The 57,671-nt window shown below is 41.4% G+C and carries 31 protein-coding genes (1 of these 31 cut by a window edge); 6 read left to right on the top strand and 25 right to left on the bottom strand.

The window, feature by feature from the left end; genetic code table 11:
• Window positions 1-29: 29 nt before the first annotated feature.
• Genes ACFS6H_RS13395 through ACFS6H_RS13385 form a run of 3 tightly spaced genes read right to left on the bottom strand, consistent with a single transcriptional unit; the run spans window position 30 to window position 3,215 of the window.
• On the bottom strand, window positions 30-1,031 hold the full coding sequence (locus tag ACFS6H_RS13395) for a bestrophin family protein (RefSeq protein WP_386099598.1): 1,002 nt from the start codon (window positions 1,029-1,031) through the stop codon (window positions 30-32).
• A gap of 46 nt (window positions 1,032-1,077) precedes the next feature.
• Window positions 1,078-1,815 (bottom strand): 3-keto-disaccharide hydrolase, encoded by a 738-nt coding sequence (locus ACFS6H_RS13390; protein WP_386099595.1) that lies wholly within the window; start codon window positions 1,813-1,815, stop codon window positions 1,078-1,080.
• Between the two features lie 41 nt (window positions 1,816-1,856).
• Complete coding sequence (locus tag ACFS6H_RS13385; protein ID WP_386099592.1) at window positions 1,857-3,215, bottom strand: Gfo/Idh/MocA family protein; 1,359 nt, start codon at window positions 3,213-3,215, stop codon at window positions 1,857-1,859.
• A 366-nt stretch (window positions 3,216-3,581) separates the two neighbouring features.
• Here ACFS6H_RS13385 and ACFS6H_RS13380 point away from each other — a divergent pair, with 366 nt between their 5' ends.
• Window positions 3,582-5,003 carry a hypothetical protein gene (locus ACFS6H_RS13380; protein WP_386099589.1) on the top strand — a complete coding sequence of 474 codons (1,422 nt, stop codon included), beginning with the start codon at window positions 3,582-3,584 and terminating at the stop codon, window positions 5,001-5,003.
• Window positions 5,004-5,276: 273 nt separating this feature from the next.
• Window positions 5,277-5,846, top strand: coding sequence for a DUF4142 domain-containing protein (locus ACFS6H_RS13375; RefSeq protein WP_386099586.1), 570 nt, complete (start codon window positions 5,277-5,279; stop codon window positions 5,844-5,846).
• A 74-nt stretch (window positions 5,847-5,920) separates the two neighbouring features.
• Here ACFS6H_RS13375 and ACFS6H_RS13370 read toward each other — a convergent pair whose 3' ends face one another.
• From ACFS6H_RS13370 to ACFS6H_RS13350, 5 genes are all read right to left on the bottom strand, one after another.
• A complete protein-coding gene (locus tag ACFS6H_RS13370) occupies window positions 5,921-7,318 on the bottom strand; it encodes a discoidin domain-containing protein (RefSeq protein WP_386099582.1) in 1,398 nt (465 codons plus the stop codon).
• Window positions 7,319-7,357: 39 nt separating this feature from the next.
• Complete coding sequence (locus ACFS6H_RS13365; protein WP_386099578.1) at window positions 7,358-8,215, bottom strand: substrate import-associated zinc metallohydrolase lipoprotein; 858 nt, start codon at window positions 8,213-8,215, stop codon at window positions 7,358-7,360.
• Between the two features lie 44 nt (window positions 8,216-8,259).
• Window positions 8,260-9,702: a RagB/SusD family nutrient uptake outer membrane protein gene (locus ACFS6H_RS13360; RefSeq protein WP_386099575.1), complete on the bottom strand. Its 1,443-nt coding sequence runs from the start codon at window positions 9,700-9,702 to the stop codon at window positions 8,260-8,262.
• 23 nt (window positions 9,703-9,725) lie between these two features.
• Window positions 9,726-13,070: a SusC/RagA family TonB-linked outer membrane protein gene (locus ACFS6H_RS13355; protein WP_386099572.1), complete on the bottom strand. Its 3,345-nt coding sequence runs from the start codon at window positions 13,068-13,070 to the stop codon at window positions 9,726-9,728.
• A gap of 395 nt (window positions 13,071-13,465) precedes the next feature.
• Window positions 13,466-13,708 carry a hypothetical protein gene (locus ACFS6H_RS13350; protein WP_386099569.1) on the bottom strand — a complete coding sequence of 81 codons (243 nt, stop codon included), beginning with the start codon at window positions 13,706-13,708 and terminating at the stop codon, window positions 13,466-13,468.
• Window positions 13,709-13,943: 235 nt separating this feature from the next.
• On the opposite strand from ACFS6H_RS13350, the gene ACFS6H_RS13345 reads away from it, so the two are divergent.
• Window positions 13,944-15,143 (top strand): serine hydrolase domain-containing protein, encoded by a 1,200-nt coding sequence (locus ACFS6H_RS13345; RefSeq protein WP_386099566.1) that lies wholly within the window; start codon window positions 13,944-13,946, stop codon window positions 15,141-15,143.
• 111 nt (window positions 15,144-15,254) lie between these two features.
• Here the strand turns inward: ACFS6H_RS13345 and ACFS6H_RS13340 are convergent, their stop codons facing one another.
• The 9 genes from ACFS6H_RS13340 to ACFS6H_RS13300 all read right to left on the bottom strand — a co-directional run bounded on the left by ACFS6H_RS13340 (window position 15,255) and on the right by ACFS6H_RS13300 (window position 39,671).
• A complete protein-coding gene (locus ACFS6H_RS13340; protein ID WP_386099564.1) occupies window positions 15,255-15,548 on the bottom strand; it encodes a hypothetical protein in 294 nt (97 codons plus the stop codon).
• Window positions 15,549-16,813: 1,265 nt separating this feature from the next.
• On the bottom strand, window positions 16,814-17,296 hold the full coding sequence (locus ACFS6H_RS13335) for a hypothetical protein (RefSeq protein ID WP_386099561.1): 483 nt from the start codon (window positions 17,294-17,296) through the stop codon (window positions 16,814-16,816).
• Window positions 17,293-25,368: an RHS repeat domain-containing protein gene (locus ACFS6H_RS13330; RefSeq protein ID WP_386099558.1), complete on the bottom strand. Its 8,076-nt coding sequence runs from the start codon at window positions 25,366-25,368 to the stop codon at window positions 17,293-17,295. The genes ACFS6H_RS13335 and ACFS6H_RS13330 overlap by 4 nt, the downstream gene beginning before the upstream one ends.
• A gap of 74 nt (window positions 25,369-25,442) precedes the next feature.
• On the bottom strand, window positions 25,443-26,324 hold the full coding sequence (locus ACFS6H_RS13325) for a hypothetical protein (protein WP_386099555.1): 882 nt from the start codon (window positions 26,322-26,324) through the stop codon (window positions 25,443-25,445).
• 17 nt (window positions 26,325-26,341) lie between these two features.
• A complete protein-coding gene (locus ACFS6H_RS13320; protein WP_386099552.1) occupies window positions 26,342-33,877 on the bottom strand; it encodes a hypothetical protein in 7,536 nt (2,511 codons plus the stop codon).
• A gap of 4 nt (window positions 33,878-33,881) precedes the next feature.
• Entirely contained in the window at window positions 33,882-34,979 is a 1,098-nt protein-coding gene (locus ACFS6H_RS13315; RefSeq protein WP_386099549.1) for a hypothetical protein, read from the bottom strand.
• A gap of 172 nt (window positions 34,980-35,151) precedes the next feature.
• Window positions 35,152-37,464, bottom strand: coding sequence for a hypothetical protein (locus ACFS6H_RS13310; protein ID WP_386099546.1), 2,313 nt, complete (start codon window positions 37,462-37,464; stop codon window positions 35,152-35,154).
• Between the two features lie 797 nt (window positions 37,465-38,261).
• Window positions 38,262-38,624, bottom strand: coding sequence for a DUF2200 domain-containing protein (locus tag ACFS6H_RS13305; protein ID WP_386099543.1), 363 nt, complete (start codon window positions 38,622-38,624; stop codon window positions 38,262-38,264).
• Between the two features lie 285 nt (window positions 38,625-38,909).
• Window positions 38,910-39,671 (bottom strand): hypothetical protein, encoded by a 762-nt coding sequence (locus ACFS6H_RS13300; RefSeq protein ID WP_386099540.1) that lies wholly within the window; start codon window positions 39,669-39,671, stop codon window positions 38,910-38,912.
• A 462-nt stretch (window positions 39,672-40,133) separates the two neighbouring features.
• Here ACFS6H_RS13300 and ACFS6H_RS13295 point away from each other — a divergent pair, with 462 nt between their 5' ends.
• Together ACFS6H_RS13295 and ACFS6H_RS13290 are read left to right on the top strand one after the other, a co-directional pair.
• A complete protein-coding gene (locus ACFS6H_RS13295; RefSeq protein ID WP_386099537.1) occupies window positions 40,134-40,814 on the top strand; it encodes a response regulator in 681 nt (226 codons plus the stop codon).
• Window positions 40,815-40,974: 160 nt separating this feature from the next.
• Window positions 40,975-41,214 carry a hypothetical protein gene (locus ACFS6H_RS13290; RefSeq protein ID WP_386099534.1) on the top strand — a complete coding sequence of 80 codons (240 nt, stop codon included), beginning with the start codon at window positions 40,975-40,977 and terminating at the stop codon, window positions 41,212-41,214.
• Window positions 41,215-41,503: 289 nt separating this feature from the next.
• On the opposite strand, the gene ACFS6H_RS13285 is transcribed toward ACFS6H_RS13290, so the two are convergent.
• From ACFS6H_RS13285 to ACFS6H_RS13250, 8 genes are all read right to left on the bottom strand, one after another.
• Complete coding sequence (locus tag ACFS6H_RS13285; RefSeq protein ID WP_386099531.1) at window positions 41,504-44,038, bottom strand: T9SS type A sorting domain-containing protein; 2,535 nt, start codon at window positions 44,036-44,038, stop codon at window positions 41,504-41,506.
• A 276-nt stretch (window positions 44,039-44,314) separates the two neighbouring features.
• Window positions 44,315-50,554, bottom strand: a complete 6,240-nt coding sequence (locus tag ACFS6H_RS13280) for a T9SS type A sorting domain-containing protein (RefSeq protein WP_386099528.1) — start codon at window positions 50,552-50,554, stop codon at window positions 44,315-44,317.
• Between the two features lie 360 nt (window positions 50,555-50,914).
• Window positions 50,915-51,691 carry a C10 family peptidase gene (locus tag ACFS6H_RS13275; RefSeq protein ID WP_386099525.1) on the bottom strand — a complete coding sequence of 259 codons (777 nt, stop codon included), beginning with the start codon at window positions 51,689-51,691 and terminating at the stop codon, window positions 50,915-50,917.
• Window positions 51,692-51,767: 76 nt separating this feature from the next.
• Window positions 51,768-52,988: a helix-turn-helix domain-containing protein gene (locus ACFS6H_RS13270; RefSeq protein WP_386099522.1), complete on the bottom strand. Its 1,221-nt coding sequence runs from the start codon at window positions 52,986-52,988 to the stop codon at window positions 51,768-51,770.
• A gap of 82 nt (window positions 52,989-53,070) precedes the next feature.
• On the bottom strand, window positions 53,071-54,084 hold the full coding sequence (locus tag ACFS6H_RS13265; RefSeq protein ID WP_386099519.1) for a DNA topoisomerase IB: 1,014 nt from the start codon (window positions 54,082-54,084) through the stop codon (window positions 53,071-53,073).
• A 419-nt stretch (window positions 54,085-54,503) separates the two neighbouring features.
• On the bottom strand, window positions 54,504-55,127 hold the full coding sequence (locus ACFS6H_RS13260; protein ID WP_386099516.1) for a hypothetical protein: 624 nt from the start codon (window positions 55,125-55,127) through the stop codon (window positions 54,504-54,506).
• A 136-nt stretch (window positions 55,128-55,263) separates the two neighbouring features.
• Window positions 55,264-56,208 carry an ATP-grasp domain-containing protein gene (locus ACFS6H_RS13255; protein WP_386099513.1) on the bottom strand — a complete coding sequence of 315 codons (945 nt, stop codon included), beginning with the start codon at window positions 56,206-56,208 and terminating at the stop codon, window positions 55,264-55,266.
• The gene (locus ACFS6H_RS13250) at window positions 56,192-57,079 is read right to left on the bottom strand and encodes a DMT family transporter (RefSeq protein ID WP_386099510.1); all 888 of its coding nucleotides are present in this window, start codon (window positions 57,077-57,079) and stop codon (window positions 56,192-56,194) included. The genes ACFS6H_RS13255 and ACFS6H_RS13250 overlap by 17 nt, the downstream gene beginning before the upstream one ends.
• Window positions 57,080-57,170: 91 nt before the next feature.
• Between ACFS6H_RS13250 and ACFS6H_RS13245 the strand changes: the two genes are divergently transcribed.
• Window positions 57,171-57,671 carry the start of an aminotransferase-like domain-containing protein gene (locus ACFS6H_RS13245; protein WP_386099507.1) on the top strand. It continues 921 nt past the right edge of the window, so the window shows 501 of its 1,422 coding nt (coding positions 1-501); its start codon is at window positions 57,171-57,173; the stop codon falls past the right edge of the window.

Genomic DNA, 57,671 nt, shown 5'->3' with positions numbered 1-57,671 from the left:
GCCTAAAAAAATACATTATAAAAAACCATTTACATAAGTATTTCCCGTTTGGGTTGAACAGGCTTGGGTATGTCTGTTTCACCAAGCATATTCAACAGGTCAATTTCGATGGTACGGCAGATGGAGAGCATGGGGATATCGTAAGGAAGCCCTTCAAAAGGGTTTTCAGAATAATCACCGATCAGTTCCATGACCACATACACCCAGCCGATGACCATACCAAAGGGAATGGCCAGCCAGATCCAGGCATCGCCCAGTTTAGCAAACTCGCCTACAATGCCAAAGGGCAGCATAAAGATAAATATGCATACGAACAGGAAACTGAAACTACCATACTGACGTGGTAAGGGAAATTTCTTGATCCGTTCCAGCTTGCCCTGGTGTTCAAAACAATCATTGACCACCCGTTGCAGTTCGAGTTGTTTAAACACATCCAGTTTACCCTGGTCATACAACATGTTGAGCGTTTGGGTTTGCTGGTGCAGTATATGGGTTGCGCCGTTGGCAAAATGATCGCCGGTTTCAAACCCCCGCAGGTATTTTTTCATTTCTATGGCCGCCACCTCTTCTTCATACATGCCCACGCCAAAGTTTTTACGACGGTTTACACTAAAACTGCCGAAAAGGTGCCGCAGGCTTACATGCTCCCATTGGGTAGGTTGCAATAATTGCGACCGCAGCGTATAGATCCATGCAATATACCCATACACCAGTTTTTCTGTATCCGCTTTGTTTTCTTTACCCAGGAAGCCGTTAACCATGGAGGCCCACATGCGGCTGCTGTTAACAATGCCACCCCATATTTTACGCCCCTCCCAAAGGCGGCCATAAGCCTGGTTATTTTTAAAGCCCACGTAAAAAGCAACCGCCGTGCCCACTACGGAAAGCGGCAGCCAGGGAATGGCCAGCATTTTCCAATGGGTGAAATGATACAGGGAGGTCATCAGCGTCATCCATGCGGCCAGCCACCAGAAATGATGACCGGCAATGAACATAACACCTCTGAACGAAAGCGTTTTTCTTACTAACATATATAGGCTGCTTTGTTATAGTAAACGGTAATACTGTGAGGAATGATTATAATTTACGGATGCGGATATTTTTATAGTATGCTTTGTTACCATGATCCTGCAGGGCAATCAGCCCTGTTGCAGCTTTGCCATAATCAGGAAAATCCTTCCATTTACCGGTTTCGCGTAATTTATTCCATTCCGGTGTCCAGGCTTCAAAGGCAAGAATTTTTTCGCCGTTTAACCAATGTTCCACCTTGCCCTTGTTGAATATGATTTTACTGTTATTCCACTCCCCTACCGGTTTCAGCTTTTTATTACTGCCGGCCAGGTGCATGGCATAATCGGCGCCGGCTTTTTGCCAGTCCTCCAGTTTACCAGGGAAGTTCACATCATCAATGATCTGGTACTCAGGACCTGTTTCATAAGGTGCTTTATATTTTTTATCTTCCACTACATGATACATTACCCCGCTGTTACTGCCTGAGTCTACTTTCCAGTCCCATTCCAGTTCAAAGTTCTCATACGCTTTATCGGTTACAATATCACCGCCAGAATCATGTTCGGCATGACCCAGGCATACCAGGGCCCCGTCGATGATGGTCCAGTTTTTTATAGCCGCGCTGTCTTTATTATAACCATGCCAGCCATTAAGGGTTTTGCCGTCAAACAGTGTTTCCCATCCGGCATTATCGGTAATACTGTCTTTGGTTGAACCGGCTGTTGCTTCCGGGTTTGTTTTGTTGTCGTTGCCACAGGCCAAAAGGCAACCGGCCGATACCAATGCGAAAAAGAATTGTTTCATAATGCGTTAAAAAGTTGTGAGGGTTTTTAATAATAGTGTAGTTATCCGATTTTTTTCATGTTCACAGGGTCCCAGTTGATAGGCTTTCTTTGCACCAGGCTGTCGTTACATAATAATGCCGGTGCTGCCGCCCGGTAACCGAAGGCTGCATCTTCGGCAATGGCTTTATTGTTACGGTTACGGATGGCGGTAAAGAAGTTCACCATATGATCGTAAGGGCCGCCCTTATAGCCTTCTTCCGCTTTATACACCAGTGTAGAAGGTGGCAGTATTTTTTTACGGCTTTCATTACCCTGACCGTTCTGTGCTTTAAGGAAAGGATCGCCCATAGCCGACATATTGTTTTTTTTGAGTGTTACATCATCCCAGGTTACATCCATAGAGCCCTCGCTGCCTACCAGCTTTAAGTAAGTAGTACCGCTGGTACCATCTACAAAGTTGCAGCGCAGTGAAAGGTTGAATGCGGGATGCACGGCAGTTTTGGGATAATCGAAAGCACCCAGCTGTACATCGGGTACTTCGCGGCCATCGTTCCAGAAGCGTAAGCCACCGGTTGAGTATACACGATCCGGGCCCAGTGAGTCGGTAATAAAATGCAGACTGGAAAACAGGTGTACATACAGATCACCTGCCATGCCGGTACCATAGTCGTTGTAATTACGCCAGCGGAAGAAACGCATCGGATCGAAAGTTCTTTTTGTAGTATTGCGGATATAGGCATCCCAATCCACCGTTTTTAAAGAAGCATCGGCCGGTATGGGATATTGCCATACTGATACCGGGTTACGACGGGCCCAGAAACCTTCGGCATAGTTGAGTTCGCCAATTGCCCCTTCCTTTAATAATTGTTTTGCTTTTTCATTACCCAAAGATGATACACCCTGGCTGCCCACTTCAAACACCATTCCTGTTTTATTTTGTGCAGCAATTACCGCAGGCCCTTCCTCCACGGAATGTACCATTGGTTTTTCGCAGTATACATGTTTGCCTGCATTCATGGCATCAATGGATATCTGCTGGTGCCAGTGATCGGGTGTGGCAATAATAACCGCATCCACCTCTTTACGGTTTAAAATTTCTTTATAGTCCTTTGTCGTAAAGATGCCGGAGCCCCAGCGGGTTTTGGCATCGGTAAGCCGGGTGGTATACAGGTCACAGACCGCTACTACTTTTACACCGGGAACCATCAGTGCCGTATCGAGGTCAGCACCACCCATGCCGCCTGCACCAATAAGCGCTACATTGATCTGGTCATTGGCATCAAATACCTGGTCGCGGGCTATGCCGATGATCTTACGGGTAGGCGTATCGGCTGCATGTAAATAATTGCCGGCCACAATAGCACCCGACGAAAGAATAAGTTTTTTGAGGAAGCCTCTCCGGGCTTTTTCTTTATCCATAGTTTATGCAAACGTTTTAGTTCGTTAGCCAATCAAAATACTAAAAAACACCGAAGAAATTTATAATCGCCGGATAAGATTTATTAACCGGTGTATTTTTTATTGCCAGGCTGTTATATAAAGCTGAAAGGCTGCCCGATTGCAGCGGCACCCCGGTATTAAAGACCGGGGTATAGCGGAAAGCGGGAACTGCTGCTGATAGCAGTACCGGCGATGAAAGCCCCTGAAAATTATATCGCTTTAATTTTCATTAACAATGTATTCGTTTTTTATTAGTACAAGCACCTGCCAACATTAAATATTTTGCGTGGGATGAGGCCAGGACCAGCTCCTGTGCTATATAATGACTGTGTAATCCACTCAAATATGATATTAAAAAAAATCGGACTGATCTGCACGATAGTGCCCTTATTCATTGCCTGCAACAAACGTAATTATGGCGGCGCCACACCGGAGCCGGGAATACCTGGTACCCCGGCAACAACTGATACCTCCCACTACCCGCCTTATACCTGGCAGGAACATTGGTTTGATCATAACCTGCTGGTAAAGCGGGTGCATTTCAATAATAATATTGCCGTTTATTTTGACGATGATGTAAACCGCAGCAAGGCCGGCTGGTTGTTTGATTTTACGGATACCGTATGGGCCTATACCAAAAAAGTATATGGCGCTTTTGGTAAAAACGATACCACCAACCGTTTGTTTGCCGTATACCACACCGGTAAGTATGGTGGCGGCCACCCGGACACTTACCTGAACGGCGCACATGATTACAGGAATATGATTGATATAGGATCGGGCTGGGATGCATGGGAGCATATTACACCCTGGGAAACAGATGTGATCATTCATGAAATTGCGCATATAGTTGAAGGTGGCAGCAAGGCTATTAAAGAGTCACCGGCATTTGGCATATGGGGCGATAGCAAGTGGGCCGAAATATTTGTATATGATGTACATGATGGCATTGGTAATAATGCGGCAAAGGAAAGAGTGTATAACACCTGTATGCCTATTACGGATGATTACCCGAGAGCCAATACATCGTGGTTCAGGAACTGGTTTTTCCCTATTTATGAAAAGCATGGCAGGTCGGTTGTACTGAACCGGTATTTTGAATTATTATCCAAACATTTTCCCACCAGAATAAACAGCGGTATTACCAGTTATGCGAGGTCGTTAAACTTTGGAGAGTTCATCCATTTCTGGAGCGGTGCCGCCGGTGTTGACCTGTCGTACCGGGCCCTGATGAGTTTTGGCACAAAGGATAAGGAAGGCAGGGACTGGCAGGCCCAGCTGGCCATTGCCAAAGCGGCCTTTCCCGGTATTACTTATAGCACTGATAATACTTATGGTACTGACCTTACCGCAAATGCCGGTATTGTGGTAAGCAGGGAGAATACGCAGGGTGCGCAGTCAACGGAAGGTTCTTTAAAATTAATTGACAGGGATAATAATACCAAGTTTTACACCGGTACCTATACCACTGATTTTACCGTACAACAAATATTACCAACAGCAGTTATAGCCAACAGTTACCTGCTTACATCGGGCAATGATGCATCCGCCCGTGACCCAAAAGACTGGATACTGGAAGGATCGGGTGATGGCAATAGCTGGCATACACTGGATACCAAAACCAACCAGCGGTTTGCTTACAGGAACGAGATCAGGGTGATTGATTTTGCCAATACCACAGCATATAAGTATTATCGCTTACGTATTACTGCCAATGCAGGCAGCAGTGATATGCAACTGAGTGAATGGCGTTTGTTTAAAAAATAATACAATAAAAGTTTATTGGAGAAAAGGTGAATATAGCTATTCACCTTTTTTCATGTGCTGTTATAATAATATAAGTAACTGTTTGCCATGTATATAAAACCCTGCTACTTTTTTATTCACTACTTAACTGCCTGCAAAAACATTTTTTGGCATTATTATTAGTTATATAGGATACATGCAACAATAAATATGATTGCTTCCATAGAATATACTATTATATGGAAAGCAGGTATGGTATGCATAAACCATAGGTATCATTTAAAACTTCACTATATGAAAAAGTCAATATTTATTTTAGGCTGCACGATTGTGCTTTTATCAGCCTGTAACAACGAAGCATCAAACCCGGTAGAAAAAGCAGATTCCCTGAACGAGGTCAAGCAGGACCAGATGCCGGTGGAATCAGCATCAGTAGAGAACACCAGTAAGTTTTTAGTTAAGGCAGCCGACCATGGCATGGCCGAAGTAGAGTTAGCTAAATTAGGCGAAGAAAGGGCTACGCAACAATCGGTAAAAGATTTTGCGGCCATGATGGTGAAAGACCATACAGCAGCAAACGCCGAAGTAAGTGCGCTGGCGGCCAAGCTGAATGTTACCCTGCCCGCTACTTATGCGGAAGAACATAAAAAAACTGCGGCCGACCTGAGGGATAAAAAAGCCAAAGACTTTGATAAGGATTTTATGGATGCGATGATATCGAACCATAAAAAAACAATCGATGAGTTTAAAGATGCCAGCGATGATGATATGAATGCGGAGGTAAAAACATTTATCACCACTACCCTGCCTACTTTGCAGTCGCACCTGGATGCTGCTGAAAAGATCAGGAAAGCGATGAAATAAGCGATCACGTTTCGATCAGGTAATAACAAAAGCCGGCATAATGCCGGCTTTTTGTATATAGTTTTCCATTTAAATTACTCAATTGCATTGATCTCACCCAGGCCGGTATAACTGGCATCGGAGCTGCGTACAATATCAAAACGGAAATACCTGGCGCTTACCGGTGTTAAGAAACTCAGGTGTTTGATATCGGGGTTATTGGCATTAGAACTGGCAAGGGTAACGCTACCATTATAGGTACCTATATATTGCCAGGTGTTGCCATCGTTACTGGAAGAAACATTTACCTGTAACCAGTTCTCGTTCCGGTAGGCATAACTGGGAACAAGCCTGAAACCTTTTACCGTTTTGGCAGCTCCCATATCCAGGCGCAACCAGGCCGGTATACCACCTTCTGATGACCAGGCCGTTCCATTATTCCCATCGAGTACCAACGCAACAGGATTGGCGGAATAACTGCCACTGGCAGTAACCGACCAGCCAGTACGGCTGGCTACAGTCCCACCTGTAATGGCAGCATTAGCCGGATCGATATTACTGATGCGAAGAATAATATACGCGATTGATTTAGGCCCCAGTACAAATGGTGCCGGCGCTACGGTTTTAAGCGGTAAAATATAAGCCGTACCGGTTTGTAACGCAGCGAAGTTTTTTATGTTCACTTCAAAACTATCAATAGAGAATTTAGAACCTGCCGGTATCTGTGCCTTTGTTTTTATCAGCTCATAAGAACCTTCGGGGAAGGCTTTGTACTGTGTATTATTTCTCAGGTTATACGCATCTACCAGGGATAGATCGGCACTGAGATCGGCTGTAACAGCGCTGCTGTAAGATGCGATATTTAAGGCCGCGCCAAATTTTACCGGGTTTCTTAAGCTCACCGAATTATCTGGGTACCTGGTCATTAACACATTCAGGGTATCAAATCCTGAACGGGCCGGTATATCAATGCTTGGTTTGATCTTTAACATATTAAACACTGGTCCGCCCTCAGACGCATAGATATTTCCTTTACGGTAAGGCTGTACTTTAATGGTATCGCCGCTTATGCGCATTACACGGAAGAAGAAATCGGTAATGCCCTTATCACCAGTTGCATAGATACGTGAAATAAAGGAGCTGGTAGAGAAAGTGAGCAGCGGCATACCCGTTGCCGATGAAAGTGTATAATACGACATGGCCGGGCCGGCATAATTGGAAAGGCTGCTGGACATGGTTACCTGGCTTTTCAGCGTATCAAATTTCATGGTAAAATTAGCCGAGCTGGTTACCACGGTAGAGGTAGCCGCACTTTCCGGATATAACAGGAAGCCATATTCTGCACCCTGTAACATTTTTTTGATATCCGATTCAAGAGCTTCCTGTCTTTCCTTTACCGTGCCGCCATCAAGGGGCAGGTCTTTTTTCTGACAACCCCACAAAGCGGCAATGATGGTGAATGACAGTACCGCAGTTGTTATTTTATTTTTCATTAGAAATAAATTAATAGTTTATATTTTTTATACCCGACCTTATAACCTGGCAACTGCAGAGTCTAAATAAGTTTTCATATCATGCAGGTCCATACCCATATTCAGGTATTTCTGGTAGATCATCTCGTACTTGGTTTTCAGCTTTGGATTTTTAGCTACAATACGCAGCACCGAATCCTTTGTAAACGTAAGACAGGCGCCCACAGTGGTAGCAAAATCTTCTTCAGGAGCATAACCTCCGTAAGGTTCAAAGAAACCATCCGCCTGGGCCTGCGCAGTAGTTTTGCTGCTATAGGCAATACCATAATAGTTGCCCTGCGAAACACGGTCGTAAGCATATCCCCTTCCGTATTTATGGTCCATCTGGTGCGCATGTTCGTGGTAAAGGGTTGTTATATGCGACCTTAAAGATGTTTTATTGGTAAAGCTTAAATTATCCACAGCACCCATACCTAAACGGTAGAACTGGCCATTTAAACCGGCACCAGCCGCACCGCCGGAAGAGATGCTGTTAAATTTAATAGCACTGCCCACAATTAAGAACTCGATAGGCTTTTCGTTGGCCCAGAATTTAGGGAACCGCTGTTTTAAAGGCCCTAACCATAATTTATTGATCATGATATTGGTATAACTTACCGCCCGGTCATAACTGGTAGGCGTAAAGAAGGTAGTAGGATCAATTACACGGGGCGTAAACTGGTAATACACTTTTACCCCGTAATCCCGCTGGATGGTATCAATCAGAGAATCCAGGCCGTTTTTAACGGCATTCTGCGGTAACTCTAAAAAATCAACCGGCTCTTCTTTCACCAGTTTGTCTTCTTTGGTACAACTAACAAATACCACTATTGCCATTGCCAGCACAAAGCCGGTTAAGCCATAAATATTTTTTTTCATATACATTTTATTAAAGGTTCAGTTTATTTTTAAACAGTAAGGTGTTATCGCGGATTTAACTGGATACCGGGATTACCTAATTGTTCTGTTAACGGGATCTGTAAAGCTTTTTTAAGATCGGTTGCTTCTAAGGTAGCCGCTACCGGTAATCCTCTTCCCAATACATGCTCCACTTTTATTTTCAACCTTTTTACATCAAACCACCTGAGTCCTTCATTTAAAAACTCCTTCCTTCTCTCGTCCATTACAATGGCCAGTAATTGTTCTTTGGTAACATCGGCCGCTGCAATGGGTGTATAAGTGGTATACCTGGCAGCCCTGAAAACATTTACATCAGCCAGGGCATCTTCTACTGTACCGGCAGTGCTGCGTAACACGGCTTCGGCCCTGTTTAACAATACTTCATCGGTAGTAAAATGTGCTGTTCTTACAAAGCTGTTGGGGTTGTTAGGCTGTGTATTGTATTTGGTAGCTACAACCTGGTTATCAATTACCGTACCCACGGCGATCAATAAAGTTCTGCGACGGTCAGTATTGGTAAAAGTACCTCTTAACTGATCCGTTGGGAAAAAGCCGCATAAAGTATAGCCGGTAGGCGTTAACACACTCAGGTTAGTGGAATAACTGCTTAACAGGATATTCGGATGTGAGGGAGGATCCATATACATGGTAGCATAATATTCCCTGCTGAACTGGGAGATCAATGCGAGATCAGCAGCCAGGTTACGGGTTGTACGGCCTTTGATCTTAATTACCTCATCGGCATATTTAACCGCTTCTTCCCATTCGCCTTTATACAATTTTACCCTGGTCATAAACGCGTTGGCGCTGGCCAGTGAAAAATGGTAAGGATTTTTTGACAGATCGGCCTCACCCTTTTTCATATAATCAAGGCCGGAAATAGCATCCTTCTCAATCTGTTCATACACCTGCTGTACGGTACTGCGTTTTACCAGTACCTGGTTTTCTTTGCTCACTGTGGTAACAATGCCCACACCCAGGTCGGTAGCCGCTGTTGCTTTATCATAATGCTGGCCAAATAAATTAACCAGTAAGAAATGGCAGTAAGCTCTTACCATCAGGGCCTCACCCATTACGGCTGCTTTATACGAATCGCTGCCTCTTTCCGATTTTAATACACCTTCAATTACCAGGTTGGCCCTGTAAATTTTGGAATAAAACTCGGCATAGGCATTTTCAGGGCCTGTGGGTATGTTCTGCGGATATTCGTCCTTATACAGGTACATCGGCAGGAAACGGTCATTGATAGAAGCCTGCGCCAGTGTGGCATAGTACTGGTAATCGTCGGTAAGGATATCCGTAAACAATTCATGCCTTAACGGGTAACCATCGGTCATCAGCTGGGCAAAATGTTCGGTAAGCGTAGGGCTGATCCTGTTATCATAGGACTTATCCAGGAATTTTTTACAGCCCGAGAAAACCAGGACCACCAGTGATAACGCCAATATTTTATATCTTGTTTTCATGTTTCTGTAGCTCATTAAGTTTTTTAGAATTGTGCAATTAATCTCAGCGAATAACTTTTAGGGTTAGGTAAGCTTACCCCGGTGATCAGTGTTTCAGGATCCACACCTCTTAAGCGCTTATCAGCCCAATAATAGATATTGTTGGCAGAAGCCATAACCCTTACGCTTTTGATCACCCCGATACGCTGTAACGCTTTAGGGCTTACTTCGTAAGAAAGCATCACCTCGTTCAAACGTAACACATTTGCATTTACCACCATGGCAGTGCTCCTGTTATAGGCAAATTCGTTCTGAATACCAGCCGAAGATAAGTAAGCGGCCTGAATACTGGACACCAGGCCCGGTACATTGGTGATCAATTCGTCACCGCTTGAACGCCAGCGGGCATCAATATCCTGTGCTACTGCCAGGTTATCGGCGTAGTTACGTTGTACCATGGGCGAGCGGAATACTTTATTACCATAACTGTAGGTAAAGAAGATCCTTAACTCAAAAGGACCGTAACCGAATGTGTTACTGATAGAGCCGGTAGTGGTTGGTTCACGTGGGCCCATATAAGAAACCAGGGAATCGTTGGTATTTGATAATAAGATACCGTTTGTGGTACGTGCACCTTTACCGGTACCATAAGAGAACAATGGCTGGCCATTGGCATCAAGACCTGCAAAATTATAGGCATATAAACCGTACAGCGGGTTACCAATTTTACCATACCCGTCAGGTTTGGTTACATTGGTTAATAATGGCGATTGTAATACACCACCCACCATTTCGTTTTTCACATAACTGTAGATCAGGCCTGCACCCCACCTGAATTTTTTGGAATTCAGGATATTGGATACATTAAAAGTAAAGTCAAATCCTTTGTTGGACATAGAAGCCCAGTTGATCACTTTGGTGGTAAACCCTTCTTCCAAAGGCATACTGCTGGGGGCGATCAGGTCCTGGTTTTTACGGGAATAGTATTCTGCAATTACACTAAAACGGTTCAGGAATGACATGTCCAGGCCGATATTGGTGATATAGTCTTTCTCCCAGGCCAGGCTGTATAATTCCGGAGAAGCTACACGTATACCTATTTCGCTGTTCACATCATCAATACGGATAGCATTGTAGAAGCGGGCATTTAACATGGGGGAAGTCTGGTAAGCATTACCACGAAGCGCATAACTGGCACGTAAAGTCAGGTGATCGATCACATTTTTCTTATCCAGTTTCCTGAAGAACTCTTCACGATCCACGTTCCAGGATACACCTACGTTGTAGTTAGGTAAATACTTGGAACGTACAGAAGAACCAAATACGTTACTGGCATCTGCACGTAAGGTAAAGTCAAAGTTGTACTTGTTGTTAAAGGTATACTGGCCGTTCACAAATCCACCCACAGCTCTTTCCTCGATCGCGTCCTCGTTATAATAACGCTCATCGGTCTGGATAGCCCTGGTCATGGCCAGCTGGCTGGGGGAAATGATTTTGCCACCATAGTACATATAACCATAGCCTCTGACGTTGGAAGTAGCATTGGTGCCGGACCTCGCGTCAAAACCACCAAATAAATTCACCCGATGCCTGTCGGTAAAATTCACCTTATAATCTAATGTAAACCTTCCGTACAACTCAGTACCTGAGTTCTTAAACACATCTAAAATACCACCACGTGGTAAGATGGTCTCCGGTATGGAGTTAGGGTTGGTAACATCTTTAAACAGGTACGGGTTTAAACCACGGATCACATCATTATAACTGGCACGGTAGGCTTCAGCTACATTCGAATATTCTGTCATCACGTGATCTACCTGCGAGGTATTTCTCCTGAATGACATTACTGTTTCCAGGGTTAATTGTTTGGTAAGTTTATAAGAGGGTTTTACCACAATAGAGATACTCTGGTTATCTAATTTGGTAAAGTTCTCTTTCAGCTCCTCCATGATATTGAAGGGAGCATAGTTACGCCTGTAATATTTATAAGAGCCGTCGCTGTTGTAAGGACTCATAGCGCGGCTGGTAGTAGTAGCATAGATGGACGGGTTGGTCTCAAAAGGACGGGTTATCGCACCATTGGTAACCGTGCTGTTAAAAGCGCCGGGTGTCATTTGGTTACGGAAATTAGCCGTAATATCCACATCTACCAGGAATTTACTGCTCACATTGAAGATGGTGCGCATATCGGTGGTATAACGTTTATTGTTATAACCCACAGCAGCGCCGTTATCACCGGCAAAACTGCCCGACAAATAATAGGTAGCTTTATCACCGCCGCCGGAAAGCGACAGGGAGTGCTCCTGTAATACGTTATTCTTAAATAAAACATCGAACCAGTTGGTGTTGGCATACTTGGCGTCATACACTTCCCTGTTAAATTGTTCTTTGCTTATTTTATTTTCAGCATAACGGAAAAAAGGGTCGGTAAAAGCACCTGTACCGGAAGGATAGTTCAGTACCGACAGGTAACCGTAGTTATACAGGTCATATGCCAGGTCAATCTGCTGGCTGGAGTTCATTAAGTTAAACCTGGTAATATCTGGTTTTAAACCTACTGAAACGGCAGAACTTAAATTAATAGCCAGGGTACCTTTCGATCCTTTTTTGGTGGTAATAGAAACGATACCATTGGCAGCCCTTGTACCGTACAAGGCAGTTGCCGAACCGTCTTTTAAGATGGAGATGTCTTCAATATCATTCGCATTCAGGCCTGCGATAACCGAGCTTAATAAACTGGCGGGGTCGCCGGAGTACAGCTGGCTAACAGAAACGTTGGCAGGGGCACTGATAGGTACACCGTTCAATACATATAAAGGTTCCTGGTTGGCGCTGATAGAGGCATTACCACGGATACGGATCTTAGGTGTAGCACCAAAAGTACCCGATGGGTTTTGTACACTCACACCCGCCGCGGTACCCTGTAACATTTTGGATACGTCCATATAACCGGCGCGGTTGATCAGTTCCTTATCCACCTGTACCACAGAGCCGGTGAATTTTTTCTTATCGATCTTCTGGAAGCCGGTCACCACCACTCCTTCCAGGCTGGCGGCGTATACATTCAGTTTAATGGATTGACCATTGGCAATTTCTGAAGCGGCCATTTCTTTTGATTCATAACCGATCAGCGAAAAAACGATACGGCTGTTTTTGTCCACGTCTTTTAACTCAAAAGCTCCCGCTTCATTGGTTACCGTTCCTTTGCTGGTGCCTTTAACCGTAACAGATACGGTGGCCAGGGGAAGATCGGCTGAATCGGATATTACCTTACCCCATACCGTGATCTTCTCATTGGTTTGGGCGAGTAAGGTAATGGAGAATGAAAAAAACAGCAGCAGACAGGCAGCCAGTCGTCTGCAGCAGGCAGTTTTGAAAACAAAATACATAATTGTTATATGGGGTTTAAAATTTGCGTAGAGGGTTATAGTGGCGCACGGGTTTGTAACAGCAGTTGTCCTGGCTCATAAGCTTGTTTTTTTATAAAATAATAAGTCGTTCGGTTAAGTACGCAGCCGCTTTCCTATACGAAACGGTACGTAATTATACATTGAGTCATTTGCTTCTATTTCACACGTGGATTTTTCGAAATATTTTTTAAATTATTTTCATACGAATCCTAACTAAATGAAAAATAATTAGTTAAGAATAATATTTTCTTGTATAAAAACGGGGAGCAGGAGTATAGCTGCAGGTAAACGGACAGAAAAAAGTTATACTAACAAACTTTTGTTACTAATCGGGTAAATGCTGCTAAAGTAGCCAGGCCGGAGTAAGACCTGGATCAAAGATTATCCAATACATCAATAATGGCGGCTATTAATCCCCTGTCGATATCGTGGTAATTAACAGGCATATTCTCCTGTTTAACCACCCGGAAAGCGCCGTTATCATCGCGTTCAAAAATCAATTCTATATCATTCACCATAATATAAAATTTATAGCTGTAGGTAAATGCTACCAGCCGGCCGGGTAATAATAGTTCGGCATTTTTATAGGTAACCGGTAGTTCAAAGCTATGTTCCATGTTGGGGTATGTATAACAAAGCTAAGGTAATCAGAATGCCGGAATTAAATTCCTTCACCGGTGCAACAGCAGGTAAACATACCTGTATTTTTAGGTCCCGGCTGTAGTACTTCTCCGGGCTTTCGTTGCGTCGCACACTGCACCGTTCCCTCCGCTTATCAGCAGGGCCTGAGCTGTAAAATAAAAGTCATGTTTATCATGGCAACAAAAAACTATATTTGGTTAAACAAAACCTATGTCCCTCAAATACCTTTGCCTGTTAATGTTTGTACTTATTACAAGCCGTTTAACCGCACAAACAAATACCATTAAAAGACTGGATGGTAGTACCATCACTGTTGCCGATATTGACCGAACCGTTAATAAAGTAATGGCCGCGGCCAATGTACAGGGCCTGGGGCTGGCCGTACTCAACAACAACAAAACCGTATTCGTTAAAACCTATGGTTATAAAAACAAGCCGCAAAACACCCTGCTGGATACGGCAACTATCGTCTACGGCGCATCCTACAGCAAAGCCGTTTTTGGCTACCTGGTGATGAAACTGGTGGAGGAAAAAATAATCGACCTGGATAAACCACTGTATCAATACCTGGCAAAGCCGATACCCGACTACCCTTACTTCTCCGATCTTAAAAATGATGACCGCTGGAAACTCATCACCGGGCGTATGTGCCTGAGCCATACCACCGGCCTGCCCAATGTACGCTGGTTTGACCCAATTACCAGTGCCTGGGATTCCGCCGGGGTAATTAAAATTTATTTCAAGCCCGGCAGCAAATATGCGTACTCCGGCGAAGGCTTTAAACTATTACAATTAGTGATAGAAGAGATCACGAAAAAAAATATAGACCAATTGGCCGAAGAAAAAATATTCAAACCCTTTGGCATGCACCGCACCGGTTATATCTGGCACGAATCCTTTGGCGATGATAATGTAGCCGTAGGCCATATGGACAATGGCGATATTGATATGAAGCGAAAACGCACGGAGCCAGTTGCCGGCGGCTCGCTGGTCACTACCATTGCGGACTATGCCCGTTTTATTGAAAACGTAATGCAGCAAAAAGGGCTAAGTAAAAAATCATACAACACCATGTTGGCGCCACAGATCCGTATTCATTCCGTAACGCAATTTCCTCCTATCACGGAAACTACTACTACCGAGAACGATGGTATTCAGTTATCCTACGGACTTGGCTGGGGTGTGATGCAATGTCCTTATGGCAAGGCTTTTTTTAAAGAAGGCAATGGGGGTGCCTGGCGTAATTATAATATCAACTTCCCCGAAAAAGGTATTTCCATCATTATCATGGCCAATAGCGAGAATGGAGAAAAGATCTTCCAGGAATTAATAGAAACAATCATCGGCGATAATTGTATACCCTGGAAATGGCAGGGGTATATACCTTATGATGGAGTGAAAAGTAAATAGTATAGGGGTAATATTATGCCTTGGCAAAAAACAAAGCATAATGCTGCTATTGTTCTAGAACACTACGAGCAACCTAGGACACTATTCAATAAGCGTTAATTCAAGGCTCACTTAAAAACAACCGGAATTAGAAGTAATATTCGTGTTATTTCTATTACTATACCATTCAAACAGATCCTGGAAGTTATTAAACACCCTAACTCCATTTTCTAACATTTTGTATGATAGCCTCAACGCATAATCAAAATCATCACACAGCTTCATTAATAAAATAGGATCTACAGTATATATGCCAAAAAAATCGGTATTATTCATTCTATCTCGAACCAAAGCATGCTTTTCGGGATTCTCCCAAAAAGTATAATCATCTATTTCAAAGGCACCACTTTCATTATTCTGTTCCATTTGCAGGTGTTTTTGTGTTAAACCTTATTCGATCTTTTCCTGATGGTAAAATTACTGATGATTTCTCACAAGACCCACCTCTTAAAAATTAAGCAATATTGAATATAAAAATACTCGTCGAAGTTATTACTCGTTATTGGTAGTCTCATTAAACACAAAACAATATAAAGAAAGCAAAACTGCCATTCGTTTGCAACAAATGACAAAACTAAATCACAAAAAACTCACAGTCTGCACACCACTACTACACAAATCTAATTATCTATTGCATCAAATATAAAAAACCAGGCATTAAGCCTGGTTTTCGAAAAACAGATGTTTTGTTACAAACAAAGGATAACGTTTCCTATTTTTAGTTTACTTCATTAACTCAACTAAAGACAACTGGGGACAGAATAGCTATGAAGTTACTAGCTTTGTATAGTTAGAAATCTTTTGCTAATGATAAAAAGCATGCCTAACCCTGATGCAATCAGGGCAGGAATATTCGTCACGAGTCTCCTTACAGAAGACTCGCGACAGATGGGGTGTAATATCTGGTACTATATCAAAATTTATATCGACTTCATGTACAAACATTTTTTTATAATCAGAAAGTAACATTCCACTTGCGCCTGTCATTGCATCATAAATGCTCCCTCCTTTTATTACAGCTGCATGATGAGCCCATCCAGTTATTGTATTATTCCCTCCATTATAAATCACCTCTCCCAAACGAAAAAATTTACTTGTCTTCGTTATTCGTAGTCTCATTAAAGACAAACCAATACAAAAAAAGGAAAGCTGTCATTCGTTTGCAACAAATGACAAAACTAAATCACAAAAACCTCACAGCCTGCACACCCCAACTACACAAATCAAATTATCTATTGCATCAAATGTAAAAAACCAGGCATTAAGCCTGGTTTTCGAAAAACAGATGTTTTGTTACAAACAAAGAATAACATTTGCTGTTTTTAGTTTACTTCATTAACTCAACTAATGACAACCGGGGACAGAATAGCTATGAAAGTTACTAGCTTTGTATAGTTAGAAACCTTTTACTAATGATAAAAAGAATGCCTAACCCCTGATGCAATCAGGGCAGGAATATTTGTCACGAGTCTCCTTACAGAAGACTCGCGACAGATGGTAGTTGTTTTATCATAACAGGTATAAAAGAGGTCAGTTGGATGGCCTCATGTTGTTTTAGTCCTATTTTTTTAGACCACTACAGACAACTGAAATTTACATACCATCTCAGAAGACTACCAACAATTGGATAATTATTTTTTTTTAGCCGGATCTAAATACCAATAACCTTTAGTCTTATACGAAAAGATATTATAGATTAAAATCTTTGAAAAGAACGCAGCATGATGAGAATCAATTATGTATTCAAGAACGGCACCATCTATCCTTCTGATGGCAACCCTGTTAGTTCCCGGATATTGGCCATTTTTTTTTGCATAATTAAGTGCTTCGTAATCATTTAAAAACTTTTCAACTTCGTTAATATACATCTCTTTATATACAGTATTTAAAATACTGATCACCCGTTCCGTCGTTATTAATAAATAACTATTCGCTAAGCGACACTCTAATATTGGCAATTCACTAGATTTTAACTCAACCTCATCCGATAAATATGCTCCTTTTATTATTCTTGTATGTAAAGCATCATTAAATGTAGTCCAACTATCAGGTTCTTTGTCAATGGCCTTAAGAGTAACACTTAAAACAGCATTTCTAAATTGTTCTACCATCATTCTATACTTTTATCCCATGTGACAGTTATATAACCAAAATTACTGTCAACTTGTTTAGTAAAATAATACCCGTATTCTTGCGCCCATGTCGGATCGTTTGCCAGTCTATGATTTACTACAAGATTAAAATTTATCTGAACACTATGAGCACCTTGTTCTTTCCCCATTTGTTCTGCTATTTCTGTAAGCTTTTTGAATGTATCATTGGAGGGACCATCTAGCTTCTTTAAAATAGCATCTATTGATAGATATAAAGTTCCGTCATCCGATATATCCATTTTGCCAGCGAGGTTATCTACGCTGCTTCCCATTCTTTTTGAAAAATCTTCAAACAAATCAGATTTAGTCAATACTTTCTTAACACTTGTTTTCTGTTGAGTTCTTACAATATCATCCGGGCTATTGATCAACGGAACACCAAGTGCGTCTTCAACGAAAGCTACTGCAACTGCATGTATAAAAGCAGGGCCAAAAGCTAAAGTACCTCCCAATGTAACAGACCAAAATGTGGCCAATCCCTTAGCAAGATCTTGCCCAGTTTTGGCACGTAAGTCCTCGGCTGAAGTATATGGAGCCCAGTGACCATTTGATTTGCCAGGAACATCTGATACAAGTCTAACCATTTGATCAGCACCTGGGTTATGCTTCCAGTAGTAATTTCTTCCTCCTTGCCTGTGTATAAACCAATATTTACTGGTAACCTTATCATATACAGCTTCCACATAAGCAACCCCATCGTATTTATTGTATTCATTGTAACCTTTTCCCAGACTTTTACCAACCGTACTCATATTCATAAATACCAGATTCTTTCTGTAGTCTTTGGGTTCCCCTCCATCCAAATCGACATTTTTTATGGGATTAGCTCCTGCAAAATGAAAAGGTGATAAATCATGATATTCGTGTGCCAGCGGATCTACTGATAAAAACCGGCCTAATCTATTATCATATACACGCATTCCATAATCCTGCTGATTACCGTCTCCCTTTATTTCATTATCATTTTCCTTTCCATGAAAACCATACCGGTATTTACCACTGGGAGCAGCATAGACTCTTCCAACTAGTTGCATTCCAAAAGGAGCATAATCGGTAGCAGACACCACATCTGTTTCATAATAATCAATTTGATGTTGATTAGGACTGGATTTGGCCACCTGAATTTTTTTGTCGCTGATTGTTGCCAGCACATTTCCCAAATGGTTACTCAATTCAAATATTTTTTCACCTCTTACCAGTGTTCTAGTTACAGCTTTTCCAAAACCACTTGCAAGATCCAGGCTGCTTGAGGCTCGGCTTTCAGGTAATGCCATACCAAACCTGTTAGCACCATACAAATGTATCTCTTTTTGAGTAACCGTGTTCACTGATGGTATTTCATATATACTCATTACGTTACCACTACCATCCCGTACATACAATGTTGTTTTCCCTGATACGGTTTTGGCAATCCGGTTACCGGCAGCATCATAAATATAACTGGTTGTGTTGCCACTCTTGGTAATATCTGCTATTTTCCCATAAACCGTCCAGTTAATACTACTGATATTCTCGCTGACATCTTTAATTAAGTTACCACTTTCGTCATATTCATAATTATCGGCACTTTGCCCGTCAATATCTTCCGTATAATTGGTTACACTTACATTATCAGTTACATAATTTAACTGATTGGTACCGGCATTATAATTATACCCAAGATTATCCATCGTTACCGGCTTGCCAACTGAAGGCGCTCCATTACGCACATAATTTTTTATATTACCATTGGGATCATAAGTAATATTTTCCTGGTAATCGTTCAACAGCGAGGGGGCCCAGGTATTAGTACTAACATTTAATCCGTTAAAAGCCCGCATACTTACCAAGCGGTTTAACTGGTCGTAACCGTAATTGTAAAGTAGTGAAATTGCATTAATACCCGATCCACCTTTCACAAGAGCTTTATTATTAACCGTTATGGCCGCAATATTACCATTATACAATGATTTCAAATCCCCTCCTAAAGTATTTACCTGGGCAAAAGCTGTAGATGAACCAATAGGCCTATAATCCAGGTTAGTGCCGTTATCATAATAATTAAGCGTATAACCCAATACATCTCTGGCTACCACATTATTCGGTGCAACTGTATGCCCGTCACCACCCATATCAGTTCCAGTTGTAAGGTTACTGCTGTTCACACCTTTAAGCCAGCCTTGCAGGGTATAGGCATAATCATTACCCTGTACCAATTGTTGTCCTAAGACAATTCTTGACAGTGCTCCATGTTTATAATAATTATAAGCTGCATCCTGTTCCCAGTATACTTTATCACGGCTGGTTTCCAGCTTCATAATACGATCATCCAAATCATAACTATAGCGGTGATAAAAAGCATCTGCCTCACCGGCTTGATAAGCGACCATTCGCACCTTACTGCTTATTAAATCATAGTCATAAGTCACCTGCTTAAAACGGCTGGTAGCTGGTAATCCTACCACGCCCCTGAAATCCTGCAATAATTTATCTACGTTGCCATGAATATCATAAGTATAAAAAGTGGCATGAGTGTACCAGGTATCTGTGCTGAAGTTTTTCACCAGGCTATAACTTACACGATTGCGTAAATTCCGTTGCATTATTTTACCACTGAGGGCCGGATCAGCAATAGTAAGTGTATAATCCTGGTCATATACAGTTTGTGTAAGCTGGTCCCTTGTACCCGAACTGTTTATCCAGGCATCCAGTTCAACAGGGTCCTGGCTTGTACCCTGGGTCATTATATCATAAAGATGTTGCTTTTGCCCTATTTCTTTTATACGACCCAGCTCGTCGTATAACGTATAGCTATACTTATCGTTTACACGTTGCACGGCACTCTGACTTACCACCAGTCTTGCCAGTTTATCGTACCAAAATTCGCTGATCCCTGCATCCGGGCTTATTTGGGCTACCACCTGGTTTAAACTATTGTACCTGTATTGGGTTAGTAAATTGTGTTCAGGAACTCTCTCTCCAACGGTTTGTCGTTTTAATTTTACATCAGCCAGGTATTCCGTGCTATAATCCGGCTTTACACCGGCAGGCGGTACTGTTTTTACCAAATTTCCTGCCTGGTCATAATAGTATAAAGTATAATGATATTCCTGTGGAATAAACTTTACTGTAAAAGTTTCATCCTTACCTGCATCCAGGCATTTTTCGCGGTATCTTTTTTCAAAATTTACTCTCATCCATTGCAAACGGAATTTATATAGCTGGGTGGCAATAGCTACTGCTTTTTCATAAGTTTGCTGGCAGGGGTCCTCCAAGGAAAACCTATCTCCTGCATCTGTTAACGGCTTATCCTTTTGACAAATTACCACCTGCGAACCACCAGCCGTTACCTCACATCCTGCTATTTGAATGGCCTGCAGATAATCTGACCAGGTATAACTAAAGCCGGTTCGGAAATTCATAAACCGTGCAAATGATTTATTGTATTGCACCTGGTCAATATCTAAATTATCTGCATCTAATACCGGCGCCACATTATAGGGCAAGGCAGGAAAAATTGACTTATATTCATCAATTAAGTTTTTTACCTGGCTGCAGGTAAGGCATTTGTCCACATTGGTATATCCACATTGCATAAATGCCGGCATGGGTTCTCCCGCAGTCAGGTATACCCGGTCTACAGTAACAGTATCACACAACATTCCGTCCGGGCAAAGACCACTACAAAGAGGCTCGGCAATAGGTACACATCCCACTCCGGGCACATATTCATACCCTATTTCACAGGGAACAACAGGAACGCACATACCTGTATTATAATTATACACTTCGTTTGGACCACACATAGGAGGCCATACACATGTACCAAGATAAGAATCCCAAACCATCCCGTTACAACAGTTACCACCACCACCGGGATTCCAGGGATCAGGATCAATTTCTCCTATCGGCCCACCCGGCCCATCACAAGGCTGTTCTACAAGGGAAACCTTACCATTTCCATCCATTTTTAAAACCATGGTTGTATCTACACCTGCCGCCCTTGCATTAAATGGAAGATCACAAACCGGTCCGGGGAGATGACATTCGTAGTATACTTCTGTATATTGCTGTTCACAATTGATCGTATATTGGGTACCTATTTCGTTACACCTGTTTAGCGCTGCAAATAAACCTGTTGTTAAGGTATCACCATATTGCTGGCTTAAATACTCATTTAACGAATTTAACTCATTCGGGTTCTTACCTGCAATAACGGCTTCACTTTTTATAGTATTAAAACGGCTGCAATTACAACTATCAATAGCCGTAACAACCGGTCCTATAACAGGTCTTCCCGCACCATAAGGTTTTGGATATTCAATCACAAATGGATTACACACATCGGTTTTCGCTATACCATAAGTTGTAAAAACCTGATTAATAATTTCCTCAAAACTGCGGGGAGAAGCATCAACCGGTGTGGCAGGCGCAACTGTAGAAGCGCCATAAGGATTAGCTTCATTACTACCTTTTCTGCAAACTTCTACCATTTGGCTTGTGATGGAAGTAATAATAGTATTCTTATCCGGATGACCGGCCAATTGCGGACATTGTAACAGCGAGTTTTTCCATTGGGTAATATACCCCTGGCATCGTTCCGTATATTCTTGTTGCATAGCAGCCGGTGTATCCCAATCAGGAGGCAAATTAGGCCTTCCATCCGGAGAAGGGGTTGAAGGCCAGAAATTCCATCCATCAGGATCCTCGGAATTATTACCATACTGTGTAACCTGTTGCTGATGATCTCTTGGAAAGCGAAGTATAAAATGCTGGGCCACCAGATCATTTTCATCGCTTGCCGGCAGCGGCCTCATTCTAACTATATAACGGTCCATTAGCTCAATTCTGGCCTGAAGATATAAACCCTTAAATTTTTTCCACACTGAATCCCGATCAGCCGCAGGCAAAGAAGAAAAAGCAGATGGGCCGGAAGGTTTGAAACAAGATGCTCCCATAGGTAAACGGGTGCAAATAGCCTGGAAATAAGCGAACTGCCACAGATTTAAACCTCCTTTGTACTCAGTAGTCAGCCACCCCTCCATTATATTTTTTTCATCAGCAGCCGTTGGAATAGCAAAAAAATCGTCCTTAGCGGCTAACTGTGTAGCATTCTCAAATAAATACCCTTCAGTACTTGCATCATTATAAAGCCGTGTTCTAAAAAATTTATTTGCCCAGATATAACTTTCTTCCATGTTTTCCTCTACAAAAAGCAACCGCTGATATTCAGGATGATAAGGCAATAAAGAAGCGGCCCATTCATTTTGAAAGCGAAACTCAAATTCCTCAACACTCATATCGTTAAGTATTGCGGGGGTTGTATGAATAAGCAGATCTTTTTCACCTCTTATATCTAAATAAAAGCCACCGGGGTCACCGTTAAGCTTTCGCGGATTTTTATAAAACGGCGGAGTGGCAGAATAAGTCGAAAAAATATTATACTTCCTCGACATCGTACCAGTACCCACTTCACTTTTTGCATATTGACCGGTAAAGGGCATCATGTCGGCCAGCATAAGCTGCCGTTTATTAACTGTTTGAAGCGCTGTTTCACCGCACATCAGATTACACACGGCTTCTGCATTTTTATACGCAGTTTCAATTTCAGCTTTTAAATAATCAGGTAATTCTCCTGGTTCTGTATAACCAATTCGCTGAAGATAAGTCGTTTGAAAAGTGCTTGGTGTTCCTAAATCTGCAATACAACTTGTACATGAAGCCGCTAACGAAGCTTCAGGAGACAGTGGAGGAGCGTCACAATCGGTCACCTGTTTTAATTCCTGGAATACTGAATCAATCAACAAATCAAGACTTAATGTACACACACCTTTAGTAAGGAAATCTTCTGTAAAGGCCTGCATTGACTTTTCACTTAAAGAAAGTGTTTTTCTTACACTGTAAGAACCAGCAAGTAAAAGTTCTGAGAAACTGATAGCCGAGGGGCGCCCGGAAGAAAGGTTGGCACTATCCTGAAATAACCGCGCAGGGGTTGAGCATTCATAATCCGGTGTAACACTAAGGTTACTAAATTTCTTTACCATTACCGGGACTGTAGCACTACCAGATTCATCAAAAATACTAAATTCTAAGTCATACAAGCATTCATAGCAAATAGGCGAAGAGATACTTCCTTGCCCGCCAAGTTCACATGTATTAACTTCTAATGACCCAGGTGTTAATGTATAAGTAAATTCATAATTAGTACTGGCCGGCACCAATAATGTAGAAACAGATTCAATCACATTTCCTTTTACCCTGTTGGTATTTGCGTCTAATAAATTAAACGTTACCGAACTTGTATGATACTGATTAAAATAATCATTATTATCAGTTACATTCAAAGAGTTAAGACCTGAAGGAGGACCACCTGCCAATGCTGTTGCTATTGTCCTTCCCAAATTATCTACATAACTAACAGTCATTTGCCCATTTGCATCTTTCACCATATTTTTAAAATAGTGACTTCTATCTCCGACTTCAGTTCCGAACAAAGCATCCAATTCTTCCTGGGTTGGAGCTCCATAAAAAAATTTCATCTCTTTTCCACTTCCCATCTGCAGGGGTGCGCCAACACTACTTTGGGCGGCAATTCTGCCGGTGCCATCCTGTGTGTAACGGGTAAGCGAGTAAGGATACCCTTCAGCATCTGGAATGTATTTATTAACTCCTGATTTATCAGGATTGGCAGGACTATAATAAGCCGATGCACTTCCTTCATTTGTTTGCAGTGAAGGAGTATTGGGGCCAACAGTTGTCTGATAGTCAAAAAACAATGAATGATCTTCATTATCTGTTTGTATCGGGCCGCCATCAGGGCTATTAAATTTATTCAGGTTTGCCCGGTATGCAATCACATTATTAATTCCGGGAGCAGCCAAAACCTGCACAGCGGGCCGCCCTTCCCTATCATATAATGTTTCTGCTGTAACGGTCAGCTGTGTGGTATTATCACGTGTAACAGTCTGTCTGCCACGGAAAGAACCATCAAAATACTGAATAACGGTTTTATGTTTTCCTTCTTCCGCAAACACATTGGTAGCCTGCCAGTTTAGATCGTTAGCATGTCCTCCAAAACTTATCGATTGAATTGTTGACCAGGGGCCAAATAACCTGGAGCCATCATATAACATGTTAATCCCCCGTACCCTGTAGTGTATCTTCCCGTCGCCGTCATACAACATGGGAATACTGTAGTTAGTTACAGCATTGCCAAGCTCAACGCGGGTAGCGCCACTTGACAATAACTTTTCTTTGCTTCCTGTTGTAAAGGAGCCTCCAATATGATAATTAGATTCCAGTTCATTCTCCAACCATGACCACTCCAACTGAATAGCGCTATTACCAGGATTGGAAGGAAAACTCCAGGCTACATTTAATACATCACTTCCGGAAGGAAGGGTTGAAGATGCTGAAGGGACATTTAGCGGGTGTAAAAAAGTAAAAGGCGTATTACTAAGCGTAAAATATCTTGTAACCTGAATTTCATTGGTAAGCACCAGAATATTCCTGTAATCCGGCCCACCTGAAGGAAAATTAGGAGTTACAACTACCTCAACATTCTCAGCCCCTTCAAAATGAATATATTGACGCACATCAGATAACTGTCCTTCTCCTTTTTTATAATCGATGGTTAGCGTTTTTGTGAAAGTTTTGTATGCTACATCCGACTGAGATGCTTTATAATTAATAACCAGATCAACACTCGCCACAAAATCATTTAAATAATCAATCGTATTCTCCTCTGCTATAAAAAAACTAATAATATTTTTAAACTTTCTTGAATACTCTGTTTGTCTTACCGGGATATTTGATAAACTGGCACCACTCCCCCAGGCAACTATATCTGAACTAGGCACTGCAGTAGGTCCAAACATTGTCTTTTTAACAACAGTTTGTACCCCACCATCTTTTAGCACAGTATTTTGTCCAACAGCGATATCTGCCAGAGCTATAAAAGAAAAAAAGAAAAAACAGATAATATTGTTTAAGCCTTTAAATAAATTATTCGACTTAAAAAAAATACCGATATGCTGAATATAGCTTTTATACATAAGCCAATTTTAAAAAATAAAGATTAAATATCTAATTTTCAGAAGTGACATGAACCATCATAAGGACTCTTTTATCAATCGGTAAGATCCATGTCTTTTAATGTATAATTACTCTTACCGGGTACCAGTACAAAACTTCCGCTGTTATTTTTCACCAGATAATCAGACAACTTTAAAGGCATAGACAATCCGGCCTTATGCCCAATATCCTGATAAGTATATACTCCTTTGTATTCTCTCACAAAACAAAGTCCAACTTTCGGTATAGAAACCGTAGCGCCATGTCGCCCATACTTGTTAAGAAATGCAGCACTATCTTCCTGAGCAATGGGGATAAGCGTTCTCCTAACAGTTGTTATTTCAATCGGTTCAGCTGTCTGGCTATTATATAAAACATTTATACTTCTTTTCGATTGATCTGTATATGCTAATTTCTCCCTGGACAATATTTCCAGTTTTTCAAGTGATTTACTATTTATAACTGAATGATTGGCCGAAAACATGGTTACCAGATTCTTTATAGATGAATCGGATGAAAATCCTCCTGTATACATTTTAATTCGGTTCCTGGCATCTGTAACATTCCTATCCACTATTACCTGTTTGAGTGTATGATTTATCCAAAAAGCCAGTGTATCAGTCACCAATTGTTCCATTTCACCAAAACGCATATAGGCATCTCCATTTTGCGAAAGCTGGAAATAACCTGTCACCGTCGAGGTATCGTGTGCATTCACAACTAAATTTGTCTGGGTGTTATAAGTTATGCGTAATTGCAATGGAGCAACCTGATATTGTGTACAAACAGAAAGAAAGTCTTTGTACAATTTCAAAGAATCAACTTGTTGAGCCATCCCATAAATACCAAGAAATTGAAAACAAAAGACTAAATAACATTTTAGTTTCTTGCCTGGCAACAGAGAAAAAGCTTGGGTCTTATTTTTTATATTTTTCATATACTATAATCTTATTTCTATTGATTTTGAATTGTAGTGATATTTTTTTGCTTTGCGCTTCTCGTTTCTTCTATTGTTTTCACACCTTCAATTGTTTCCAATTTTTTCCTCACTAACCCACCTTCTTCATCGTATTCAAAATAGGTGGCGTAATTATTAGCATCTAACTGAGCGGTCAATCTTAAGTTCACCGGATCGTAAACATAAGTTGTCATATTAGCATTGAACGGATGAATGCGTATATCATCTAAATAACCAGGTTCGTGGTGGGAATTTAATACAGAAAAATAAATCTGTGTAGCACCTGTTGGTATAGTAAATATTCCCTCGATTTTTTTCCACCCGTCAATAGAGGGTCCATCTGGATAAATTTCTACAATATCAGCACTTGGATCATCAGAATAAATCTCCACTCTAATTTCTCCAAAGTCCTGCGCATTTACCCAAGCACTAAACAACATTTTCTCCCCTAAGGGTATAGCAAAATTTGCATTCAACATTTCATCTTTTCCCTCAATTGGCTTATCATAAGTACAAGTACTGGCAGTCAGGTTTTTAAACACAGGAAGCGGATCAGTGAAAGGTAATTTTAGTTTTATAATCGCGGGAGGCATGTCTCCAACATAAGGCCCCATTGATGAAGTAACCATACTTTGACTTGCAAAATTCTGTACACTAGACTTTACCTTATATATACCGGGCTTCAAACATACTCGTCCATAAAATTTCGCCAGATGACCTTCCGTACGCATATAAGATAGATTAGCAGGAACTATATTCATATCCGCATCATAGATAGTAAATCCTGCGTCTATATTTTGATTCACCGTAGCACCATATCCGAGATCGATGTCCCAGATAGCACTTACAGCAAAGTCTTCGGGCATAAAAGATGTCTCTAAATATGATATGTTATGCCCGATTTGATTATTAATTTCCAATTCGAAAGAATAAATATCGTCTTTACTTATTTTGATATACTGTTCTCCATTTACGTTATAGGTGCCCGAGGCAGCATAAATGTATTGGCTTGGATAATAGGGAGAAACACCGGCATATGTCGCAGGCAAAGAGATATGGCCTAAATGCATTGACATTCCTTCTACCCCATCAATATACGGTGCCGGATATGGAGTTAAACTCGAAGGTATGACTTGTGTTCCGGTAATATTGCCGCCTATATTCACCAATGTACTGGCAGTATTGGTTTCATATTCCAATGCAAAGTCGGCAGGATTATGCCTTATACCAATAGTTTTATTATAAGATACGGAGGGATTCAACTTGAACACATTTTTTCCCGAATGTGCTTTAATTCCGGCAGTTTCTGCAAAAGTGATTGCGGCTTTATCAAAAAGAGAGTTTCTATAATCAGGACAATAAATACCAGTAGCATTATTAATAGATTCCGTATACGCAACATCTTCAAAACTTTCATACAACTGGTGCTCAAACCTCGAATTATTTGTAATTGCCATAGGTATATTTTTAGCATATCCGTATTGAGCAGATGTATAAATACCTAACGCATTTTTTGTTTCCAACTCCATACCATGAGAATTGATGCGGGTAATTTCATTATTCCAGACCCATTTATAACTAGTGGAAGGAATTAAATTATGATAGCTATTAAAATTCCAGAAAGAAACAAATTCTTTTAAGGCGCCATCGGTAGACAATTTAGTAGCCGAAGCTATGGTTGTCTGTGTTTGTATTCTGTCCCCATAAAAAACCATATTTCTGTTTGCTCTGAAATTCCCCAATAATCCTTTTCTGTAGGGATTAATGGATTTCTCAAAATAGCCATTACAATCCTCCACTTCTTCTTTTTTACAAGCAGGCTCAGCAAGAGAGTAAAATGATATATCATCAATGGCAAAATCATTGCCGGCCGCTATAAGTGTTGTATTATAAATTTCAATTTGAGCAGTGGTAGCATTTCCGGATAACCAACGTCCTGTTAAAAAATTCCAGAAACAAGCGCTATTTCCAAGAGTAAGAAGCGGGCCAACCTGTACACCATTGATTGACACCCTTAGCTTAGGGGAATTGCTGGTATTAACCGACTGAGCATATAATAACAATTCATATTCTTTATTTGGCTCAACTGCGACTGTTTGACGCCAAACAGCTCTGCCTGTCACAAGATGACCATTAGCTACCAACATATTACCAGAACCTGATGTGTGATCATTACAACTAGATACGCCCGAAAACCATCCCCCGCTGGAAGTTCTTATCGAATAGCGGCCTTCCCCACCAGTTGTATAATTACTTGGATAATAGGAGTAATCTGAACTAAAGCCTGTATTGCCGTTGGAAAAATCACCATTAACAATAATATTATCACCTTGTGGCTTCGCCGGAACATCTACTTCAACAAACTTTTTAATTATATCCCTATCCACCTGCCATTTTTCTCTGTATACAACCGCACTAGCTGATAAAACCTTTTTATTCAGCGCATAATCAAAGGTCAATTTACGCGTTTCGTTAACCAAGGATTCCGGACTAGAAAGTGAAGTAAAATCTGCCAAAGGGGCGGTTAAAATATTTCTTTTACCACTTCTGACAATTTTAATACTTACATTATTTCTTGAATATGGCACCCCTTTTTCATCTATAAATATAAAATCAGGGGTTACATTACTTAAAGAACTTGTGTTTTTATTTTTATCCATCACCCAAATACGGTTAGATCCTGAAGGCAAAAAGTTTTCTGAACATGCAGAAAGAGGCGTCTCCCCTCCGGATATTAATAATTCATCGCCACTTTCGAAATAATCTTTTAATTTATGGGCTTCAATTCCATCTGTAATTTTACCTTCAGTTAGAGTTACATTTCTAAAAACGCCATTAATATTTTTATAAGCCAGTCCCATACCGCTATACGCCCACCATGCCGGATAGTTCGTTTGATATACAGGTTTTTCAAAAGCATTGTTTGTCCTGGTTACGATAACGCCACCCGTCTCTGAATCAAAGATGATGTTACGACTTCTGATAGCGCTTCCTTTATCTATTACAACAGTACTATCCAATATACTATGATAATTAATAACTTTAGCAACAGTTACAGCACGATAATGGTTTTCACTGCTTGCCACTACAGGCCAGATAAAAGGCATCCAGAAAGGGAAAGGTCCAGGCAACATCCAATCTACCTGTGCCTGAATATTTAAACTATTGCTATTCACAGAAAACTGGCGTGTATCTGTCATCAACTCAACCTCTATCCCCAGATTCCCGGGCATAATTTCTCCGCCCAAATCCTTATACACAAAATCAAATTTTTCATCAAATCCTTTTTCGCCGGTATTTCTATAATAATTCTCCGTATAACTAATCCTTGTTTCGGCGTCTACATCCCCATAAGTACTCTGAGATTTCATTTTTCCGTGCATATCATTTATTTCCACTTTAAATCCCTGACTGATAGCCCGGCTATCAAATGACCATTTCTGGAAAAATTCAAATTTTGAAGCTTCATGCTTTTGCATATCACTTGTGGGGTCAATATTCGTATAGCTATACTTTACAGGAAAATCTTTCGCAGTAAAAAACTCAGTCACTTGCCTGCCTGTTCCTGATCTTGTTTTTTGCTCATTTCTTGGAGACAACTGCCCGCTTTTTATTGACCTAACAGTCACTTTACTATACCCTACCAGGGGTGAAGGGAAAAAAGCATCTAGTACCGGCATTTCAATTGATTCATAGCTAGCTGGTCCTAATGGTATACGATTAGCAATCTGCAGCATCTCCTGAAAAGGATTCTCTTCACCACCGATTGAAGGCTCATAGGAAGCGACACCACTACTAATAGTTCTTGTTATACCATTAAATACTTCTGTGGTTGTATACTCATATTTCTGTCCATACACAGAAGTATACTGATTCGTCATTGCTTTCCAATTATCTTTTAACCTGATTGCTTTTACCCTATGTCCACCACCATATTTAATGCCTGTAGGATTATTTAATCTGACAAAAGACCTGGAAAGATCTACTGTCTGCGCCTTGCCTTCTCCGCGCAAAAACTTTACAGGGTTTTCAAAAGCACCATCCATTTCTTGTAACATGCCATTAATCGTAGAAAGAAGTTGTGCAAATTTGCTATCTGTCGGTGACGACTCATAACTTTTAAATGCCTGGCCCGGTAAATGTTCTCTTAAATGCTCAATAGCAGTTAAAGATAACGGGCTATATCCATCTACTTTTTTCAACTGTATCCAAATAGTATTATTATCATCACCTATTCCAAATGATTCTATGTAAGCATACATAGTAATATATTCTAACCCTTTAGGCATATGTACCGCTAACTTAAAAGCTAACTGTTCTATTCCCAAAAGATATTTTTGATACACTTCGTTTGCATTTGCACAAGCCACAGGTACAGTCAGGTAAACTTTATCATTGTCATCAACCTTAAATCTTGAAGGCAGGTCGTACAACCTGTTAGCTGTTTTTATATTATCCCTTCCAAAGTTCGAGATAGGCATCATCACGGTCGCCCTTCGATCCTGAACAAAAGCATAATCGTCACTTTCATAATCCACCTCTAACTGGCCACCCGAGGGTAATAATATCTTGCTTAAATTCCATGCGCTGGCATTTTCATTAGCAGCTACCTGCTCTTGTTTGGCATATGGATGTATACTATTCTTAAGTCCCTGGGGATTCTGAGATTTAGGCTTATAATTACCCCAGCGATCTGTTGCATTTACTTGATATCCCGGTGAGTTATCATATTGAAATACATACTTATTTTTGCTAGCTCTTGTTTGTCCGTTATAAGTAAAATAAATTTCTTTTAGAGTCAACTTACCCATATGCGGACCTACATCACCCGCATAACCTGGTGCATTTGAACATAAAGAATAATCATACTCAAACCAAACAGTTTTAACAGGCTTTGCATTGGCTAATCCATTTTTACGAATGTCAGATTTATTATACAGATCAATTTTTTTCAATCTTTTATTAGAATTATCACTGGCATTTATCCCCTCAAACTCACTTAAAACCCCCTTTGCATCATTTCTGTTTTCTATTGTAAACAGAGCCAACATTGTTTTACTTTCAATAGAATGTAAATACCAGGATTCTCTTTCCCCATAACTCACCAAAGCTTTATCATCTTTTTCCTCGGTAAGCTTACCTCCATTAAAATGACCTTTAACTCCTGTTACAGAATATGGTGTACGCCATTTATATGTAGATTCACTTTTAGTATAATTATATTTTACAGCAGTACCTAAATCATCTTCTGATATCCCATTTCCGGTAACATCAACATAATCAGGCGACATTAATCCTGTTAAAAGAAACGAATGTGCATAAGCAGGTGTTATTGAATTCAGCACATACCCATCCCGGTTATCAGGAAAACCCCTGTTATAGAAAGATTCTGCTTCCGTAACATTTACCAAATCATTCTCATCAGCGGCACCAGACACGGTAAACACATAGTCCTTCTGAACAATATTGTATACAGGCAAACCATAAACATATCTTTTACCATCGGTCTCCAATACATCAATCTCAGAAATATGATGCGGCTTTTTACCGACCTCATCTTCCATCCTGGATTTCACCGTATAAGCTAAAGTATCACCTGCTAAGTTTGCATCTGTAGGTGTAGGCGAATAACTCTTCAGATACTGTTCTAAACCAGTTACGGTTGCTTCTTCGGCAGTCAACACATTAATAACCTGTGTTCTTTTTTTTCTCTCATCCACCTGAACCACTGCCGGCATATCTACTAACCCTTTGTCCCTGCCATCTTCATGAAAACGCTCCAATACTGGCAAAACAACAGGTTTTGCAGCATCCCCGCCCAACTTATAACGAACAAGATCCAACCCTCCAATTTTATTAAACTGTCCAGCATCAATTACACTTATCTCTCCTGGGTTTTTAAAATAAACTCGCTCATTTAATAAATCCCCATCATCTTTAAATGCATTAGCTACCCTCAACAAATTTCCATCTTCCCAATCCCCGGACGTAGCAGGAGTTTTAACCATATTAAAATTAGCTCCAACGTGACCAGGCACAGCAATATCAACCCCAAGGCTAAAACTATTATCTTTTGACCTGGTTTTATTATCTCTTACATACCCATGATCTGTCCGATATGCACGAATTGTTCCTCCAGTTCCTTCTCCACTGATTGTAAAAACATCATAAGCGTATTGAGGAACCGAAATAACAGGAGTCTTCGGAGTTACCTCTTTATCATTAAATCTAGAAAAATCCATAATTGCATCTCTGTTCCCCATTGCTTTATGCGCATACATATAACCTACCATTGGTTTACGTTGTACGCGATCCGAAGCAGCAATTTCTGATTTTTGCCTATAAACCTCAATACGTCCAGACCCTGTAATACCAAACATTCCTAATCCCATTTCAAATTGAGTGGCCCATGCCGAATTGGTTATAGGCATCCTGATAGCGGGTACATAAGAAGGCTTATTAAAACTGATAGAAGTCCCTCTCAGAGCATTTGAAAACCCGCCTTTTTCTTTTGTATCAATAAAGCTGTATGGCTTTCCATCTGGAGCCACACCGGCCACTTCTTTTCTTGTACTATAACTCATTGAAGTTTGCTCATATAATTGCAAGCTTTTAATCCCAGTACGAGAATTATAGCTAGTAGTGACACCAACACCAGCATTATACGTACCCACTGCACTAGAAATCCTTGAAGACAGAGAAATATTAGGATTTATTGTTAAACCATTCCTGGAACTAAGACTAGCAGAAGCGCCTAATCTTGTCTGTAGAGTTGCATTATTTACTGTTTTGTCCGATCCAGCTAAGTTTGCCAACTTAAAACTAACACCAGCGCTTAATCCCAATTCAATTTCAGGACCTAGATAATTATTAATTGAAACTCCAAATTCGTTTCCAATAGAAAGACCTAACAAGTTTTTTATACCAATCACCTCCACATCACTTCCCAGTTTTCCTCCCCAGGTATTATTTTCTTTGATTGCCTGTTCCTGAACCATTTGTTCACTGCCATTAAAATCGTCAGGTACGCCTCGCATATTTCTTGTGATTGTTCCTGGATTAATATTCCAACCAAGTCCAACCCAACTGGCTTCCTGCTCCATACCAATACCGCTATTGTAAAAAATATTAACAGGATAACCGTCTACATCCAACAGCGGTATATTATAACTAAAATCACCGGTAAATAAATTTACCATATTGCTCGTACCCGCCGATTTAAAAGAACTCATTTCAGGTTGGGTAGGGCCACCGATAAAAAAAGTTTTATCGTTCCTATTCAATACCTGATCGTTTATATTTGACGAGTAAGGCCTTATGCCTTTCATTATCTTATTCTCCTCCCCAAAAAAAACGGGTTGACTCCCCCCTAACAGAACTTTTTTCTGCTGGCTTATATAGGATAAAAACATCCTATCTTCAAGATTAGTCTTTGCACTTGCATACAAAGGGCTAATACAATTCAAATAAAAAACAATAAACAACCAAATGGCTATCGGTTTAGTATAACAGGAAGCTAATCTTTGAATCATAATTCTATTTTTGGTTGGTTAAACTAAATAATGCTTTATACTTTTTGTTGTCAATTCCATTAAGGATTATTATATACACCTCACCTTTTTTAATATCGGTTTTCAGTTTTATATCAAAATAATTATCTCCGTATTTTACAACCATTTCTTCCCTTTGAATAACATCTCCAGATGGAGCAACAACAACTATTTCAGTTTTATAAGAGCCGCTATAGGAATAATAATTTAGACGTAACCATTTATCTGTAAGAGTATTAATACCTATATTTTGGACATTATCTGTAAGCACCATATAAGAAGACTCTACCCTTTTAACAGGAATACTATCTGCTTTAGTAACACTGAATACCCAGGTTTCCGATTTACCGGCATATTGGTCCCCATCCCGGGCAATCACCTGCCAGGCATACCACTTATCTTTTTGAAATGCGGGGGAAGCGGCTGAATAACTGAGTACATTGTTACTGAGACTACCCGTATTATATAATGGTATATTTTCCTGGATCGCTTCTGCCGCCAGTTGTCCTGGGTTGATCTCCACCACCAGGTACTCGTACCGAAGGGCCTGGAAGAGGTTGGCCGGCGCTGGTGGTATCCAGGAGAATTGTGCAGGTGCTATATCCAGGCGGCTGCTATCAGTGGGATAGATCAGCATCGGCGGACTCAATGCCTCCACATCAAAGGAGAAACATTCCTGCGCCAGGGTTTCCTGGTAGTCAGATACAAAATGTACAAATGAGTAACAGGCTATATAACTGCCGACAGGTATCAGGCCGTTCAGTGAATTATCCGGTTGCATACCGGTATAGTTATACTGCACCGGTGAAAGGTTATTGATATTTACCGTATTGGCACCTTTTTTTAAAGTAATGGTATTGGTGACAGCCGTTAACAGTTCCAGACCGTTGCTTCGGTCCCGGAGTTTTAGCTCCACTACACCATTTATATCGCCTACGGCACCATTGATCAGTACCAGGTTCCAGAGCTGGTTTCTTTGTACCAACCCTACTGCCGGTAAAGTACCCTGTATCTGCACCTGCGCATACACCGCCATTCCTGCCATATGAAATAGTAGTAGTAAGAGGTAAAGTTTATTTTTCATTCGCAATAGTTTATCGTTTTATGGTCAACTATATTTTTGAGTAACTTGTTTTATGTCATTGAAAAAGCTCAATAGTATTACTACAGTTGAACGGAGCGTCGCAAGAGCAGTTCCATCAAGGCGCTGCAGCCGGCATCATAATATTTATCTCTTTTTTCCATATCATTTTATATTAAAACAACCTGTAAAAATTAAATCGTCCCATGTCCATCGGTAATAAGTTCCGGTCCAAGCCCGGTAAATAACTACGTTCATATTGAAACTGTACCCTGCCCAGTTTGGGTATATTGATCGTTAAACCGCCGGTACCACCCCATAGGGTTTTAGCTGTGTTAACATGATTGTACTTTAAACCGCCCTGTACATATAACCAGTTTTTTAACTGGTAACCGGCTGACTGCTCCAGCGTAGTTACTTTTAAACCGGATTGTGAAGCGTATGACAACCCGCTTTGTAATTGTAACTTTTGCCAGAAAATGCTATGGTTCAGAGACCAGTTGGTAGCATTGTAATAAATAAAGGAGGTATCGGCCGCCGTATTATAAAATTTCAGGTAAGAAAGATTACTGGTCATGGCTGCTTTTTGTAAACGGAACGCATAGGACAGTATACCGGTTAAGGTATTGTATTGATTTTCGACCAGTACATTATTGTCCAGCATGGTTAGCTGGCTGCTGGGATAAAAGCCCACTGTAATAACGGGGTATTTTGGTATACGCACACTGGCCATCACCGATTTAAAGATTGTTTTGCTCTGCAAACCGGGGTTAGCATATGGGCTGGAGAAATCATTTTTACGAATACCTGCTTCTACCTGCACCCGCTGACGCCACAGGTATTGTTTTAGTTTTACCGCATAAGATTCCTGTTCGGTATTCAGCGGCTGAAGGTTAAAGGATTGAAAGTGTTCGCCCATTTTACGATAGAAACCGCTGACAGTAGTTTGTGTCTGCGGCCAGTAGCTATTGAGTTTAACACTATATGCTTCATTGCTACGGTTGTTCACATTGAATACCTGTTGCCAGCCCTCATCTTTACCGGCATTAGCGGCCGATGGTGAAAAGGAAGAACGGGCAATTTCCAGCGTAAGCTCATTGTTACGGTCAATACGGATATGATTTTCCAACGAAATACCCATGATGTTTTGTGCCGCCGATGTTACCGGCCTGACACTATCAGTAATAAAATTCAGTAGGGAACGTTTACCACTATAATAGGTAAGGATCAGGTTGTTTTTTTCTTTGTCGCCCAACCCTACCCTGATAAAGTGTACATTTTGCCGGGGTTGTTCACGCTGGTTGTTTAGTACAAAATCCCTGAACCGGGCATTCACACGGCCTGCTCCTGCAGCTATGTATAGTTTCCCGGGGTTCAATTCCACATGCGCACCTGTCAAAGAAATATTTTTAATGGTCAGCTCCGAATAGTCCACCCAGCTTCTGCCGATACCAATGTTTTTAATGCTGGTTAACAGGCGCCAGCCTTTAGGCAGTTCTTTCTCCAGGTTTTTGTTCTCATTCACAAATTCCCTGAGCATATTTCCATCACGCAACTGGTTCACCTGTTTTTTAAGTGAGGCAATTGAATCGGTGATCTGGCGTTCGGCTTTACGTATATCCTGCTCCTTACTGCGCAGGTCCTGTTGTTTTTTTTCCAGGTCTTTTTGTTTTCCCTGGAGTTTCGCGAGCCCGGGGTTATTGATACTATCAAGAGACCACTGCGCAAATCCTTTACGCAGTACACTATCATAACGCGACATTACCTGCTGCTTCAACACTTCTGTGTCAGGTACTTCAAGGCCCTGTTGCTTTTTTTCATCAGCAAGTTGCTTCATTTCCCTTTCCACAAATTGCTCTTTGGCCTTTACTAATGCCGAAAATTTTGCTTCTGAGCTTAATTCAGTCGTTAAAGCCGTAACTGATTTTTTGTATTGCTCGTATTCCTGTTTTAAGGAATCGGCTTTGGCATATAAGCCGCTTAAGCGCTGATGCATCCAGTTGTCGGCTTGTTGTAACAGTAGTTGTTTGGCCCGGTTTGTCATCATGCGTTCATTGAACTGCGCATTAATATCAAACATATCCCGGAAATAAGGAGAGTTATTAAAACGCTGCCGAATGACCACCCGCATGGGGTATTGATTGCGATAAACAATATTGAGATTAGCCTGGATACTGTGTTGCGAAAAGTCTTTCTGGTAGTAAGGAGTATCTACAAAAGACCTGTATTGGAAGTCATAGCTTACATCACCATGAATACTCAGTAAAGGTATTTTAACATCTGTCTGCCTGGCAATTGCAGGATAATATCTGGGAATAGCACCTGCAGCAGTAGTTAACCAGCCAAAACAACCGTTACCAGTTACCTGGGTACTGTCAAGCAACCAGTTCAACCGGTCATCCTGCTGCTCAGTCTGAGCCAGGATAACTTGTGCGCAGCATATATGCAACAGCACAAATACGAATATTTTACTGAAAGTGGTGGACAAAGACAGTGGTTTTGGACGGTTCGGGTTTAAAAGTTAAGCTACATTTTTGTAGATGCGGCGACCAGGATCATTACATAAATAATTAAAATTTTTATTTTGCTACTAATATATTATTCTCAAAATCTCATAAGCATGAATTTCTTCATAATAAACTTTGTCAGTTTATTTAATAGGCAAGTTCTTTTACCGGAGAATACAAACAATGAGAAAAAACTCATCTTTTCAGGTGTTTTTCCCCATGGAAAAGAAAATAAACATGCTTACTAAAGAAATCTCTATTATAAATATGAACTATTACTAACTTCTAACACCACTATCAAAACAATTACTACTTAGTGCAACACTTTGTCCATATAAAACTGATAAGATCTCACTACTGCCGAAGATAGATAATAACATCATTCAAAAATCAATGGCACCATACGACTATAATCGTACGAAAAAATTCATACCGACAATACAGTACCGTTATACCCTGATTTTCAAAACTTCACAAGCCTTTTTGACATTTGTCATAAAATGAACATCCAAAGAAAATACTACATTTTTGATGTATATCTTCTATTCATATTACTATTAATGTACAATACTTTATTAAGTAAAAACACTTATCGCACACTAACCATATAATATTATTCAATTGTCAGTTTCCTGACAAAATCTATGAATAAAGTGCGGGTATAAAAAAAAGCGGGAATAACCCGCCAATAATAAAAAAGTTAATTGTCGCAAGGAAATACAGCTTCCCCAAAAAAGCTCTAACATAAAACCACCATAATTCCTCTATATAATAGTTATCAACTCCTGAGTATCTTTTCCATCTTCCTGCCCTTTGCCAGTTCATCTACCAGTTTATCCAGGTAGCGGGCTTTTTGTGTCAGGGCATTCTCAATCTCTTCCACGCGGTAACCGCATATTACACCGGTGATCAGGTGGGCATTTGGATTGAGCGTGGCCTGTTCAAAGAATTCTTCAAAGGTTGCTCTTTTAGCAACCAGGTCCTGAATTTTTTTTGGCGTAAAGCCCGTTAACCAGGTGATTACTTCAATCAGCTCCTCCTCCGTTCTTCCCTTTTTCTCCACTTTTTGAACATACATGGGATAAACAGAACCGAAGATCATTTTTGCGATACGTTCATCATGTGCACTGATCGACTTCATATTGTAAGTTTTATGGCATTACGTTTTTAGGTATAAGTGCTTGGATACACCAGTTCCATAAACTATGTCACCGGCTTACCTTTACTTACAATATTACCTTTTTTTACCGATAAGTAGCTAGTGAGGCATATAGAAACGCATACAATGCTACTCCCAAACATTGTATTTATAATATTAGCAGGACAGGAGTATTGTTGCTGCTGATATTATCACAGCCAATGGGAGGCCGCCCTTCATATATATCTTGTAAGAGTGGCATTTTTATGAATCATTCTTAATGATAGTTTAAGGCAACCATTTCTTTAACTGGTTATACAGTTCATCTGTCCAGGGTTTAGCACAATGGGTATTACAGGAACCATCGGTAATACCACCGCTTTGCGGTTTAATGGGTGAGGATGCCGGAATTTTATCAAACAGGGGCCTGCCATAAAAGCCGGTAATATTATCACCCTCGTTATTGCCGGCACAGTTAATGGCAAATACCGGTATTTTAAATTTATTGATCTTATCAGCGTCAGTGCCACCGCAGGCCCCCAGCATACCTTTACAGTAACTAAGATTATTGTAATAAGCGATCTGTGTGAACAGGATAAATGTAGCGTAGGAAAACCCACCTACCACCGACCTGTTCTTATCAATATCATATTTTGTGGCCAGCGCCTTTATACAATTATCATAGTCCTCGCCCATCATTTGGGCACTTTTATTCCAGTCTGCAGTACCCGGGCCTTTCCGGTAGGCTACAATAGCTGCCACATAACCGTTTTCGGCGGCTTTTTTACAGAGCTCATTTTCTGAAGTACCGTTCAGGCTGCCTGCCGAAGGATTGTTTTCATTATTACCACTGCCCATCACCAGGATACCTTTATAGACATTACCGGCAGGGATATACACTTTATAAGTTATCCCATTGCCTGCTTCGGTTTTTACTTCAATACCACCCGGCAGAACAGTGTCAGTATTATTCGCTTTCTTTTTACAGGCAACCAGGCAGTATAAACACAACAGAACAGTGATGCCCAAAAAAATCTTTCCCCGTTTCATATAAGTTATTTTAGTGAGTAAATTTTATTATCTCAAAACTATAGAGACAAACAGGCAGGTAAAAGGCCCAATCGACCAACAACATTTATAATAGATGAACAGAAAATCTTTTAACAGGAGTACCAATCGTCCTGCAAGAGGTAACAGTATCGCCAGGGCTCCGAAAAAAAATAGAGGACGGCCATTCGGGTAAACTGAACAAATACTATTTTAGGATTGAAATATCACGTTCTATTGCAGAAATACGCAAACCATTAGAAGTTTTTGTAGAGTATGCTATATTTTTACTGCATTAAATTGACTTTTGTCAAAAAACGCTACTAACAACTTTACTTTGAGAAAAAAGGCCCTGGTTAAAGACTTATTCCCTAAAAAGGTTAATGGCAACCGCTATTGCCATCACCCGGGGGCCTCAAAAATCAGCAAACCCGAAAACGATACCTATTCAATACCTATTCAGATATGACAACAGAACTCACTCAGAAATATAACTCCGTTCTGGTAATAGATGACCATAAAATGATTGTAAACGGGATCAAGCTCCTGATCGGCGATTTATTTGAATCTTTTTATATGGCCCATGATGGGGCAACCGCCAAAAGCCTGGCGCTTAAACACAACCCACAGATGATCATTGTGGACAATTATCTCCCGGACACCACCGGTGATATACTCATCCGGGAATTAAAGTATAAACTACCCTCCGCTATCATCCTGGTGTATTCCTTTACGTATTCGGCCGATGTAATTTTAAAAATGCTGAAAGCAGGGGCCAATGGCTACGTTATTAAAAAAGACGATGATGAGGAATTTGTAAAAGCCGTTCATTTATTGTTGAACAACAAGGAATATTTTAGCCAGGAAGCCCGTACCCATATCATTAACCGGTTTTCAGGCACCGAGGATGATTATTCAGTAAAACACCTGATCGCCAATACCAAATTTTCGGGTAAGGAAATAGAAATGATCAAACTCCTGTGCAAACAGATGAACACAAAGGAAATAAGTAAGAATATAGGCCTTTCAGAAAGAACTGTTGAGCAATACCGGAGCAATATAACCCGGCGTATTGGCGCTAAAAACCTGGCCGGGGTGATCAAATTTGCCCTCCAGAACGGCATTGTACAGCTGGACGACCTCTAAACCGCTGCGGTTCTTCCGGCCTGTTGGTTATAAGAACTGAGGTGTAGTAGTACCATAAAGAAACCGGGCTAAAAAACCCGGTTGATAATTAACCATCTCCCTAACTTAATGAACTTCAAGGTTAGCTATTTTAAACTATATCAGTTTGTAATCATTATATATGCCCCACGCTACTGCCCCGAACATTTGTAGTCATAGTATTGTGACTGACAATAGACGGCATTACAGGATCCAGGCTGGAGAAAAAGCGCAGATATTGCCACTGGCCCTGATCGCCTGGGTAACAGAAGAACTGCAAAACGTTACATCCACACCTGCATTGGCAGCACAATTAGGTATTATCTCTGCATTTCCCTTTATTATAAAAAGTAGTATCCCCCCAATGAAAGTAACGGGTTGAAAAAAGTTCTTTTCCATAAGTTTTTTAAACAAGTATTATTTACAAGTAGTCATTATGTAACAAACCAGGAGCAGATATTCCTGTTGTCACCAGCATTGTTATTCAAATCAAAGGAAAGTACCTGATACTGAAAAAAATTATAGTACTACCTGAATACGTTTGTTTAAAAAATTGATATACAGAGATCAATAACTTTTCATTATCTCTATTAATGTAAACCCGGCATTCAACCGGGGTTACACTATTGTAACAATCACAACCTGGTTTCCCAAAATGTATTGGATCGCGTTTATTGCTTTACCACTTTATACACTTCTTTATTTCCTGTCCTGCCTTCTGTTTCCACCAGGTACATCCCCACCGGCAGTTGTGAAACATCGATTGTCGCCACTGTTTCGCCATTCGTTTGAACAACCTTAACTACCTGGCCATTAAGATTTAATACCCGAACCACATTTTTTCCACTTAAACCTTTAACTAAAAGTGTTGATGTTACGGGGTTGGGATAAACCTGGTAACGGCCTGTATGATCAAAGGTCACCTTACTTACAATGCTGTATGCATATCTGCCATCCAGGTCAGTTTGTTTTAAACGGTAAAAATTAATACCGTTTACAGGTTGATGGTCAGTAAACTGATAGTTCAATACCTGGTTACTATTACCTGTTAAAGAAAGAGAAGCCATATAACCGGTCGTTTCCCAATCCAGGCCATTGCTGCTTCTTTCTATCTCAAATCCTTTATTATTTTCCTCGCTGCTGGTAGCCCAGTTTAACATCACCCCGGCGGTATTTTTCTCCGCAGTAAAATTTAACCATTTAACCCCCAGCGTAGTGGTAATATTAATAACAACATTATCCGTACTCACACACCCCCCGTAGGGCGTAGTAATCGTCCAGGCAAATTCATATAAACCGGCTACGTTCATATTGGTAACACTGGTAAACCTGTTACCAGGTGCTGTAATAAGCGGCGTTACATTAGCCGGTTTCGATACTAATGTCCACACACCAGTGGCTACACCCGGATCATTGCCAGCGAGATTTGCCGTATTGGTATTCCCTAATACCTGGTCACTTCCGGCATTGGCATTGATCAATCCTTCCAGCCTTACCACAAATGTATCGGCCATGGCCTGTCCCGAACAGGCGTACTCCTGGTTTAAAAAAGCACCCACACCTGCATTATAGGCAACCGGGGTTATCCTGAAACGATATTCCCCTATCCTGTTAAGATTTGAAATAACAGTGGAGGTACTGGTAATGGAACGGAGATCTGTGGTTGTATATGCCGGAGCCGCTGCACCGGCAGGACCTGACAGTAATTCGAATTGGTAATAGGCGCTAAAATCCTGGAAATAACTGCTATTCACTATCCCTTTATATATAGCCGGCAAGGGTACAGTTGCAGATACAGCACCTGTTCCCGGATAACACACATTTATATCCGCTACCTCCACTTTAGGTCTGCTCTGGTCCGACACATGGATATAATACAACTGGCTGGTGGCACAACTGCCATCAGGATTACTTACACTGATACTGAACCGGTAAGTGCCCACACGCCAGCCGCCCGCCGGAGGTGTAACTATTGCTTCACGATTATAAGTATTGGCTCCTGTAACCACAACCGTAGGTGCCCCTCCGGGAGGTAATACCCCACTAGGCGTGACCGTTGTCAATACAGTTGCAGGATCTACGGGATCCACATCAAAATAAAAACTTTGAGGTGTACTGGTACCGGCCAGGTTACAGTGTACCTCACCCCCGCTTCCAGTTGTGTAATAGATCACCAGTTGTTCCGGTGCAACATGGCCCGAAGGTTGTAAATTAACAGGATTAGGCCTTAATCCCATGAAAGTATAGGTAAGCGTAGGCGAAGTATAAGTACCGCAGCTATTTGTTACCGTAATCGTAAAGGTATAGGTACCTGGCTGTGTAACACCATTAAAAAAGAAAAAATTATTGTCATCCAGCCGTGCAAAACTCATATTAGCACCGGCAGGCTGCGTTAACACATTCAGTGAAATAGTGGTACTGCTTGCTCCCGCCGATCCTGCATAATTGGTATTGAAATACGGCGCTGCCGTGAGGTTAATATAATGTGATGGACTGGCCGCTGACACACAACGGGAAGTATTCAGAGGAGGATTAATGTTAGGGTTAGGAATAAAGCTAACAACAGTAGTATCTTCATAAGAGCATACACCATCCAGGGAAGTAATTCTCAAAATAGCCCAGTAAGCGGGATCTATCTGGTGGTTGGATGTATTTATCAAAGAAAAAGTAGGAGTAGCCACAGTGGTACTGCTGAATTGTGCGTTAGTACTGACCGTTTCACCTGCCCGGTTATAACGCCAGATATTTACTGCACGCCAGGCACCTGTAAACCCCGCGGGGATAACACCACTTAATGGCGTACTGCCGGTAGTGGCGCAAACGTTCAGTATATCAGGTCCGGCCGTAAAAGATGCCGGTCGCGGATGTGCCGTGATCACTACCTGGGAAGTTGCCGTGCCTGTTCCGCAACGTTGTGCCAGTCTGAATGTATAACTACCCTCAGCTGTCATGCCCGTTACATTCGTAGTGAAGGTATTAGGACTTGCAATAACCGGTGTTACAGGCCCCGTGATAAACGTCCAGGTTGGAGGAAAAGCACCCACATTTCCACTGGCACTACCTGTAAGGGTGGTAGAAGATCCGCAAACGACAGCATTTCCGCCAGCATTAGCGGTACAATTGCCAATTACTTGTCCATTTACACTTGGTCCAAAAAAAACTAACAGTATCACAACTGTAACAGACAGAATAAAGTTTTTTTTCATAAGTAGGTAATTAAAAAAGTGAGATTTCAGCAGCACTTCTTTATTCAGCAACGGGAACCAATTGTTTACTACCGGGAATTCTTATCCAAATCAAAAGAAAGTAACTAATACCATAAAACCTTATAGTACTACTTGAATATGTTTATTTAAAAAATTGAGATTAAGCCTTAACAGTGTAGCGCCTGGTAGTTTATTAGTAAAAACCGGGTCTTTCAACCCGGTTTCAACTATTGTAGTAATCACTGCCTGGTTTCCCAAAATGTATTGGATCGCACCTTATTGTTTAACAATTTTATATGTTTCTTTATTTCCTGCGCTGTCTTCCGCCTGTACCAGGTACATACCAACCGGCAGTTGCGACACATCAATTGTCAGCAGTGTTTCCGAATTTGCTTGTACCGTTTTCACAACCTGGCCATTAAGACTTAGTATTCTTACAGAAGCTTTGCCACTCAATCCGCCAATTGAAAGTGTAGATGTCACCGGGTTTGGATACACCTGTAACCTGCTGCTATGATCAAACGATACAATACTTACGGCACTGTAGGTAAATCGTCCATCTATATCCACCTGTTTAAGGCGATAGTGGTTTTTACCTTTAACCACAGCAGTATGGGTATAATCATAATTTAACCGGCCGGCGCTGTTACCGTTCAATGCTTTACTGTTTACAAAACCGATACCACGCCAATTCAAACCATCAGCACTGTGCTCAACTTCGAAACCTTTATTGTTTTGTTCTGACACCGTAGCCCAGTTAAGCAGGGCTTTTCCAGCCTGGTTTTCCGCTGTAAAATGTAAGAATGTTACGGGTAATATGGTAGCCATATTTACTGTTGAGGAGACATACAGGAAACTTCCCATGGCAGTAATATTATGAAACTCTACATAATGCACCCCGTCTTCAATACCAGACTGGGCAACTACCAGCGAACGTGCTTTACCGGCTGTAAATACCCCATCACTGTATATATCAATGATGGCTTCATCGGCCTGGCCATTATAATAGAACCAACCTGAAGTAATGGCTCCCGGAACAACAGTTCCACCTAACTCATCCAGGTTATAATATACCCTCACTTTGCCGGAAGAAAGTGTTGTTCCGTTATTATCGATAACTGTACTGATCCTGGGCATAAGGTTGGTATTACGTACCCCATCATTATACGAAGTACCTTCCGGAGTAATAACCACATCAAAATTATCCAGTTCGGTGTTTGTATAACCTGATGTACCCAATAGTTTTTTACTGATATCACTTGTCTGGCGGTAGTAAGCCCACTCTCCTACGCTGCAACCGTCGTTATAAACATCTGTTGTTTCAACATTACCCGGTAAAAACACTTCACCGTTATTAACGGGCATAGCTTTACCAAATGTGAAATAACTGGCACCATTTGCAAATACATGCGACACCTCATAATCCGTTCCATTAAGCGTTAATGGTTTTACAGAAACATTGGTTGTAAAGCCGGCATCATCTGCAAATACAATTACGTAACCGGCACAGGCATCATTGGCCGCAAACGTGGTGGTACCTACGGAAGCTTGCGGGAAACGGATCATCAATTGGTTTGACACATTATTGGTATTCTGTACTTTCCAGATACGGTTCATCCTTCTGCCGTTAGACGGGCTGCCTGCGTAAGTAAAGGCAGTATAGGTACTGGGTGTATTGGTCATAGCCTGCGTATTACCATTATCACCCCACAGAAGGAACTGCTCATCTGCCAGTTCATTTTCATTGGCGATATTGGTTGCCGCAACTTCACCCAAAGCAATAATAACCTGGCCATTGGTATTGGTATGCTGGCTACGTGACTGTTTTTGATGTAAGGCCGAAATAAAGTCATTTCCTATACCGGCTACATTATTATAATAAGCTGCATTGGCAGTTGCATCCCATATCACAGCATTCCTGGAAGTGGTATAATTATTACTATTGTGTAAGGTTATACCATATTTAACGGCCAGGTAAGATTCTACTTTATTCCTTTCAGCTGCTGTGATGGTGCCATTGCCATAAATAACCAGTTCGCCTATATCTCCTGTAAAGCCCCAGTCATCACCACCAGGAGGATTAACACCCTGGTTCGATCCGAATATATGCCCTCCATCGGTCAGGCCCCTGGCACTATAGGAAGATGATGTACCGGTTGCTGCACCATTTAACCCCTTATTCATCGAAGTATTGGAAAAATTGTGGTACATAATACTCGGGTTGCCTGTTGCAAAATTGATATTACCCGGGTTAGCAATAACCAGGCCTCCGCCGGCATTATTCCTGTAACCTATATCGCCGTTGGCATACAGGCCAGGCTGATCCCAGTTACCACCACCAAATGTGGTATTATTCATACCTATATTAAAATATCGTGTACCTCCCATACCCTGACGGGTCATAGTGAAAATATTAAAATCAGTAGCCGTCAGCGTCCGCTCTGTTATATTACCTAACATTTGCTGAATGGCTGTAAAATTCAGTCCAGGGTTAAAGTTAAAATAAGTGGCATCACCGGCTTTGAACTTAGGTAATGGTGCGCCATTTATTTCTTCTGACACAACACCGGAAGTAAAATCCGTCCATGATGTTACATCAGTACCCTCTCCGCCTGACATGGCAAATTTGTCTGCCCGGTACCAGTGGCTGATATTAGTGGTAACCCCGCCCGGCGCCTGTACATAAGCGGCGAATGTAAAATACTGACCGTCCGTTATGGTCACATCAGCATATGCATACTGTATCCCGTTGATCTCCTGTGTACCGCTCATTTCGGTGATCACATCCGAAAGATCAAAAACATTGTCCGTGCTTTGGATCAGTTTCAGGTAAGCAAAACCCTTGGGCCAGGCCACACGTACAGTGCCGATCGTGTTAACATTGGCCGCCCGCCAGATCGCTGCAAAACGCTGGAAAGGCAACCCTCCTATAGTACCAAAGGCTACGGAGGGTGACTTAGCCAGGTTATTGTCGCCCCAGATTAAAAATTGTCCATTGGTTAATGTGCCTGTATTGGTAACGTTGGTATTACTAAGTCCTGTGGTAGAAATGAGTACCTGCCGGCCGGAGTTCACACTCCATGATTGTCTTTGATACAAACCGCCCTGATCGTCGCGGCCTATACCTGCTATATTATGATGGTAGCCTGTATTAGTCACAGCATTCCATACAACAGCACTAGCCGAATTAATATAGTTCTGCGGTGTGGTCTGATCAAGGGTAATACCATATTTAATAGCCAGGTAGCTATGTATACGGGCCAGGTTAGCGTTATTCATATCGCCTCCTGCCGGCTCATGATATAATATCACTTCTGCAATATCTCCGTTAGGATTATCGCCGGTTGTACCGTCTGCTCCGATATAAGCCCCTGTAGCAGGAAGAACATAAGAACCACCTGTTCTTGGATAAGGCGAAGTATATATTTTTTCCAACCCGTTATAAAAACCACGTTGATTTGCAGGTGTGCCGGTTTTTGGCAGAATAGCAGAGTAAATACCAAAACGATTTGCAGAACCCGGCCCCGCCGCTGTTGCGCCAAAACCATTACCGATAGAAGGCATGGGGTAAACCAACCCACTCTGCGGGAACAGGAAGAAGCCGTCATCATTTCCATTAATAGCAAACAGGTTGTTATAGCCTGAAGCTGTTCCATTCAATCTTGCCACGGCAATATAATGTACCGATCCTGCCGTATTCAGGTAGGCTGTCGTATTATTTCTTAAATAGTTATTAGTGCCATCAAAGGAAAGTGTGGGATTAAAATTCCAGGTCTTTGTGTAAGTAGTCTGGTCATTATAGGGAATATAAGCAGCCGCACTGCTCATAGTCAGTTTTACATCGTTAGCGGTAGAGTTATTCCAGGCAGTAACTTTTTTATTAACATCTGTTTCCACACCATTATCTGCCCTGTACCATAATGACAGATCCTGACCTACACCACCCGGGCCGGCAACATACCCACTGAAGGTAAAATAAGAACCGTTCGCAATAGTGACATCGGCATAATTATAAACTTTGCCGTTAACAGTTATAGTACCTGTCATTGGCGTATGTGTGTCAGATGTATTAATGATATCATCCGGACTTTGGATCAAATGTAAATTTACTATACCACTTGGCCAGGCTACACGTACCGTACCCACAGTGCCGGTATTCTGTGCTTTCCATACGGCAGCAAACCTTAGATTAACAGGATTTCCTCCGATGGTGGTACTATGAGCTACCCCTAACGATTTTGCCAGCCCGTTATCACCCCAAAGCAGCGACTGCCCTGAAGTTAACGAAACTGTATTAGCTGCATTACTATTCGCCAGGCCGGTAGTACCGATCAATACCTGCTGACCATCATTGATACTGTTGGATTGTTTCTGTAGTAACTTACTGCCTTCATCATTAGCCAAGCCGGCAATATTATTATTATAGCCCGTGTTAACAGTCCGGTTCCATAATATCGTAGTGCCATCACTTGCTATATAGTCGTGTGGCAGGGTAATGCCATATTTTATTGAAGCGTACGTTCTCACCCGTTGTTTTTCGGCTTCAGTAAGATCTCTTTCATAAGCAATAACTTCACCTATCAATCCATTTCTGACTTCCGGTTGCGATCCTAATATACTTCCGTCGGCATGCTTTGAATAAACTGCTGCAAAAGTTTGCGTATTCGCCCCGGTGGTACCATTCTGAGCATACTTAATGCCTGCAGTGCCTACGGTAAATGACACGTCATTCAGGTACAATTTATTTGCCGCTACAGCGGGTAAGGCCGGACTGGCATCCGAGTAAGGATAATTTACTACGTTCGCGCCCAATCTGGTAAATACTGGAGTGTTCGCATTGATCAGGCTCGCTGTCGTGGTGGTCGCACCAAAACCAATAATATCGGCATACCCACCAACACCTCTATCAAGATTTACGGTAAAAACAGAGCTGTTGGTGCCATTAGCCGAATATGGCTTACCTGCAGGAACAGCCATAAAACGGGCATCAGCGCCTGTGGTTCCGAAGTCAACAACGGGATTGAAATTATACATTGTTGTAGCAGTAAATGGTTGCCTGCTACTATTTGTTTGCGTGTAATGATTATTGAACCCGGAAAAATCTGACCATGATGAAGGGCTAAAGCCTTCATTCGACTTCAACCATACACGCAAATCAGCAGTAATACCTCCGGGACCGGCCAGTTTGGCCGCAAATGTAAAATACTGTCCGTTAGCCAACACTACATCAGCATAGTTATATACAATACCGTTCACCGTAACTTCTCCCGTCATGGCAGTGGTTGCATCACCTGCATTGAATATGGCATCGGTACTTTGAATAATACTAAGATTAGACAAGCCTTTTGCCCAGGCAACCCTTACAGTACCCACTCCATTGTTTTCTACTTTCCAAACAGAAGCAAACCGGTGTGAAAGCCCTGTAAAACCGCTAAGAACAACAGTTGGTGCTTTTACCAGGCCATTATCGCCCCAAATCAAGTATTGATTATCTGTCAACGTTCCTCCGTTAGCGGCATTTGTATTTGCAAGTCCTCCTACACCGATCAGCACCTGCTGACCGGAGTTGGTGCTCCAGGACTGTTTCTGGTATAAAGCCCCCATATCATCACGGGCAATACCGGCTATATTAAAATGATAGCCATTGTTAGCAACGGCATTCCATACTGTACCACCGCCGGCATTTTTATAATCGCGTATACCATGTGCATAAGTAGTGCCATATTTTATAGCAAGATAGGTTTCCAGCTGATCCATCTGGGCAGCTGTTAACCTGTCTTCAAATATCAAAATTTCATTAAGCTGGCCGCTGAAAGAACCATAGTTATTATCAGCACCTATCCTCAGGTCCCGGGCACCGGTACTGAGGTTGGCATTATTCAACTGGGTACCTGTATAATCAATCCGTGTACCGTTCAGCGAAACAGTAGCGCCGGCATAACCTGCTGAACTACCTCCCCCATTCTGCCAGCCTGCACCAGTATTAAAATATTTCTGCGCCTGCATCACATCCGTACTTACACCCTGATATCCGGGACCACCGGTAAAAAACAACATTTTATTATCGCTGAAAAAATGCAGACCGGGATAATCCATGGAAGGATGAAAACCCAGGAAACCACTTCGTTTTAACAGGTTCATATAACCGGCAGCATACAAAGTACCATTCGTCCTGTCTATAACATTTACACCGGCACCGGCAGTAAACTGCATCCAGTCATTACTGCCATCGAAAGTAACCGTAGGATTAAAGTTAGCCAGCACAGATGCGTTGGAGAACACCGGTCTTGCACCTGAACTTGCCTGTAACAAAGGAAAACTTCCAATAACACTATTCCACTGCTGAACAGTGCTGTTATTGGCAGCCGGTGTAGTACCGGCATCAGAAAAAACGGTACCCGCTGCATCAGCTTTATACCATGCAGCCGGTGCTACCCCACCGGGAGACTGACTGTAAATAGGGGAAAGAGATAAAAAGAGCGCACAAATCCATAACACGTAGATTTTGAAGTTCATAACGGTTAGTTTTAGGGTTTATGTACTTTATTACTTAATAGTATAAAGCATCGGAAACAAAGAATAATGAATAAAAAATAACGGTGCTGGTGTTTTCAGAAGTAAGCAGGTGTCCCCATCAAGGGATTACAGACCGTAATATTACAGGCAATTACATTGCAGGAAAAACGTCATAGTGGTACTCGATAATTTTTTTCGAAGAAGTTCTACAAATACGCTAAGTGTTTATAATTTTTTAATTATAAACACTTAGCGTTACTACAACTAATACTTAATTATTTAACAGGTACTATTACCTGTTCATTTATTGTATAGAGTATATTATAATTGATGACATACTATCCTGAATCCCGGATCGCATCAATATGGTTTAAACGTATAAATAACGCGTAATGCATGATCATCGGGACGTAAAATTCCTTTGTAAAAATCATACCACCCATCTGTCGGGCCACCTTGTCCTTGGTTAGTATGTATCATAAACCTGCCGTTCTTATAACAATAACCATCTATAACTACTGAATGCCCAAAATCTTTAAGATTGGCGAAATGCAGGAAAACCGGCCTTTGTTCATTTATTTCCCTGTAAATAATTTTTTCCAGCTTGCCTAAGGTATACGGTAATATTTTACGCCAGGCTATATACCGCTCTACTTTCATCTTATAATGTTGCTCAAACAAACGGGCGGGAGCCAGTTTATGCATATACCTGTCCGTTCCAAAATCCTTTTGCACTACCAGTGCTGCATAGTAGTTGTACTTTGCCAACTGTTCAATTGTTTGCCGCGATGTGGTTGTATCAATGGCAGCAGCAAATAAACCAAAGTCGAATTGTGTACTATCCAGGGTTTCGTTGATAAGATAATTTTGACGGGAAGTGTAGGATATATGACCAAAAGGTTTTAAGCGGTGGTAGTAGGCTATCTGCGCCAGGGCGGTACTCCAGCAACCTGTCCTCATACTATCAGGTGTATATTGCTCAAAGCCGCCCATCTGCTGCCAGCGTGTTTTTGTTAAATAACTGTTTTCCTCCATACACTTCGACTTGTCAGGGAAAAAAGGAAAGGAAGTAGACACAAAGAGATAAACTAACAGGACTATACCTATCACCAGGGAAAGCATTTTAATTGTTTTCATTTTCATTTTTCACCAAAAAACGGAATGAAAACAGCTCTTTTATTCTCAAAACATGTTTTGAGTGTAAATAAAGGGGCTATTGTGATTGCTGCAATTGCTTTAAATAAGCTTTGGGAGAACTACCGGTAGCAACTTTAAATATCCTGTAAAAACTCGCTTCAGAATTAAACCCGCATTCATAAGCAATGCCGAGTAAAGAAAAATCCGTTACACGCCCCTCTTTCATACATTTTTTTACTTTTTCCACCCGGTAATCGTTCACCAGGTTTCTGAAACTCTTTTGAAAACTACTGTTGATCACGGCAGAGACAATGGCCGGGGGCATATTGACCGACCTGGCAAGTTTTTGCAGGCTTAATTCCGGGTCCAGGTAAATTTCAGTTGTTTCAAAAGCGGCCAGGATAGCTGCTTTCGCTTCCTGCCTTTTTTCATCCGGCAATCCCATTTCTTTTCCCGGATCCGTGGGTGATGGTGCAGTATCGGCGGGCAAAACCGGAATAAGTAAACCCGGTTCTTCCAGGGACGATTCATTCAGAGGATAAGATATATTATCAGGTCTTATTTTTTTATCAGGCAATTGATACCCCCTGAAACCCAGGTAATAGATCAGCAAAGCGAGGTAACCGAAAAACAGTTGCCAGTGAAAAAAATGCTGCGCACCAAAATCCAGGAAGTAGTCTAAAATAGTGGCAACTGTTAAACCCAGTATCAGCACAGCCATTAAAATGGCCACATTCCTCAGCCAGGTATAGGTCGGTGCATCAGTGGCGGCCACATTATTATATAACCAGTTCCGGTATTGCAGTACCAGTTTTAACCCGGCAACCCCATATAAGACAGCTGCAATAATGGTAAGATAATCCTCTGCTTCCTTCACGGCATTAAAAGAAAAGCGATTCGCCCTGTTATCTTTTATTACCAGCTCCTGTTCGGGCAATACCATGATATAAATAAACAGGGCGTAAGCAAAGAAGATAAAAAATGGTAAAAAATGGACGAGGTGTTTTCTCGTGAGGCGGAAACCGGTGGAGACCAGAGAAGATACATACAACCATATTAAAGGAGCAATAGCCAGTTCAACAGCAAGTGGCAAATAACGTAAGGAGGGTTGTTGCCAGAGACCGGTAGTATGGATCAGTATTTTTATACACAAGAGGTTAAACGCTACCAGTAAAAAAGACAATAACAACTTACTGGTACTATTCTTTTTATTATACCATATTAAGCCGGCAATAACAAAGCCCTGGGTAACCCCGATTAAGATCAGTACATCAAAAATTGAAAAGGTAAAAGGCAATGGTATATTGTAAGTGTTATTAAAAGAGAACCGGTTTGAAGATAAGACTTTTTACAAAAGCAAAACCAGACCTGCCGATGATTTATCTGCTCTTCTTCTTTTTCCCTTTTGTATCCAATCCTTTTTTTAATAAACACAGTACACCCAATTCTTCTACGGAAAGCTGTTCATTGGTTTTAAGTAATTTCTTTACCCGCTTTTCAAATAAGGTGAGGGTATTGCCGTGTATATAATGATCAATAATACGCGGGTCGATATAGGAACTGCGGGCAATAGCCGGTGTATTGCCTAACTTCTCGCTTACTGTAATTACTGCATCCCGGATATTCTTTTTCAGCTTGCGCTGGTCATCTTCTTCTATAGCACCAATCTGGTCAAGCGCTATAGCCGCAATTACAGTACCGGCCCAGGTACGGAAATCTTTGGCCGAAAAATCCTTACCCATTATCCCGCGGATATATTCGTTAAGATGTTCACTCTTCACATCCTGTATATTTCCATCTTTATCAATAAACTTAAAAATTTCGTAACCGGGCATATCATCCAGTTCCTGTACGATCTTTGCCAGCCTTGCATCCACCAGGTGGTTCTCCTGCTGCTGGCCCGATTTCCCTTTATACGTAAATATCATTTCATTCCCATTAATTTCCAGGTGTTTGCTGCGTAAGGTAGTTAAACCATAGCTTTCATTTTCCCTGGTATAATATTCATTACCCGGGCGAAAGCAGGCAGCTTCCAGCAGCCGCACCATCGCCGCCAATACTTTTTCCCGGTCGGGTTTCCGGTGCCGCAGGTGCTGCCCTGTTACACGGCGCATATATTTTAACTTGCCGGCAAAACGAATGATCCGGTCAAATTTCCGGTTGTCCTGCGCCTGACGGAATTTAGTGTTATAGATATATTGTTTCCGGTTCTTTGCATCATAACCCGTTGCCCAGATCTTAGCCCTGGCCGAAGTATTGATCTCCACTTTTTCCCAGGCGGGCGGAATGACCAGGGATTTGAAATAAGCTTTTAATTTCGGATCGTTCACGGTATTGCCTTCTTTATCGGTATAACTGAATCCTTTCCCCTTTTTCGTTCTGTAATAGCGCATATACTAGCCAGATTATATTGTTATTGTATGCCGGTTTTCACATCATTCAGTCAATAATGCACAAATCATACCGGTTCGGCCGGTATACCCGTTGTTCTTTTTTAGCAGAACTATAAAATCATTTATGCTTCAGTAAATGGTAGCCGGCAAATAAAAAGGGGCAACAATGTTGCCCCTGCTGGTTCACTTAGACGGTGATCTGTACAATATTTACAGCAGAACCAAAGAATTTATATATCGGTAAAACAACGTTTCCGGAACCATGTCATTTTACATTGTTTTTTAACGGCAATAGCAAAATAAAAATAACAGCATATTTACATATTTACAAGCCGCTCAATGGCCGATTTGCCTGACTTTTATCAAGAAATAAGAAGTTTTTTGTGCCGGGCAGGTATACAGTAGTGTATTGGCGGATATTACCGCTTGTATAAGCATATAGTAATACAACATATCCAAAGTAAAAAAGCGGCAAAGCTAACTTTCTGTACAAACGGTAAATAAACGATCAGTTCCTCATGGTAGTACAAATAATTATTGCCGGCAACCAGCAGTAAATTGAAGATCCCGAAAATCAAAAGTCCATACCATTTCATTTTATAGAGAACGATCAAGACTGTAAGAGTAGCTATAAGTCCAAAGCCGGATGCAAGGTTGGTCACCAGGTCATGATCCATATCCGTAAATAACAAAAGGCTTATGATCATTGCAGTAGTTCCGGAAAGCCGGATGATCAGTCCCGGTACTTTCCTGCTGTGACTATACCGGGAAAACCCGAACCAGAAAGCAGTAAGTGACAGTGAAAGAACCAATAGGCCTGTTATTGCAATTGGTCTGGCAGGATTTTGCTGCCCGTTAATGGCATACTGGTTCAATAAATTACACCAGTAATTATTAAACCAGTCAAAGCCGGTTGCATTTTTGTCAACCTGTGAACCACCGGGATATAATAAGGTTGCAGCGATATAAATGATTACAAAGACGAGCGTCCCGAAAACAGGCGTTAATAACCAGATACTATGCTGTTTTGCCCCTTGCCGCATGTATATTTTCTCATTATAGTACTTGACTAAGATATTTTAAATTAACCGAAAGTGCAAGTGCTCAAACGGAACGGGAAAGAATATTTTATACGTCAACCTGTGGAAAGTGTATACAAATCAAGAGGTCCTGGCTATATTAATCCGATTGTATAAACTGCATTAAAGCCTGGTAATAGTTCTCTAACAATGCCGGGTCCCCGTTCAAAAAAAGATAAGGCTCTATCAACTCCAGTTCCATCAAATAAAATGAGTTATTCATCATCACGCCATCCACCCGTGCATATAAAGTTTTTTGCGGAATTATTTCCAAAAACGCCGCAGCCTGTGTTATATGTACAGGATCAGCCTGCGGATAACTTACCGTACCACCATGGTATTGCTGTACCCTGAAATCATCCTGCTTAGGTATTTTCAATACAGCATGACTGTATTTGCCGTTAAAAAATAAGAATGACCACTCCCCTTCTTTGATCACCTCCATAAATGGTTGTACCAGGTAATCCTCTTCTGCCAACAAAGCATCGATGCTCTCTTTTTGTGCCGCCATATTATCCTTACTGATGATAATGGTATTTTTAGCGCCGGCGCTGATACAGGGCTTTACCACCAGTTTATCAACGGAAAATTTTTCAAAATACTGATGGGTAAATTCGCTGCCTTTGGGTAAATAAGCTGACGGGATGATCTTTAATCCCTTATCCTGTATAGCCTGCAGGTAATGTTTATTACTGTTCCATTTAATAATATCAACAGGATTCAACACGGTAATGGAAAGTTTTTTCAACTTATCCAACCATGTATAAAATGCATCGATCTTCTCATGATAATCCCAGGGTGATTTTATGATCACTATATTATAATCACTCCAGTTCACCTTGTCATCATTCCAGATCACACGATCTATGAACAGGCCCTTGCCTGTCAGAAAATCAACGAGGTCCGTATCTTCATCACGGCTCACACCCACTGTATATTTTTCCTGTGGTTTGTACCCTACAAATGCCAGTCTCATCCGGTTATTTATTTTATTTTTTTTAAAAGCCAATGATTGTAACACCGCCTGCCTAAAGCCTTCGCCCATATTTTTTTGATGCAATTACACAGGCAATAACGCCTGCCGTAACACCCACCATTCCCATACTCACCTGCTCCTGTAATAAAACGGCCGCTAAAGCTAAGCCAAAAAATGGTTGCACCAATTGCAATTGTCCTACCGAAGCAATGCCGCCCTGCGCCAGGCCTTTATACCAGAATATAAACCCGATAAACATGCTGAACAAAGAAATATAACCCAACCCTATCCAGGAAGAAGGTTTAATAAAACCAACTGCCTGTGGGAAAAACAGCCAGCACAACGGCAGCATCAGCGGTAAGGCTAATACCAGGGCCCAGGAAATAACCTGCCAGCCACCCAGCTCTTTGGATAACTTCCCCCCTTCGGCATAACCTAAACCGCAAAGAATAATAGCACCCAACATGAACAGGTCTCCTACAGGTGAGGCGGTCAAACCCTGGTAAACGGCATAACCTACAACCAGTAAACTTCCCAGTACTGAAAACAACCAGAATATGGGCTTAGGACGTTCGCCTCCTAACAATACACCAAAAATAGCGGTTGACAAGGGCAGCAATCCCAAAAACACCATCGCATGCGCAGCTGTTAAGTATTGTAAGGCAAGCGAACTTAATAGTGGAAAACCAAGTACAACTCCAAGCATAACGATCAGTAATGAACGCACCTGCCGCTGATCCGGCTTTTTTTCTTTAGCAGCTATCAATACCAGCAATGCGATCAAACCCGCAATTGCTGCACGGGCCGTTGTTAAAAAGCCGGGGCCGAGATCCGATACCGCTACCCGGGTTGCCGGTAGCGAGCCACTGAATATCAACACACCAATAAAACCATTGATCCATCCCTGTGTATGGGTACTGCGTACATCACTATGCTGCATGTTCTGTTATTTGTAGCAAAACTAAAAGAGCTCATTAAATAAACACAGTCCCAGTTTTTGTAATTTTAATGGACACAGTTAAGTTTGTAACATGAAAGATAATTTACTGTACAGCCAGTTAACCGATACCATTGCCCAGCAGATCAGGAGTGGCGTGTTTAAGGCCGGTGAACGCTTACCCTCGGTAAGAATGTTAAGCAAACAACACAATGTCAGTATCAATACTTCTAAAAGAGTGTTTCTTGAACTGGAAGCACAGTCCCTGGTCGAGTCGAAACCACAGTCGGGCTATTTTGTAAGTACCTTCCATGCTTTAAAGCTCCCTTTACCCAATACCAGCAAAACAGCTACCAGCACCAACAATATCGAACCCAATGAACTGATCAGCCGGGTGTATGAAAGCCTGGGAAAAGAAAACCTCACACTGTTTTCCATCGGGGTACCTTCCGGCAATCTTCTACCGCTTGCCAAACTTAAAAAAGAGCTCAACCTGGCTACAAGAACCCTGCATGATGGTGGCGCAGGTTATGAAACTTTAGCTGGTAATACCACATTAAGAAGAATGATCGCTGCCCGGTCCATATACTGGAAA

The organism is Terrimonas rubra (assembly GCF_042686025.1).
Classification (GTDB): domain Bacteria; phylum Bacteroidota; class Bacteroidia; order Chitinophagales; family Chitinophagaceae; genus Terrimonas; species Terrimonas rubra.
This window is presented reverse-complemented; position numbering and strand designations above follow the sequence as displayed.

What these genes read in the sequence shown, in the direction of transcription:
- ACFS6H_RS13385 (WP_386099592.1), bottom strand. Translation starts at nt 3,215, where the DNA reads ATGGATAAAGAAAAAGCCCGGAGAGGCTTCCTCAAAAAACTTATTCTT.
- ACFS6H_RS13365 (WP_386099578.1), bottom strand. Translation starts at nt 8,215, where the DNA reads ATGAAAAAAAATATTTATGGCTTAACCGGCTTTGTGCTGGCAATGGCA.
- ACFS6H_RS13350 (WP_386099569.1), bottom strand. Translation starts at nt 13,708, where the DNA reads ATGGAACATAGCTTTGAACTACCGGTTACCTATAAAAATGCCGAACTA.
- ACFS6H_RS13320 (WP_386099552.1), bottom strand. Translation starts at nt 33,877, where the DNA reads ATGATTCAAAGATTAGCTTCCTGTTATACTAAACCGATAGCCATTTGG.
- ACFS6H_RS13335 (WP_386099561.1), bottom strand. Translation starts at nt 17,296, where the DNA reads ATGATGGTAGAACAATTTAGAAATGCTGTTTTAAGTGTTACTCTTAAG.
- ACFS6H_RS13250 (WP_386099510.1), bottom strand. Translation starts at nt 57,079, where the DNA reads ATGCAGCATAGTGATGTACGCAGTACCCATACACAGGGATGGATCAAT.
- ACFS6H_RS13280 (WP_386099528.1), bottom strand. Translation starts at nt 50,554, where the DNA reads ATGAACTTCAAAATCTACGTGTTATGGATTTGTGCGCTCTTTTTATCT.
- ACFS6H_RS13325 (WP_386099555.1), bottom strand. Translation starts at nt 26,324, where the DNA reads ATGAAAAATATAAAAAATAAGACCCAAGCTTTTTCTCTGTTGCCAGGC.
- ACFS6H_RS13345 (WP_386099566.1), top strand. Translation starts at nt 13,944, where the DNA reads ATGTCCCTCAAATACCTTTGCCTGTTAATGTTTGTACTTATTACAAGC.
- ACFS6H_RS13305 (WP_386099543.1), bottom strand. Translation starts at nt 38,624, where the DNA reads ATGAAGTCGATCAGTGCACATGATGAACGTATCGCAAAAATGATCTTC.
- ACFS6H_RS13375 (WP_386099586.1), top strand. Translation starts at nt 5,277, where the DNA reads ATGAAAAAGTCAATATTTATTTTAGGCTGCACGATTGTGCTTTTATCA.
- ACFS6H_RS13370 (WP_386099582.1), bottom strand. Translation starts at nt 7,318, where the DNA reads ATGAAAAATAAAATAACAACTGCGGTACTGTCATTCACCATCATTGCC.
- ACFS6H_RS13395 (WP_386099598.1), bottom strand. Translation starts at nt 1,031, where the DNA reads ATGTTAGTAAGAAAAACGCTTTCGTTCAGAGGTGTTATGTTCATTGCC.
- ACFS6H_RS13315 (WP_386099549.1), bottom strand. Translation starts at nt 34,979, where the DNA reads ATGAAAAATAAACTTTACCTCTTACTACTACTATTTCATATGGCAGGA.
- ACFS6H_RS13285 (WP_386099531.1), bottom strand. Translation starts at nt 44,038, where the DNA reads ATGAAAAAAAACTTTATTCTGTCTGTTACAGTTGTGATACTGTTAGTT.
- ACFS6H_RS13260 (WP_386099516.1), bottom strand. Translation starts at nt 55,127, where the DNA reads ATGCGGCAAGGGGCAAAACAGCATAGTATCTGGTTATTAACGCCTGTT.
- ACFS6H_RS13330 (WP_386099558.1), bottom strand. Translation starts at nt 25,368, where the DNA reads ATGTATAAAAGCTATATTCAGCATATCGGTATTTTTTTTAAGTCGAAT.
- ACFS6H_RS13390 (WP_386099595.1), bottom strand. Translation starts at nt 1,815, where the DNA reads ATGAAACAATTCTTTTTCGCATTGGTATCGGCCGGTTGCCTTTTGGCC.
- ACFS6H_RS13340 (WP_386099564.1), bottom strand. Translation starts at nt 15,548, where the DNA reads ATGGAACAGAATAATGAAAGTGGTGCCTTTGAAATAGATGATTATACT.
- ACFS6H_RS13300 (WP_386099540.1), bottom strand. Translation starts at nt 39,671, where the DNA reads ATGAAACGGGGAAAGATTTTTTTGGGCATCACTGTTCTGTTGTGTTTA.
- ACFS6H_RS13275 (WP_386099525.1), bottom strand. Translation starts at nt 51,691, where the DNA reads ATGAAAACAATTAAAATGCTTTCCCTGGTGATAGGTATAGTCCTGTTA.
- ACFS6H_RS13355 (WP_386099572.1), bottom strand. Translation starts at nt 13,070, where the DNA reads ATGTATTTTGTTTTCAAAACTGCCTGCTGCAGACGACTGGCTGCCTGT.
- ACFS6H_RS13265 (WP_386099519.1), bottom strand. Translation starts at nt 54,084, where the DNA reads ATGCGCTATTACAGAACGAAAAAGGGGAAAGGATTCAGTTATACCGAT.
- ACFS6H_RS13380 (WP_386099589.1), top strand. Translation starts at nt 3,582, where the DNA reads ATGATATTAAAAAAAATCGGACTGATCTGCACGATAGTGCCCTTATTC.
- ACFS6H_RS13255 (WP_386099513.1), bottom strand. Translation starts at nt 56,208, where the DNA reads ATGGGCGAAGGCTTTAGGCAGGCGGTGTTACAATCATTGGCTTTTAAA.
- ACFS6H_RS13290 (WP_386099534.1), top strand. Translation starts at nt 40,975, where the DNA reads ATGCCCCACGCTACTGCCCCGAACATTTGTAGTCATAGTATTGTGACT.
- ACFS6H_RS13360 (WP_386099575.1), bottom strand. Translation starts at nt 9,702, where the DNA reads ATGAAAACAAGATATAAAATATTGGCGTTATCACTGGTGGTCCTGGTT.
- ACFS6H_RS13295 (WP_386099537.1), top strand. Translation starts at nt 40,134, where the DNA reads ATGACAACAGAACTCACTCAGAAATATAACTCCGTTCTGGTAATAGAT.